The organism is Chitinophaga sp. RCC_12 (genome assembly GCF_041360695.1).
Taxonomy (GTDB): Bacteria; Bacteroidota; Bacteroidia; order Chitinophagales; family Chitinophagaceae; genus Chitinophaga.
In genome coordinates this window covers 922744-980414 of record NZ_JBFUPS010000002.1, presented here as the reverse complement: position 1 = coordinate 980414, position 57671 = coordinate 922744, and the positions used below count along the sequence as shown (strand labels likewise).

At 45.6% G+C, this 57671-nt stretch carries 56 protein-coding genes (1 of these 56 running past the window's edge); 19 read left to right on the top strand and 37 right to left on the bottom strand.

Going from position 1 to position 57671, the window contains the following annotated elements:
* Nucleotides 1-307, top strand: partial view of an excinuclease ABC subunit UvrC gene (gene uvrC, locus AB6805_RS09355; RefSeq protein WP_370909163.1) — the 3' portion only. Its footprint begins 1505 nt before the window's first position; the window shows 307 of its 1812 coding nt (coding positions 1506-1812); its start codon lies off the left edge, out of view; its stop codon occupies nt 305-307.
* A gap of 9 nt (nt 308-316) precedes the next feature.
* Here the strand turns inward: uvrC and AB6805_RS09350 are convergent, their stop codons facing one another.
* The 9 genes from AB6805_RS09350 to AB6805_RS09310 form a co-directional block, all read right to left on the bottom strand.
* Nucleotides 317-910, bottom strand: coding sequence for a DinB family protein (locus AB6805_RS09350; RefSeq protein WP_370909162.1), 594 nt, complete (start codon nt 908-910; stop codon nt 317-319).
* A gap of 66 nt (nt 911-976) precedes the next feature.
* Nucleotides 977-1552 carry a Crp/Fnr family transcriptional regulator gene (locus tag AB6805_RS09345; RefSeq protein ID WP_370909161.1) on the bottom strand — a complete coding sequence of 192 codons (576 nt, stop codon included), beginning with the start codon at nt 1550-1552 and terminating at the stop codon, nt 977-979.
* Nucleotides 1553-1627: 75 nt separating this feature from the next.
* The gene (gene gldN / locus AB6805_RS09340; protein WP_370909160.1) at nt 1628-2656 is read right to left on the bottom strand and encodes a gliding motility protein GldN; all 1029 of its coding nucleotides are present in this window, start codon (nt 2654-2656) and stop codon (nt 1628-1630) included.
* 21 nt (nt 2657-2677) lie between these two features.
* Nucleotides 2678-4216 (bottom strand): gliding motility protein GldM, encoded by a 1539-nt coding sequence (gene gldM, locus AB6805_RS09335; RefSeq protein WP_370909159.1) that lies wholly within the window; start codon nt 4214-4216, stop codon nt 2678-2680.
* Nucleotides 4217-4271: 55 nt separating this feature from the next.
* A complete protein-coding gene (gene gldL, locus AB6805_RS09330; protein ID WP_370909158.1) occupies nt 4272-5015 on the bottom strand; it encodes a gliding motility protein GldL in 744 nt (247 codons plus the stop codon).
* 136 nt (nt 5016-5151) lie between these two features.
* On the bottom strand, nt 5152-6435 hold the full coding sequence (locus tag AB6805_RS09325) for an SUMF1/EgtB/PvdO family nonheme iron enzyme (RefSeq protein WP_370909157.1): 1284 nt from the start codon (nt 6433-6435) through the stop codon (nt 5152-5154).
* 272 nt (nt 6436-6707) lie between these two features.
* Nucleotides 6708-8753: a thioredoxin domain-containing protein gene (locus AB6805_RS09320; protein ID WP_370909156.1), complete on the bottom strand. Its 2046-nt coding sequence runs from the start codon at nt 8751-8753 to the stop codon at nt 6708-6710.
* 174 nt (nt 8754-8927) lie between these two features.
* Nucleotides 8928-9719, bottom strand: coding sequence for a uroporphyrinogen-III synthase (locus AB6805_RS09315; protein ID WP_079469908.1), 792 nt, complete (start codon nt 9717-9719; stop codon nt 8928-8930).
* A 35-nt stretch (nt 9720-9754) separates the two neighbouring features.
* Nucleotides 9755-10759 (bottom strand): DUF4271 domain-containing protein, encoded by a 1005-nt coding sequence (locus AB6805_RS09310; protein ID WP_370909155.1) that lies wholly within the window; start codon nt 10757-10759, stop codon nt 9755-9757.
* A 265-nt stretch (nt 10760-11024) separates the two neighbouring features.
* Between AB6805_RS09310 and hemW the strand changes: the two genes are divergently transcribed.
* The gene (gene hemW, locus AB6805_RS09305) at nt 11025-12152 is read left to right on the top strand and encodes a radical SAM family heme chaperone HemW (protein ID WP_370909154.1); all 1128 of its coding nucleotides are present in this window, start codon (nt 11025-11027) and stop codon (nt 12150-12152) included.
* 60 nt (nt 12153-12212) lie between these two features.
* Here the strand turns inward: hemW and AB6805_RS09300 are convergent, their stop codons facing one another.
* Together AB6805_RS09300 and AB6805_RS09295 are read right to left on the bottom strand one after the other, a co-directional pair.
* Nucleotides 12213-13187, bottom strand: coding sequence for a deoxyhypusine synthase family protein (locus AB6805_RS09300; protein WP_370909153.1), 975 nt, complete (start codon nt 13185-13187; stop codon nt 12213-12215).
* A 153-nt stretch (nt 13188-13340) separates the two neighbouring features.
* Entirely contained in the window at nt 13341-13793 is a 453-nt protein-coding gene (locus AB6805_RS09295) for a hypothetical protein (protein ID WP_370909152.1), read from the bottom strand.
* A 299-nt stretch (nt 13794-14092) separates the two neighbouring features.
* On the opposite strand from AB6805_RS09295, the gene AB6805_RS09290 reads away from it, so the two are divergent.
* The 6 genes from AB6805_RS09290 (at nt 14093) to AB6805_RS09265 (ending at nt 19126) form a co-directional block, all read left to right on the top strand.
* A complete protein-coding gene (locus tag AB6805_RS09290; protein WP_370909151.1) occupies nt 14093-14692 on the top strand; it encodes an ACP phosphodiesterase in 600 nt (199 codons plus the stop codon).
* A 97-nt stretch (nt 14693-14789) separates the two neighbouring features.
* On the top strand, nt 14790-15386 hold the full coding sequence (locus AB6805_RS09285; RefSeq protein WP_370909150.1) for a DUF2911 domain-containing protein: 597 nt from the start codon (nt 14790-14792) through the stop codon (nt 15384-15386).
* Nucleotides 15387-15766: 380 nt separating this feature from the next.
* Entirely contained in the window at nt 15767-16906 is a 1140-nt protein-coding gene (locus AB6805_RS09280; RefSeq protein WP_370909149.1) for a cystathionine gamma-synthase, read from the top strand.
* Nucleotides 16907-17050: 144 nt separating this feature from the next.
* Nucleotides 17051-17824 (top strand): TIGR02757 family protein, encoded by a 774-nt coding sequence (locus tag AB6805_RS09275; RefSeq protein WP_370909148.1) that lies wholly within the window; start codon nt 17051-17053, stop codon nt 17822-17824.
* Nucleotides 17825-17840: 16 nt separating this feature from the next.
* Nucleotides 17841-18782 carry a DUF6263 family protein gene (locus AB6805_RS09270; RefSeq protein ID WP_370909147.1) on the top strand — a complete coding sequence of 314 codons (942 nt, stop codon included), beginning with the start codon at nt 17841-17843 and terminating at the stop codon, nt 18780-18782.
* Entirely contained in the window at nt 18782-19126 is a 345-nt protein-coding gene (locus AB6805_RS09265) for a hypothetical protein (protein ID WP_370909146.1), read from the top strand. The genes AB6805_RS09270 and AB6805_RS09265 overlap by 1 nt, the downstream gene beginning before the upstream one ends.
* A 43-nt stretch (nt 19127-19169) precedes the next feature.
* Here the strand turns inward: AB6805_RS09265 and AB6805_RS09260 are convergent, their stop codons facing one another.
* Nucleotides 19170-19826: a sterol desaturase family protein gene (locus AB6805_RS09260; RefSeq protein WP_370909145.1), complete on the bottom strand. Its 657-nt coding sequence runs from the start codon at nt 19824-19826 to the stop codon at nt 19170-19172.
* A 190-nt stretch (nt 19827-20016) separates the two neighbouring features.
* Nucleotides 20017-21264, bottom strand: a complete 1248-nt coding sequence (locus AB6805_RS09255) for a serine hydrolase (RefSeq protein WP_370909144.1) — start codon at nt 21262-21264, stop codon at nt 20017-20019.
* Between the two features lie 120 nt (nt 21265-21384).
* On the opposite strand from AB6805_RS09255, the gene AB6805_RS09250 reads away from it, so the two are divergent.
* Together AB6805_RS09250 and AB6805_RS09245 are read left to right on the top strand one after the other, a co-directional pair.
* Entirely contained in the window at nt 21385-22398 is a 1014-nt protein-coding gene (locus AB6805_RS09250; protein ID WP_370909143.1) for a fumarylacetoacetate hydrolase family protein, read from the top strand.
* A 2-nt stretch (nt 22399-22400) separates the two neighbouring features.
* Nucleotides 22401-23285, top strand: a complete 885-nt coding sequence (locus AB6805_RS09245; protein WP_370909142.1) for a flavin reductase family protein — start codon at nt 22401-22403, stop codon at nt 23283-23285.
* Between the two features lie 68 nt (nt 23286-23353).
* Here the strand turns inward: AB6805_RS09245 and AB6805_RS09240 are convergent, their stop codons facing one another.
* The 3 genes from AB6805_RS09240 to lysS form a co-directional block, all read right to left on the bottom strand.
* Nucleotides 23354-24112 (bottom strand): DUF4197 domain-containing protein, encoded by a 759-nt coding sequence (locus tag AB6805_RS09240; protein ID WP_370909141.1) that lies wholly within the window; start codon nt 24110-24112, stop codon nt 23354-23356.
* Between the two features lie 39 nt (nt 24113-24151).
* Complete coding sequence (locus tag AB6805_RS09235) at nt 24152-24985, bottom strand: universal stress protein (protein WP_370909140.1); 834 nt, start codon at nt 24983-24985, stop codon at nt 24152-24154.
* A 156-nt stretch (nt 24986-25141) separates the two neighbouring features.
* The gene (gene lysS, locus AB6805_RS09230) at nt 25142-26656 is read right to left on the bottom strand and encodes a lysine--tRNA ligase (protein WP_370909139.1); all 1515 of its coding nucleotides are present in this window, start codon (nt 26654-26656) and stop codon (nt 25142-25144) included.
* 293 nt (nt 26657-26949) lie between these two features.
* On the opposite strand from lysS, the gene AB6805_RS09225 reads away from it, so the two are divergent.
* A complete protein-coding gene (locus AB6805_RS09225; protein ID WP_370909138.1) occupies nt 26950-29100 on the top strand; it encodes a S9 family peptidase in 2151 nt (716 codons plus the stop codon).
* A gap of 694 nt (nt 29101-29794) precedes the next feature.
* On the opposite strand, the gene AB6805_RS09220 is transcribed toward AB6805_RS09225, so the two are convergent.
* From AB6805_RS09220 to AB6805_RS09205, 4 genes are all read right to left on the bottom strand, one after another.
* Entirely contained in the window at nt 29795-30133 is a 339-nt protein-coding gene (locus AB6805_RS09220) for a tRNA-binding protein (RefSeq protein WP_370909137.1), read from the bottom strand.
* 235 nt (nt 30134-30368) lie between these two features.
* Nucleotides 30369-30920, bottom strand: a complete 552-nt coding sequence (lptC, locus tag AB6805_RS09215) for an LPS export ABC transporter periplasmic protein LptC (protein ID WP_370909136.1) — start codon at nt 30918-30920, stop codon at nt 30369-30371.
* 248 nt (nt 30921-31168) lie between these two features.
* A complete protein-coding gene (locus AB6805_RS09210; protein ID WP_370909135.1) occupies nt 31169-32464 on the bottom strand; it encodes a hypothetical protein in 1296 nt (431 codons plus the stop codon).
* 170 nt (nt 32465-32634) lie between these two features.
* A complete protein-coding gene (locus AB6805_RS09205) occupies nt 32635-33270 on the bottom strand; it encodes an LON peptidase substrate-binding domain-containing protein (RefSeq protein WP_079471736.1) in 636 nt (211 codons plus the stop codon).
* 171 nt (nt 33271-33441) lie between these two features.
* Here AB6805_RS09205 and AB6805_RS09200 point away from each other — a divergent pair, with 171 nt between their 5' ends.
* From AB6805_RS09200 to AB6805_RS09190, 3 genes are read left to right on the top strand one after another with little or no spacing between them, the layout of a single operon-like run.
* Nucleotides 33442-34488 (top strand): glycosyltransferase family 4 protein, encoded by a 1047-nt coding sequence (locus AB6805_RS09200; RefSeq protein WP_370909134.1) that lies wholly within the window; start codon nt 33442-33444, stop codon nt 34486-34488.
* 47 nt (nt 34489-34535) lie between these two features.
* Nucleotides 34536-35438, top strand: a complete 903-nt coding sequence (gene meaB / locus AB6805_RS09195) for a methylmalonyl Co-A mutase-associated GTPase MeaB (protein ID WP_370909133.1) — start codon at nt 34536-34538, stop codon at nt 35436-35438.
* Between the two features lie 6 nt (nt 35439-35444).
* Entirely contained in the window at nt 35445-36110 is a 666-nt protein-coding gene (locus tag AB6805_RS09190; protein ID WP_370909132.1) for a DNA alkylation repair protein, read from the top strand.
* A gap of 4 nt (nt 36111-36114) precedes the next feature.
* On the opposite strand, the gene AB6805_RS09185 is transcribed toward AB6805_RS09190, so the two are convergent.
* Nucleotides 36115-37380, bottom strand: coding sequence for a chloride channel protein (locus AB6805_RS09185; protein ID WP_370909131.1), 1266 nt, complete (start codon nt 37378-37380; stop codon nt 36115-36117).
* Nucleotides 37381-37566: 186 nt separating this feature from the next.
* Between AB6805_RS09185 and AB6805_RS09180 the strand changes: the two genes are divergently transcribed.
* From AB6805_RS09180 to AB6805_RS09170, 3 genes are all read left to right on the top strand, one after another.
* Nucleotides 37567-38145 (top strand): protoglobin domain-containing protein, encoded by a 579-nt coding sequence (locus AB6805_RS09180; RefSeq protein WP_370909130.1) that lies wholly within the window; start codon nt 37567-37569, stop codon nt 38143-38145.
* A 34-nt stretch (nt 38146-38179) separates the two neighbouring features.
* Nucleotides 38180-38440 carry a DUF2024 family protein gene (locus AB6805_RS09175; RefSeq protein WP_370909129.1) on the top strand — a complete coding sequence of 87 codons (261 nt, stop codon included), beginning with the start codon at nt 38180-38182 and terminating at the stop codon, nt 38438-38440.
* Nucleotides 38441-38539: 99 nt separating this feature from the next.
* Nucleotides 38540-39148: a MarR family winged helix-turn-helix transcriptional regulator gene (locus AB6805_RS09170; RefSeq protein WP_370909128.1), complete on the top strand. Its 609-nt coding sequence runs from the start codon at nt 38540-38542 to the stop codon at nt 39146-39148.
* A 6-nt stretch (nt 39149-39154) separates the two neighbouring features.
* Here the strand turns inward: AB6805_RS09170 and AB6805_RS09165 are convergent, their stop codons facing one another.
* From AB6805_RS09165 to AB6805_RS09090, 16 genes are all read right to left on the bottom strand, one after another.
* Nucleotides 39155-39628 (bottom strand): GNAT family N-acetyltransferase, encoded by a 474-nt coding sequence (locus AB6805_RS09165; RefSeq protein ID WP_370909127.1) that lies wholly within the window; start codon nt 39626-39628, stop codon nt 39155-39157.
* 26 nt (nt 39629-39654) lie between these two features.
* Nucleotides 39655-39870: a hypothetical protein gene (locus AB6805_RS09160; RefSeq protein WP_079471726.1), complete on the bottom strand. Its 216-nt coding sequence runs from the start codon at nt 39868-39870 to the stop codon at nt 39655-39657.
* 62 nt (nt 39871-39932) lie between these two features.
* Nucleotides 39933-40505, bottom strand: a complete 573-nt coding sequence (locus AB6805_RS09155; RefSeq protein WP_370909126.1) for a DUF420 domain-containing protein — start codon at nt 40503-40505, stop codon at nt 39933-39935.
* Nucleotides 40506-40582: 77 nt separating this feature from the next.
* On the bottom strand, nt 40583-41254 hold the full coding sequence (locus AB6805_RS09150) for an SCO family protein (protein WP_370909125.1): 672 nt from the start codon (nt 41252-41254) through the stop codon (nt 40583-40585).
* Between the two features lie 74 nt (nt 41255-41328).
* Nucleotides 41329-41733, bottom strand: a complete 405-nt coding sequence (locus tag AB6805_RS09145) for a cytochrome C oxidase subunit IV family protein (protein ID WP_370909124.1) — start codon at nt 41731-41733, stop codon at nt 41329-41331.
* 82 nt (nt 41734-41815) lie between these two features.
* Entirely contained in the window at nt 41816-42490 is a 675-nt protein-coding gene (locus AB6805_RS09140) for a cytochrome c oxidase subunit 3 (RefSeq protein WP_370909123.1), read from the bottom strand.
* A 27-nt stretch (nt 42491-42517) separates the two neighbouring features.
* The gene (locus AB6805_RS09135; RefSeq protein WP_370909122.1) at nt 42518-43099 is read right to left on the bottom strand and encodes a heme-copper oxidase subunit III; all 582 of its coding nucleotides are present in this window, start codon (nt 43097-43099) and stop codon (nt 42518-42520) included.
* Nucleotide 43100: 1 nt separating this feature from the next.
* Nucleotides 43101-44000, bottom strand: coding sequence for a heme o synthase (gene cyoE / locus AB6805_RS09130; RefSeq protein ID WP_370909121.1), 900 nt, complete (start codon nt 43998-44000; stop codon nt 43101-43103).
* 125 nt (nt 44001-44125) lie between these two features.
* Nucleotides 44126-45937: a cbb3-type cytochrome c oxidase subunit I gene (locus AB6805_RS09125; protein WP_370909120.1), complete on the bottom strand. Its 1812-nt coding sequence runs from the start codon at nt 45935-45937 to the stop codon at nt 44126-44128.
* Nucleotides 45938-46049: 112 nt separating this feature from the next.
* Nucleotides 46050-47102, bottom strand: coding sequence for a cytochrome c oxidase subunit II (locus tag AB6805_RS09120; RefSeq protein ID WP_370909119.1), 1053 nt, complete (start codon nt 47100-47102; stop codon nt 46050-46052).
* Between the two features lie 63 nt (nt 47103-47165).
* A complete protein-coding gene (locus AB6805_RS09115) occupies nt 47166-48371 on the bottom strand; it encodes a quinol:cytochrome C oxidoreductase (RefSeq protein ID WP_370909118.1) in 1206 nt (401 codons plus the stop codon).
* Nucleotides 48372-48414: 43 nt separating this feature from the next.
* On the bottom strand, nt 48415-49014 hold the full coding sequence (locus tag AB6805_RS09110) for a cytochrome c (protein WP_370909117.1): 600 nt from the start codon (nt 49012-49014) through the stop codon (nt 48415-48417).
* An 83-nt stretch (nt 49015-49097) separates the two neighbouring features.
* A complete protein-coding gene (locus AB6805_RS09105) occupies nt 49098-49691 on the bottom strand; it encodes a DUF3341 domain-containing protein (protein ID WP_370909116.1) in 594 nt (197 codons plus the stop codon).
* Between the two features lie 48 nt (nt 49692-49739).
* On the bottom strand, nt 49740-51176 hold the full coding sequence (gene nrfD / locus AB6805_RS09100) for an NrfD/PsrC family molybdoenzyme membrane anchor subunit (RefSeq protein ID WP_370909115.1): 1437 nt from the start codon (nt 51174-51176) through the stop codon (nt 49740-49742).
* Between the two features lie 109 nt (nt 51177-51285).
* Complete coding sequence (locus AB6805_RS09095; RefSeq protein WP_370909114.1) at nt 51286-54354, bottom strand: TAT-variant-translocated molybdopterin oxidoreductase; 3069 nt, start codon at nt 54352-54354, stop codon at nt 51286-51288.
* A 69-nt stretch (nt 54355-54423) separates the two neighbouring features.
* Complete coding sequence (locus AB6805_RS09090) at nt 54424-55695, bottom strand: c-type cytochrome (protein WP_370909113.1); 1272 nt, start codon at nt 55693-55695, stop codon at nt 54424-54426.
* Nucleotides 55696-56145: 450 nt separating this feature from the next.
* On the opposite strand from AB6805_RS09090, the gene AB6805_RS09085 reads away from it, so the two are divergent.
* Nucleotides 56146-56895 (top strand): copper resistance protein NlpE N-terminal domain-containing protein, encoded by a 750-nt coding sequence (locus tag AB6805_RS09085; RefSeq protein WP_370909112.1) that lies wholly within the window; start codon nt 56146-56148, stop codon nt 56893-56895.
* 171 nt (nt 56896-57066) lie between these two features.
* Nucleotides 57067-57642, top strand: coding sequence for a phosphoribosylglycinamide formyltransferase (gene purN, locus AB6805_RS09080; protein ID WP_370909111.1), 576 nt, complete (start codon nt 57067-57069; stop codon nt 57640-57642).
* Nucleotides 57643-57671: the final 29 nt, after the last annotated feature.

Sequence of the window (57671 nt, the reverse complement as noted above, 5' to 3'; positions counted from 1 at the left end):
TTTCCCGGGAGATTCCGAAAGTATCAAATTGCCCTATAACAGCGAAAGCCTGAAACTTATCCGCCGGGTGCGTGATGAGGTACACCGCTTTGGTATTACTTTCCACCGCCAGAAAAGAAGTAAAGGCACCTTTAAAAATGAGCTGGAAAGCATTAAAGGCATCGGCGAAAATACGGCTACCCAACTGCTGAAAACATTCCGTTCGGTAGCGAAGATCAAATTGCTCACGCAGGAGGACCTTGTAAAAGAAGTGGGCGCCGCCAAAGCAAAACTGATCTGGGAACACTTCCATAAAGAAGGCGTATAACATTAACGGCTATACGGCCTTTTTTGCCTGCTGCCTGGTGCCGATGGCACGTTCCGCCTGCAACATATGCCGGCGAATGTGTGCCGTTAAAAAACCAAAGGTATCTCCGGCAGATAATTTTATAAACCGCGACAGGGAAGTAGTTACTTTCAGCTGTTGAATATTTACTTTTTCTGCGCGCAACAATAAATCTCTCATCTGTTCCTGCTGATCAATAAACTCCCGCAGCACCGCCTCCACATCCGGCTGAACGGATGGCAGGTGTCCTTTAGGGGATTTCATACGGGAACGCAGGTTGCCATCTGCGGCAGGTTCCATGAGGCGGGTAAACCATGCGCCGATCCAGCTGCTGCGGAAGAAGGGAGCAGGCCGGCTGTTACGTTGTTCCCCGCGGGTAATGGCCTGGTCCAACGCCGGCAAATAAAACCGGCCGTAAGTATTCAGGTGCTCCAGGCATTGTGCGGCACTCCACTGGCCGGGACCGGGTGCATGTTGTAAAACAGCATCGGGCTGCCCGCCGAAACGGCTTTCTGCCTGGTATTGCATGGCTGCATTTTTCCTTCGTAAATCCTGCAGGAGCTCATCACTGTTAACGCGGTTCATATTCGGTTCGATTTAATACAAAATTAGGTGGGTTACCTGTAAAAAATCTTTGTGCAGATCAACATTTTATAGCTTCACAGTACTTAGCAGTTTGCTGAAAGTAGCGGGATCGATGCCGAGATAGGAGGCCAGGTATTTATGCGGAATCAGCTGTAATACCTGCGGGCTGCGGGTTAGCAGTTGCCTGAATTTTTGTTCTGCGGTGAAAGACAGCAATTCTTTATGTCTTTCCAATACCCCGGCCAGTGCGGCAGCAGTTCCCAGTCTGGCCCATCTTTCAATGACAGGATATTGCAGGGCAAGCCGGTTAAAATCGGCGTACGTCATCCGCAGGAATTCGCTGTGTGTAAGGGTTTCGAGGTACCAGGGTGATGGTTGCTGAAGCTGGAAAGAATCCAATACGCCAGAGAAGGAGCCGGTGTAGGTGAATACGATCGTAGATTCCTTTTCGCCTTCCAGGGCAAAAACACGCTGTACGCCGGCTGTTACGAAGTATAGATACTTTTCTATTTCCCCGGCTGCGGTCATTACTTCCCTGCGTTTAAACTGCACCGGATGCCAGCAGGCTGCCAGTGCCTCCCATACGGTATCCGGGAGAGGCATGATCTGGAAAACGATTTTATGTAGCTGCTGAAGGGACATACGGAAAGATAAAAAAAGAAAGGCAATCAGCATAAACTGATTGCCTTTCCGTATTGATCAGTGATCATTATTTGATTAATACTGCCAGAGGTCCTGCTCTTTATTAAAGATACGGTCGTGAATACCTTGTCCTTCCAGGAGGCGCATGGTACCATCTTTAATATAGTCCTTGATCTCGCGGTTGTAGGTATTGTTTTCCTTTACTATGTAGCTGCCAAAGAAGCGCATTTCAAAAAGGTCTTCCCAGCTGATAGTGGATGCATCGTTATTCTGGTTATACACATCGTGCTTGGCCAGGATAGCGCGGCAATCCGGATAATACACCCAGAATAAAGGGATGGATGCGCGTATGCTGCCATCTTCATTTATGCGGGATACCATAGGAGCTATACCCAGTATACGAACTTTGAGGGCGGAAGCTTCTTTGTCGAATACCCAAACTTCTTTTATTTTGTACTGTTTAATGGTACGTGCATCGAAGTCGTCGCGGGTAGTCACCATTTTTTCTTCGCCGGTTACCGGATCTATACTGCGTACGGTTCTTTCTTCGCCTGCGAGTTTAGTTTGTATTTCGGAGTAGGGCATTACAGTGGTGAAGCGGTCGTCAACAGCGTTGAAGGCTTCTATCTCTTTATTCTTGATAGCGTCGAGCAAAATATTGATGAACAGCTGATTGGTACCAGACTCATCTTCCACGTTATATTGGAAGGGGAGGTTGATCTTTTCCCTGATATCGATTACCTGCCATACACGTTTTTCCCAGAACCTGTCATCCTCGCGGATGTAGTCGTAGGCGATGGGTGTACGTTCTCTGGCAAGGTTTCTTTCCACCACACCATCCACTCGCAGTGATTTGCGCGGAGTATCTACCAGCGGGGCTGATATACCATCCGTACGCAGAGAAGCAGGAGGAGCAGAAGATGGAGGAGGAGGCGCTACCGCATTCCCGGTTGCCGGGTTTACTACGCTATCCGGTGCAGGTGTTGCTGTAGTAGCAGTTCTGCGGCGGGTTGTACCGCCACGGCGTTGCGCATCAGCAGCTGTTGCCAGCATCACCAGCAAAAGAGTGCACCAACCAATTCTGTTAAATATTACTGCTCGCATAATTCAGTAATTAATGGACCGTTAGTTTAATTTAAATATAGTACTCGGCATGGAACGAACCACATTATCCGGGCCTTTCACTTTTACGTTTTCAAAGAAAACTTCATCGCCTGGGCGTAGAGAACGGATGGATGCGGCTACATTTCCGGGGAAATAAGCAGAAGTAGCATCACCTTCCTGGTACTCTTTGCCTTTTGCAGAGATACCTACGCGGTAACCGATTACTTCATATTTCACGCCTTCAAATTCAAAATCTTCGAGGTCGGCACGTAAGCCACCCTGTACTTTAAAGTCAGCTGCCTTCATGCTGCCGCCTTTATTAACTCCCACTTTCAACACCGGATCCGGAACACGTTTCACACGGAATTCTTTCTGACCGAGTGATTTGGTTTTTCCATCGATGTTAGCGACTACGTTAATCACTGCTTTGCCTGGTTGGCTAACAGTTACAAGGTATTCGCCGGAACCGCGTTTGGTCATATTACCACCTGATATAGAAGCAGACACCTGTTCGGCAGGTACGCCGGCAGCAGAAATCGAAATAGGATTCTGGAGGCCGATATACAGCACGTTCATTTTGTCTGCGGAGATGGAGGTAGCAGAAGCACCTACATTATAAGTTTCGGTAAAGGAATAGGATTCAGGAGCGCCACCAGTTGGGCTAGGTAAGGTAATAGACCCGGTTAATGTTTTTTCACCAATGCCGGAAACAGGAACAGTATATACTCCTAAACCTTCATGTGCTTCAATGGTAGAACCATTTACAACAATAGTCGGATTAACCGTAGTGCTGTAAGCACCTACTGCGATGTTGGCAGTTAAGGTTTGTCCTTCCATGAGGTTTTTGGAATTCAGGGAGATAAATGGTCTTACTTTATCGAATTTAAATGTGTTCGCATCAATCTGACGGAACAGGTCATCGATAATGGCAGACTCAGAGTTTTTGATATCATTCTGGAATTTACCCAGGATGGTTACTGCAGCAATAGTAGGTACCATGTTGAAGTGGTAGGTAGTCCATGATTTCGGACCGCCGCCATGTTCATCATTTGATTTACCTACTTCAATTTTCAGTGGTAAAGTTCTTGTGAATTGATCTTTCTTTTTAGGATCAACGAAAGAGAGTAATTGGTTACGTAAATCTTTCAATTTAGCTTCCAGTTCAGGACCTTTCTTCATATTCTCCATTACCCTGGTAGGAGCGTCCAGTCCGGCTTTATCCTTAATTTCACCATGTTCGTCCAGGCCACCACTTTCTGTGATGATGGTTTTCTTTAAGGACTCTACGTAATCATACATGCTGGCGGATATTTGTTTCACCTGCTGGGCTTTTGCTCTGAGAGGTGCTGTTTTTTCCGCATTATCCTTCATCTGTGCATCAAATTGTTTGTAGATGAAGTCATTCTTGTCAGCTAAGGATTTATTTGAAGTATTGATTGAATTATTTACGATACTAAAAGCGTTCAATATTTCAGCAGAGACGTTCAACGCCAGCATGGCCGTCAAGACCAGGTACATGATGTTGATCATCTTCTGCCTAGGATCTTTAGGTAGTGCCATAGTTTGTTTTCAGATTTAATTGATATGTGTTAATTCAGAAACTATTAGCGTTACCTTATCTTCCTCCGTGCATAGCGCTCAGCATATTACCATAAATTGAGTTCAGGTTGCTGAGGTTTTTAGCGAGCAGGGAAATTTGTTCCTGTGTTTTCTTGGCATCTTCAATGCTGCCACTCATCGCACTGGAAGCATTCTGCAGGTTGCTGTAGAATGAATTCATTGCTTTCAGGTGGTTGTTGGTGTCCTGGAGTTCCAGTTCGTAGATAGCATTGAGGGAAGCCAGATTTTTAGTCATACCCTGCATCTGTACATGGAAATCTTTAGTAGATTCTGATGCACTGTTGAAAGAAGATACGGCAGCAGCGGCTGTAGTATAAGCATTTGCTACATTACCGATAGCGCTGGCAGCTTCTCTTGTTTTCTGTGTGTAATCTCCGGTGGCTGCAACTACATCGCTGATATCTCTCATTTTATCAACGGTAGTACCCAGTTTCTGGAAGTTTTCGCTTAAGCGCTGCAGGTTGGCAGGTGTAATGTCTGCTTCCTGGAGCATTTTGTCCAAACCGGCTACAGCTGGACTTCCTGCTACTGCTACCACCTGGCCTTCCGTGTGTGCGCCGGAATCAGGTACAAAAGCGTAAACGAAAAAGATCAGCGCTTCTACGCTCAGACCCAGGATCAAAGCGATGTCAGCTCCGCGCCAGTGCTGTAATTTGAACAATGCTCCCACGATTACCACGGAAGCCGCAATACATACGAAAAAGTTCAGCCATTTAGCTTTGTTAGGATTCATAGCCATAGGTTAAAATTTACTGGTTAAAATGTTAGTTAAAGTCTGTATGGAATAGTTAATTCTCACTGATTTACTCATAATAGTGTACATACTAAAGGTTTCTTTGGTGTTAATAAATACAGGCTATTATTTATTGATTATCCTATCTGTGCTTCACTCGTCTGCTCAGGGCAATGGTACATCTGAAACCAACATAAGATTTCGAACTGTCCTGATACTCATATGTTCTGGTTCCGGTTTGAAGGAAATATCCTACGTCTTTCCATGAACCACCCCTGATTGCTTTACGCTTCATCTTTAATGGTGCATCATCCGGTACATCCATTCTCAGATATGGGTTCATATCTGATGTGAAAGAATAGGCATTTTCGTAAAAGATATCTGCTGTCCATTCCGCAACGTTGCCGGACATGTTATATAAGCCATAATCATTAGGCCAGTAAGCATCTGCACGAACGGTGTAAAAACCACCATCTTCCGGATAATTACCACGACCGGGCTTGAAGTTAGCCAGCAAACATCCTTTTTTATTACGGATGTAGTAACCGCCCCAAGGGTAAGGCGTTTGCTCTCTTCCGCCACGGGCGGCATATTCCCACTGCGCTTCAGAAGGTAACTGGAATTTATCTTCCGTAAACAGCTTCTTGCTGGCGCGGTAGTCTTCCCAGAATTTACTTCTCCATTCGCAGAAGGCAGTTGCCTGGTGCCAGTTTACACCTACTACCGGATAGTTATCAAACGCCGGGTGCCAGAAGTACATACGTGTCATCGGCTCGTTATAGGCATATGAGAAATCCCTGATCCAGCACAGTGTATCCGGGTAAATGGGCACGTCTTTCTTTACAATAAAAGTAGAACGCGGCTTACCGAAATTTTCTCTCAGCTTCGCTTTATCCCAGTTAAAGGTTTCCTGGTGGTAAATCAGTTTGCCCACATCAATATCCTTGCGGCCGTATAACCGGTCTGCTTCGGTATACACCATCGCATCCAGTTTTTCCATGGTAGCCTTGTCTTTATAGACAATCTTCTGCTTCCAGTCAATAATATCATGACCATCATCAGATTTTACATGACCCAGCAAAATGTGTGCAATAGAGTCCTGTACCCAATTCACAAACTGGCGGTACTCGTTATTCGTAATTTCCGTAGCATCCATATAGAAGCCGGAAATTGAAATCGACTTGTTACGTGCCGTGTATGCATAGTTTACGTCCTCATCACTGGGACCCATGTGAAAAGTTCCGGCTGGTACGTATACCATCCCGTACGGTACAGGGGGAGAGTACTTCGGTCTCGGACTTACGCCGATCAATTGCCCTTGCGCATTTTTAGGGGTTTTACTACCGCCACAGCTGGCCAGCAGGGAAACCAGCAAAACTGCCAACAGACCTTTTACATAGTTAAGCTTCATAAGGGTAGCTTTCATCAGAATATGTTTTTTCTATTAACCAGCCTGGTGTGATTTGCCTGTATACAAGGGAACACAATTCTCATTTTTTTCACCCGCTTTGTTTATATGAAAGATAGCAAATGTAATAATTAATTTTAATCCGTAGTGACTTTTTATCCAACTTTTTCAATTCGCCTTATATCCGTTCTGTAACTAGTTTAAACGCACCTTTTAACATTTTATTATATAAACGTAATAACATTTATTGAATCAATAGCCTCCCTTACGAGAGGCAAGTTACATAATTATTATATTAAATTAATAATTTCTTCTATATAATGTACGGGCTTAATGCAATGATAATCTTTACATAAATAAACTAAAGTGTCATTTTCCTGCTCCCGCCCGGTCAGCAGGGGAATCGCCGGAATATTTTTTTCTGCGCCGACAAGAATCCTGTACGGGATAAACCATTTTCCCGCTTCATCCATTCTTTCCCTGAAATTTTTTCCGACAATGGCCAGTTCGGGGGTACCTTTTACCAGCTGTAATAACTGGCTCGCCCACACGCCAAAGGAGGTAGGGTATCTCACTATCGTTTGCGACAGGCTGGAAACGGCTCCCACACAGCGGTTTGCCCAATCCTTCTCATCAAAAACAACAGAAAGGTACCAAAGGTTCTGCATCATCACCGCATTTCCACTGGGCACTGCCCCATCGTAGATTTCCTTCTTCCGCACAATCACATCATTCTGACCCTCAATGGTATAGTAAAAGAACTGCCCGGCTTCATCACCAAAATGAGCGATCACAAAGGCCGTAATATCACGCGCCTCATATAAATACCGGGCGTCGCCGGTAACTTCCTGCAACGCTATCAGCGCCCGGATCAAACACGCATAATCGTCCAGGAACGCCGGATACTTCGCCTGGTCCTGTTTCCATGTATGGTAAAAGGCACTACCGGCAGCCTCCTGGCGGAAATTCGATAAACAGAAATCCATATTGCGGATAGCCATCTCCCTGTAAGCTGGTACGCCAAGTGCCGCATAAGCCTTACAGCAGGCATGTACCATCATGGCATTCCATCCCAGCAGGATCTTATCGTCCAATCCCGGCCGGATACGGTTAGCCCTTACCGCCAGCAACTTCTCCCGGCAACCTTTTAACATGGCGCCGAAAATATCCGCGTCATATCCTTTTTCCGCCGCGAAATCCAGCAGCGGCTGTTGTACCCATAAAATATTCTGTTCCTCCCAGTTGCCATGATCCGTTACATCATAATACTCGCAGAAAGGCTTTGCCTGTTCCCCCAGGATATGATGGATCTCCGCTTTGCTCCAGGTATAAAACTTTCCTTCCACACCTTCAGAATCTGCGTCCAGCGCGGCATAGAAGCCTCCTCCGGGAGCGGTCATTTCACGGGTAATAAAGTCCATCGTATCCCTGACCGTTTGGGCATATACCTCGTTGTGTGTCAGCTGATAAGCATCGCACAACACATCCAGGAGCAGCGCATTATCATACAACATCTTTTCAAAATGAGGCGCCAGCCACTTTTCATCGGTGGAATAACGGGCAAACCCGCCACCCAGCTGATCATAGAGGCCGCCCTGCAGCATTTTATCCAGCGACAGCAACGCCTGTTGCAGCGCTTCCGGATGCTGATACGCATGATGATACCTCAGCAGGTAAGCAATGGTAAAGGTTTGCGGGAACTTTGGCGCCCGGCCAAAACCGCCCCACCGGGTATCGGCCTGCTTCAGTATATTTTCACAAATGGTGTCACACTGCGCTTTGGTAAATAATTCTTCGAAGGGAATATCTAGATGCAACCCGGGCTGCTGCCCAAACCGGGCTGATTGCTGTATATGCTGTACCAGGTTATCTGCCTGGGTTTCAATCTCCTCCCGTTTATTTTGAAATGCATCAGCAAGCGATAACAGCACATCTGTCCAGGAAGGACGGCTGTATGCTTTCACCGGCGGGAAATAAGTGCCGCCATAAAAAGGCTTTTTATCCGGTGTAAGAAAAACATTCAGCGGCCAGCCACCAGCACCGGTCATAGCCTGTACGGCGTCCATATAAATATGATCCAGATCGGGCCTTTCCTCCCGGTCTATCTTAATATTAATAAAATGTTCGTTCATGATGGCAGCTGTAGCTTCCTGCTCAAAGCTTTCCCGCTCCATTACATGGCACCAGTGACAAGCGGCATACCCGATACTTACCAATATAGGTTTATCCTCCTGCAACGCACGTTGCAAGGCTTCTTCCCCCCACGGATACCAGTTTACAGGATTATGCGCATGCTGCAGCAGATATGGACTGGTTTCACTGATAAGCTTATTCATGGATTCCCCCTACGCGATAATAATGATTGATCTTCTTATTTCTTCTACAAAGAAATTTATTTTTTCAGGATTACAAAGAAATATTTTGAAACCGGCCCCTGCATTGCCATCGCAGCAAAAAAAACAGGGATGGCATTACGCCACCCCTGCTCAGTTTTATCGCAGAAAAATTGCTTACTTCTTTATTAATGTAGTCAGGTACTGCTCCAGCGCAGCTGCCATAGAAGGCGCCTGCGGAAGTGGTGCTTTTACATCCAGTCTTAACCCCGCTTCTTCCACCGCAGCGGAAGTAGTAGGACCGAAGGCGCCGATGTGCGTCCCGTTCTGCACAAATTCAGGCATGTTCTCAAACAGTGACTTCACGCCGGAAGGACTGAAAAACACGATCATGTCATAAGCAGTAGCAGCCAATACTTCCTTTACATCTGTAGAAACGGTTTTGTAAAGCGTAGCGGTGGCATAGTCGCACTTGTTTGCTTTCAGCCATTCTTCGATATCTTTCTTCTGGCTATCAGAGCTGGGGAAAAGGAATTTCTCATTATCCCGGTGCTTGTTCATCACCTCCAGTACCCCTTTGGTAGAACCGTCTGCTCCGTAAAATACCTTCCGCTTCCGGTAAAGAATGAATTTCTGCAGATACAACGCCACGGCTTCTGTAATACAAAAGTATTTGCAGTCCTGTGACACCTTAATCTTCATTTCTTCACAAATCCGGAAAAAGTGGTCTACCGAGTTACGACTGGTAAAAATTACCGCCGTAAAGCTGAGAATGTCGATTTTCTGTTTTCTGAACTCCTTCGCTGGCAAACCTTCCACCCTTATGAACGGATAAAAATCCAATTTTATATTGAATTTCCTGGCCAGATCAAAGTAGGGTGACTTTTCTGTTTCAGGCTTAGGTTGAGAAATTAGGATTGACTGAATTTGTTTTCCTTGCAAATCTTTTTTTGGCCCGCCTTTTATCATACGTTTTTTGCTCTTGTGTTAACAATAGGCGATAATCAGGGATTACCAGTTAACCAGATATTCTGCAGCACCTTGGTTAATATTAAAACAGGCGCTACTTCGAATGCGCAAAGGTAAAGAAAAAAATGCAATTTACTGAAAGATAGGTACTGCCTAACCAGTGAATAAGATCTAATATACCTGTAGATAATGAGTAATACAATAAAAAACAAGGATATATATAGGAAAGTCCGCGCTATTTCGGGTGTACAGAAGGCAATTATCACCAAAAACGGCACCAGCAACACCCCCAAAATCTTGTTGATCAGGTAAAGAATGAAAATATAAGCATCCGCCAGCTCAGAATTCCCGAACAGCCAGCCGCAAAAACGCAACATCACGTACTTAAAACCATACACCACGGCCACCATCACTATTAAACCCGGTATCAGCAACCAGGGCTCCGCCTGCGGAAATACCTGCTGCCGGTACAATACCAGGTAAAAATACAGCCCAAGCACAATAGCGAAGAAAATATTCAGCAACATATTGGGAAAAGGCGATTGCGATAACTGGTCCTTTAATTGCCGCTGGCTCAGCGTAGGATTCAGGAAGGCCCGGAACAGATCCGAGAAATATTTCCGGTAAGCCAGGCGTATCACGCTCAGGATCAGCATTACCCCTGCCATCAGGTAAATAAGCCAGTCCATATTGCGGTAAGGTCTTATCGGGTTGGTATCCACGAACCGTGGTTTGCCGGGTTTCAGGAAGACGTTTTCCTGCGATATCTTCTTCAGGTAAAGATCATATGCTGATACCGGCTTCACCTTAGGTACTGCCGCCAATGCCAGGCTATCTGTTTTCAGGTGGGCGGTATCCTTCCCGAGCTTTGTGGTATCTTTCTTTATGCGTGCAACTGCCGGTAAAGCAGCCCTGGTGCTGTCTCTTTTAACAGGAGCGGTACGCGCCTTCGCGCGCGATGAATCTGCAGCTGTACGGGTAATCACCGGCTTTTTCTTTACTGCCGGCGGCACCGCAGCGGAATCTGTTGTTTGTGCCAAAACGGGCAAATAACCTAAAATGAATAACAGCAGTAACCAGTTTCGCACCAGGAAAATATTTTGCAATGACTTTAAATCGGTTTTTCAATAACCCGTTTCCCACACAAAGGAATCAACGGCAATTAACAACGTCCTGCCCACATAACAAAAAGGAAACGTAATTATGATATCGCAAAGATATTAAAATAGTCCATAGTTGACCGGAGTGTAGTAAAGGGAAGAAGGTATCTTTGCGGCCAATACGGGTAAACAATCATAAAACGTCATGGCCGGAATTTATTTACATATTCCTTTTTGCAAGCAGGCCTGTTACTACTGCAATTTTCATTTTTCCACCTCGCTGTCGCAGCAGGAGGCAATGGTCAATAGCATCCTGCAGGAAATCACACTGCAAAAGGATTATCTCGCGCAGCACCCGGTACACACCATCTACTTTGGCGGCGGCACTCCCAGCCTGCTGAAAGAAGAGGAACTCGCTGCGCTGCTGTCGCACCTGCGCGCCACCTTTGCAGTAGCGGAGGATGCGGAAATTACCCTGGAAGCCAACCCCGACGACCTCACCGCTGAAAAACTCGCCCATTTGAAAGCCGCCGGCATCAACCGGCTCAGCATAGGCGTGCAGTCGTTTCACGAAGAGGACCTTACCTGGATGAACCGGGCGCACAACAGCCGGCAGGCACTGGATTGTATCAAACAGGCGCAGGATCTCGGGTTTCAGAATATCACCATCGACCTTATTTACGGAGGCCCCACGCTTACCAATGAAGGCTGGGAACAAAATGTGAAACAGGCCATTGCACTGGGCGTTCCGCATTTATCGTGTTATGCGCTCACCGTAGAACCGGGAACGGCGCTGGATCAGTTTATAAAGAAAAAGAAGATGGCTGCTACCGATCCGGACAAAGCAGCGCAGCATTTTGAAATGCTGATGGAATGGCTGGGAGCCGCCGGCTATGAACATTACGAAATCTCCAATTTCGCCTTACCAGGATGGCATTCCCGGCATAACAGCAGCTACTGGCAGGGCAAGCCCTATCTTGGCCTGGGCCCGTCGGCCCACTCGTTCAACGGCGCTTCGCGGCAATGGAACATCGCCAATAATGCCCAATACATAAAAAGCATCACGGCAGGTACCGTGCCTTTTGAAATAGAGTCGCTCACTACGGCCATGCAGTTCAACGAATACATCATGACCTCCCTCCGTACTTCCGCCGGATGCAACCTGGAATGGGTGGCAGAAAAGTTCGGCGCCGATCATACCATTCATTTACTGGCGCACAGTGAACCGTATATTAGAATGGGCCGCATAGAGCGGGTAGGGGAAACCTTGCGGTTAACAAAAGCCGGTCGCCTGTTCGCAGATGGAATCGCCGGCGAGTTATTCATCTTATAAAAAAAGCAGCGGAGGTAATATCCCCGCTGCTCTTCTATATAATAATATCCTATTTGTCAATTACCATCCCAGGATATACGCGAACATCAGCGGCGCCACAATAGTAGCATCTGATTCTACGATAAACTTAGGTGTATGGATATCCAGTTTACCCCAGGTAATTTTCTCATTAGGCACCGCACCGGAGTAGGAACCATAAGAAGTGGTGGAGTCGGATATCTGGCAGAAATAACCCCAGAAAGGAACATCTGTCCATTCCAGATCCTGGTACATCATCGGCACCACGCAGATCGGGAAGTCGCCGGCAATACCGCCGCCAATCTGGAAGAAGCCAACGCCTTTACCAGCGGAGTTGCTACGGTACCACTCAGACAGGTAGATCATGTACTCAATACCGCTTTTCATGGTAGACGTTTTCAGGTCGCCCTTGATGCAGTAGGAAGCAAAGATATTACCCATGGTACTGTCTTCCCATCCCGGAACGATGATAGGAATATTTCTTTCGGCAGCAGCAATCATCCAGCTGTTCTTTGGATCAATTTCGTAGTGCTCTTTCATCACGCCACTCAGCAGGAGCTTGTACATGAATTCGTGCGGGAAAAAGCGCTCACCGGCCTCTTCAGCATCTTTCCATATTTTGTAGATATGCTTCTGAATACGGCGGAATGCTTCTTCTTCCGGGATACAGGTATCTGTAACGCGGTTAAAGCCCTGCTCCAGCAGATCCCATTCTTCCTGCGGGCTCAGGTCGCGGTAGTTAGGTACTCTCTTATAGTGTGTATGTGCTACCAGGTTCATGATATCCTCTTCCAGGTTAGCGCCTGTGCAGGAAATGATATCCACTTTACCCTGACGGATCATTTCCGCGAAAGAAATGCCCAGTTCAGCCGTACTCATCGCACCGGCCAACGTCACCATCATTTTACCACCTTCCAGTAAATGTGTTTCATATCCTTTGGCAGCATCCACCAATGCAGCTGCATTAAAGTGGCGGTAATGGTGCTGGATAAATTGCGAAACAGGTCCCTTATTCATGTCATTTAATCATTTATACATTAACAGTCTGGCTAATAAAGCCTTAACAGGTGGCAAAGTTAAGATAATTTTTGCAGGGGCAAGGGGCGTGGGGATAAAACAGAAGGGCCCAGAGCAAATGCCCCGGGCCCTGTATTTTTAACACTACTAAAACTAAGCTTTTTTCAAACGGCTGTATACTTTCATATTGGCATCCGCATCGGTTTTGACAACAGTCCAGGTATCAGTACCCTCCAATGTTACAAAGTACACCACGTTGTCTGAAGAAGCATATTCCACTACACAATAAACGCTGGTATTGGAATATTTTTTATTCAGTTTACTGAGTACTTTCAGTGGCAGCTGTTCTGCCTGCAGGTACCGGGAGGTAGCCAGCAGGGTACCATCCTCTTTAAAGAAGGCAGTTACCTTTGTATTACTCATGGTAAACTTGGCGGTAAACGTTCTATTATCATCCGTGTACCATTTTACATCGGTAGCACCGTTGAAAGATTCATTGAAGGTACTGTTGATCCTTTTGTTAACAGTAGTTTCATAAGGGCTTGCGAGAAGCACGTTGGCACTCAACAGGAGCGCAGCACTGACTAATAAGATAAGTTTTTTCATGGCGGAAAAAATTTATGGTGATTGTAATTTTTTTGTTTCGATAAGTCAAAGCTACGCCGGGAAGTGCCCAGTGGTCAAGGCATACTTTACTGGTGGGAGCACATGATTAGTTGGACTATCCGTTAATGAACGTCCGCCTGACCGGTGGCGGACATACGGCTATTCAGACCAGCCATAGCCTGTTTGTTGGTGCCAACCTGCCAATGTTGCTTGGCGGAGAGTTAAGAAATTGTTAAAATGGATAAGGTTTTAAGACATGGACCGGTCCCTGCCAATTGCTGTATAAATAGTATCTTGAGATGATGAACCACCTGGCCCATGCTTACTTATCTTTTCGTGAACCGGAGCTGATCACCGGTAACCTCATTGCAGATTTTGTAAAGGGCAGGAAAAACATGGCAGTTTACACCGCAGGTATCCAGCAGGGCATCCGGATACACCGGGCCATCGACAACTTTACTGATCAACACCCGGTAACGGCCAGGGCTAAACAGTTTTTCCGCCCCTCCTGCGGATTATATAGCGGCGTATTCACCGACCTGGTATATGATCATTTCCTGGCTGCTGATCCGGAACGCTTTACAAACGATTCCCTGTATTCGTTTGCCCGTTACGTTTATAGCCAGATTAACCAGCGCACAGAACAGCTGCCACCAGCTTTTTTGCAGATGTTTGAATATATGCAGGCCTACAACTGGCTCTATAACTACCATACTACAGAAGGAATTTCCAGCTCTATCAGGGGAGTAGCCCGGCGGGCCAAATACCTGGAAACCGATGGCAATATTGTATTTGCCGTGTTTATGGAACACTATGCCGCCCTGAAAGAATGCTACCAGGATTTCTTCCCTGAGCTGCAAACTTATGTGGAAGGACTGTTGCAAATTGAAAACCGCTAACAGCTTGTTAAATGAGAGAACTACGCTTTTCAGATTCCTTAAAAAAAGGTAGGTTTGCCGCCAATAATCTATAAAAGAAATAAAGCTTTCCAGGATGATGAAAAAAGTTCTCCTTTTTGCCTTTGTAGCGGGCCTAATCAGCTTAAGCGCCGCTGCGCAGGATAAAAAACTGCCTCCACTCGATGCCAGCCCGATGGACATGGCCTATTACCCTGTCATGTATCCCTATGTTGTAAAAGTAAAAGGCGAACCCGGAACATTGGTAGCCAGAGTAATTTACAGCCGTCCCCAAACCAAAGGAAGGGATATCTTCGGGAACCTGGAAGAATATGGCAAAATATGGCGTCTTGGCGCTAACGAAGCCACTGAAATAGAATTCTTCCGGCCCGTGATTATCGCTGGTAAAAATATCCCGAAAGGACGTTATACCCTGTATGCCATTCCAACAGAAAAAACATGGACCATCATCCTGAATAAAGACACCGATGTATGGGGCGCTTTTAAATACGATCAGAAAAAAGATGTGGTAAGAACTGCCCTCCCGGTATTATCACTGGATACAGCAGTAGAAGCCTTTACCATGGTATTTGAGAAAGGCGATCCCGGCGCCAACCTGATTATCGCCTGGGATAAAGTAAGCGTAAGTCTTCCTATTAAATGGACCGAAGGCACCACTACCGCAAAAAAGAAATAATCCGTATTTTATAAAATGCCGCCGGGGCGGGATAAAAAGCAGTGTTCTGCTGCTTTTTATCCCGCCCCGGTAACGTTTATACGAAAACTGTTTACACAGTTGTTGTTGTAAAAAGAAAAAGCGGTAAGAATACCGCCTTAAGAATTTTAACCATATCCTATGAAAAACCTAAAACGAATGTAGCAGGTTTATTCATATCCGTTAGTTGCTAATTGGTGAACGATATAAAAATGTTCGTAACCGTCGGAATTTATGCCATCATATTTTAATATAAGCTAAAACGGACAAGTTTGCCCTTTATCAATTGGCGAATTTCCAATCGCAAAAACTGGAGTATATTTGGAGACCATCAGAAATTGATCATCTAAACTATTAAAGACATGAAGCTGGGTACTAAACTCATACACGCAGGTGTAGCTCCCGATCCGTCTACCGGCGCCATTATGACGCCAATTTTTCAAACATCTACCTACGTACAAAGTGCTCCCGGAGTGCATAAGGGCTACGAATACGCCCGGACGCAGAATCCTACCCGCGACGCCCTTCAGAACGCACTGGCAGCCATTGAAAACGGCACACATGGCATTTCTTTCGGCAGCGGCCTGGCAGCTACAGATGCTGTGATGAAACTCCTGAGCCCCGGCGACGAGGTAATTGCCACCAACGATCTTTACGGCGGCACCTACCGGATCTTTACCAAAGTGTTTGAACGTTACGGTATCCGGTTCAATTTCATCGACATGTCTGATGCCCGGAACATAGAAGCCCATATTACCCCCCAAACCCGGATGATATGGCTGGAAACGCCAACCAACCCGCTGCTGAAAATCATAGATATCGCGGCCTGTGCCACCATAGCCCGCAAAAGTGAAGTCATCTTATGTGTGGATAACACCTTCGCATCGCCTTATCTCCAGAACCCGCTTGACCTGGGCGCCGATATCGTGCTACATTCGGCTACCAAATACCTCGGAGGGCACAGCGACGTGGTACATGGCGCCGTGATCGTAAAAAATGAAGACCTTGCCAAACAACTGTATTTTATCCAGAACAGCTGCGGCGCTGTTCCCGGTCCGCAGGACTGCTTCCTGGTGCTCCGCGGAATCAAAACATTACATGTACGCATGCAGCGTCATTGTGAAAATGGCGTAATAGTCGCCAATTTCCTCCGCAACCACCCCAGAGTGGATAAAGTATACTGGCCCGGATTTACAGACCATCCCAATCATGATATCGCCAAACAGCAGATGAGAGGCTTCGGGGGCATGATGTCCTTTACATTGAAAGATGATAGTATAGAGTCGGCCAACCGGATTCTGAGCAACACCCATTTATTTGCCCTGGCAGAATCACTGGGAGGAGTAGAGTCGCTGATAGGTCATCCCGCCAGCATGACACATGCCTCCATTCCCCGTGCAGAAAGAGTGAAGAACGGGCTCGCAGACTCCCTGATCCGGCTGAGCGTGGGTATTGAGGATGCAGATGATCTTACCGAAGATCTTGCAAAAGCTATCGGCTAAGTAATAGATTTTAATTCTTATGCGGTAAAAATTATCTTTACCGGGAAGCGTAAATATTTATCCTAACCATATCCAGTGCCTTTTTATATCTGAATTGAAGATTCCGGTGTAAAAAGGCTTGTGGTAATACACGTGATTAAACTTATGAAGATCCAGAAATTAAGGGAGTTTTTAGATGCCAAGGCGGCATACTATAATCACCCGGACTTTATAGCTAATGATCCTATTAGCATACCGCACCGGTTCAGTGTATTGCAGGATATCGAAATCGCCGGCCTTTTTGCTGCTGTACTGGCATGGGGAAACCGTACCAGTATTATCAACAAATGCACGGAACTGATGAAAATGATGGATGATTCGCCGTATGACTTTATCCGTCATCACCAGCCGCGGGATCGTATGAAATTACTTTCCTTCTGCCACCGTACTTTCAACGGTTTGGATCTGCTATACTTTGTGGAGTTTCTCCAGCATTATTACACCAATGTAACATCGCTGGAATTTGCCTTCAGTGCCCACATCACCCCGCAGGATGAAAATGTGGAAAAAGCACTGATGGGGTTCCGGAAAGTGTTTTTTGCACTGGAGCACCCGGAAAGAACTGTTAAGCACATCGCCACACCGGCAAAGAACTCTGCCTGCAAGCGATTGAATATGTATTTACGCTGGATGGTGAGAAATGATGAAAATGGCGTGGATTTTGGGCTCTGGCAGCACATATCACCTTCGCAACTGGTGTGCCCGATGGATGTACACGTAAGCAGAGTGGCCACCAGGCTGGGAATTATAACCGAGCCAAAGGCCGACTGGAAAACAGCTACCGCGCTCACACACCAGCTGAAGAAACTGGATCCTGATGATCCTGCCAAATATGATTTTGCCTTGTTTGGCCTCGGGGTGATCGAAAAATATGTCTGATAAAATAAAAATGATAATGAAAAGAATCCTGGGACTGATTGCAATGGTAGTAACACTGTCTTTATCCGTTAAAGCACAGGAATATGTAGCCCTCAACTATACCTTCAATAAAGGAGAGCTATTTGAACTGGAACAGAAAAGCAGGAGCGAAACCTATATGACGGTGAATGAAATTGTACAAAGAACCACCCGCGATTACAACAACATCATTACCATGGAGGTAACCTCCGTAGAACCAGGCAAAACCATCCTCACTTTCCGGTACAAGGACCTGAAATTCAATTTCAACGCTAAAAATCAGAACATCTTTGTAGATGCAAAGGTCACCAAACAGGAAGAACCCTTCCAGGCCGGGCTGAAAAAAGTACTGGATCAACCCTTCACGGTAGAAATACAAACCACCGGCATTATCAATAAGGTGGACGGGCTGGAAACTATCCTGGACAACGCCGCCGGCGCTTTCAGCACCCTTAAAAAGGATGAACAGGAAGCCTACAGGAAACTGATGAAAGACCAGTTCGGAACAGAAACGTTCCAGAGCTGGCTGGAACAACTGCTGATCATGTACCCCGCACATGGCATTAAAACCGGCACCCAATGGGAAGAAAATGTACCCCTGCGCGGCGGACTGGTAGGCCGGATAGATCTTTACTGGAACCTGCAGACATGGGATGCACAAACAGCAAAAATTGGCGGCACCTCAAAAATCAATACTGATAAGGTGCAAATGCTCACCCTGGATGACGGGATCAAGGCTACCGCGGAAATCAGCGGCACCACTTCTTCCAATTACCTGATTAACCGCAGCAGCGGCTTACCCAGCATCTGTGTACAAAACACCGATATGTCCGGTAATTATACTTACAAGGCCGATAAGGCAAAACGTATAAAACATGACCTGAAAGTACCGGTAAAAGTAGTTACCAATGCCTCCTACAAGATCAAACAAATGAAATAATGACCGCACAGCCAGCACAATATCTCCAGGAAACAGCTGCCTGGACACAGGACAACTTCGAAATAAGTGTGCCCGTGAATGTTAGTTATGAACTGCTGGAAGAAATACTGGCGGGCAAACTGCAGCAGCTAATCAGCGAAAATTTCTCCCGGTTTATATTCCTGCTCTATCGTACAGATGTGGCGGAGAAAAAGGTAGAAGGAATACTGGAAGATGCCGCTGCTACAGGGGAAGACCCTTATAAATCCATTGCTGCGCTCATTATAGAAAGACAACTGCAGAAGATAATTTCCCGGGCTACCTATAAACAAAACGATTTGCCCGATGATGAAGAAAGATGGTAAACAAGAAGGGGTGATGCTAAGCATCACCCCTTCTTGTTTACATTTAAAATGTTAGCTCCTTCACTTTTTCCTTGTCCTCCTTTTCCTTTTCCAGGTCAAAGAAAGTCCCGAATACATGATCCCATACGGACGAACTTACCCCAAAACCCTTATCCTCACTTTTATAGTGATGGAGGTGATGGTTACGCCACAACGGCTTCATAAACCGTAAAGGCGGGTTCCACGCATGAATGGCGTAGTGCATACTCCCATAAATCAGGTATCCCAGGATAAAGCCGGGGAAAAACATAAACGTGATTTCACGCAGGAAGATATATTGTACGCCAAAAATGGCGGACGCGAGTATCAGGCTTGGTACCGGAGGCATAAATAAACGCTGCTTGTCTCTGGGGTACTCATGGTGGTTACCATGCATTACATAAATAAAACGTTGCACCCTGGGGCTGTCGCTCGCAAAGTGAAACAAAAACCGGTGCATGATGTATTCAAAAAAAGACCAGAATAACATGGCCCCAAAGAATATACCTGCTACTGAACCGGGTGTAAAGCCTAAGGTATTGTGGCTGTAGTAAAGCATGTAGCCAATAATGGGCAAATATAGCCCCCAGATCACCAACGGATGCGTTTTGGTAAGCATCTCAAGATACTGGCTTTCAAATAATCTTGCCTGTCCTTTGTTCTTAATCTTTTCAAACTTCATAACTCCCAAATTTTAGAGTGCAGTTACGGGATATGAATAAAACCTTCCTTATCTACCCTGGCAGCCGCCTCAAAAATGATGCGCATTTTGAAGATGGATGCCACTATCGAACGCAAAAATACAACGTTCATGTATTATTTCGTTCACTATATTACTCTATAAGGCTATAAATAATATTTATTCCCTCCTGTCAATCTCTATAGTTTATCCTGAAATTTTGCAGGTCGGGTTTATGCTTCCGCCTGCGTTGTAATTCATACCTGTAAATTATTTCCCCCACTTCCTTAAAGAAGGGGTGTCCATTTTCCTCATATTCATATTTATCATCATTCAAAATACCATCCCTGTTTACATAAATATTCCCGGTGAGCATAAACTCTACCTGGTTTTTAAAGTCAACGATATAGGCCGCGTCAGTAAGGAAACCGTAGGACCAGCCAGCTTTATTAAATACACGTATATATGGCGGAATGTTCTTTTTACCGGCCTTGAAAAAAAAGAATTTTGTAAAACTGTCGTAATATTCAGCCGTGTCATATTTCGGCCACAACGTTTCGGACGGATACTGCGACATATAACGGTATAAAAAACGGTAATCATCTTCCGTAATATCAAACCGTTGTGATGCCGGCACACTCGCAGGAAACAATACCGATTGCAGCATTTGCTGCAAATCTGTAAGCGGCAGGTTGTTATGCTTTGTGAAGTCCATAGGCGAAAAAACCAGCTTATCATTTTTATCCAGGTACCCCTGTCCCAGCGTTACCTTCCGGCTGTAATCAAAGGTGAGGGTATCGTATGCAACCGGTTGTTCGTATATCACCTTGCCGTTATCCACAAAACGCACGGGATTGGTATGCCGGTTTTCTTCTTCGGTAAGCGGCATAAACCGGCGTACAATACGTACGTCTTTATACCCTTTTGCCCATAACTTTTCGTGAATGGTTTGCTGACCAACAAATTCATACAACCTGTTGTAGGCATCGTTATCACTGATGAGGAATATTTTTTTGATATAGTGCTCCACTGATGGCAACAGGTTACTGGCAGAACTGTCTGTGTGCACGGTTACCTGTCCGTCCCAGGCGCTGTCGGTTAGCATAGGCGTATTCCTGTGAAGGCCGGGGACCTGCAACTCATGCATTTTTTCCAGTGCCAGCAAAGCAATAGGCAGCTTTACCGTACTGGCGGGATTGAAGTACTTGTTCCCGTCCACTTCCAGGTAATAGCTCTTGAAATGTGGCCTGTTACGGGCATCCCGGTCTATTTGCGTATAAATAAGCTGGTAACGGAATGAATCAGGATATTGCAGCACATGCCGGAGGGCCGGAGGCGCTTCACGGTCCAGCAGGTTTTTCAGCAGCGTATCTGTGCGGGGTTGTGCCTGCACAACGAACAATTGGCCATACATCAGGAGTAGCAGCAAACAGCAACGCATATTGGTGGTTCTGTTTATAAATATAAAGTAATTCGCTGGCAGGACACAAAAAAATAGCCAATGCTTTTAACCGCCATTCTTATATTTGATCCTTCATACAACCAGAACAATTACCAAACCATGAAACTAGTAAGTTATTTAAGAGAAGAAACAGATCAACTGGCCATCCTGGTGGACGGACTGTTATACAATACACAGGAGCTGTACCCGGATCTTCCCAATAATATGGGCATGTTCCTGATGATGTGGGAAGATGTGATAGACATCGCCAAACGCGCTGATGCGCTGCTGAAAGAAGGGAAAAACCCCAGCTCTGCTATCGGTATCCCCGTAAACAGCGTACAGCTGCTGTCGCCCGTACCATTCCCTACTTCCTGCAGGGACGGATATGCTTTCCGCCAACATGTTGCGGCCGCACGCCGTAACCGCAAGGTGCCCATGATCCCCGAATTCGATCAATACCCGATTTTTTATTTTACCAATCATAATGCTATCCAGGGTCCCGGCGAAATTGTATGCATGCCCGACCATTTCGAAAAACTGGATTTTGAACTGGAAGTAGCCATCGTCATTTGTAAGGCAGGCCGTAATATCACCGCCGCTGAAGCCGATGACTATATCGGTGGATACATGATCATGAACGACATGAGCGCACGCACCCTTCAGATGGAAGAAATGCTGCTTAACCTGGGCCCCGCCAAAGGCAAGGATTTCAGCACCGTAGTAGGTCCCATGCTGGTAACTGCCGATGAACTGGAATCCTTGAAAATACCTGCAAAAGACAGACATACCGGCAACAACTTTAACCTGAAAATGACCTGCAAAGTAAATGGCATCCCTGTGAGTGAAGGCAATATGGGCGATATGGACTGGACCTTTGCGGAAATTGTGGAACGCTGCGCCTATGGCGTTAACATCCTGCCCGGCGATATTATCGGCAGCGGCACAGTGGGCACCGGCTGCTTCCTGGAACTGAACGGTACCGGCAAACTGAATGATCCGGACTATACCGAACAATGGCTGCAACCTGGTGATATAGTGGAAATGGAAGTTACCGGCCTGGGTACCTTATCCAATACTATTGTAAAAGAAGATACCGGCTTTTCCCTGCTGGCCCTTAAGAAAAAAGCATAATCATGCAGATAGATCCATCACAGGTGAAAACAAGTGAGCTGCATGCTTACCTCCTGGGTGCGGTTTCTCCCCGCCCCATTTGCTTTGCCAGCACAATAGATGCGGATGGGCAGCCAAACCTGTCGCCCTTCAGTTTCTTTAACGTATTTGGCTCCAATCCCCCTACACTGATCTTTTCACCGTCGCGCCGCGTACGCGATAATACGGTAAAGCATACACTGGAAAATGTATACGCCACCAAAGAGGTGGTCATCAACATGGTAAGTTATGGTATGGTGCAACAGGCCTCTTTGTCGAGCTGCGAATATCCCGCTGGTGTAAATGAATTTGAAAAAGCCGGCTTCACACCGTTGAAATCTGAAAAAGTACAGCCTTTCCGGGTAAAAGAAAGCCCGGTGCAAATAGAATGTATTGTAAGAGAGATCATTGAAACCGGGCAGGGTGGCGGCGCCGGCAACCTGGTTATCTGCGAGCCGGTAATGCTGCATATCAACGAAAACATACTGGATATCAACGGTAAAATAGATCCGCACAAAATAGACCTGGTAGCCCGTATGGGAGGCGATTACTATTGCCGGGCCTCCGGCGATGCCGTATTTGAGGTAGCAAAACCTAATACCAAACTGGGCATCGGCGTTGATGCGTTACCGTTGGCCATCAGGAATAGCCACATTCTTACCGGCAACCACCTGGGGCAACTGGGCAATGTTCATGAAGTTCCTTTTGTAGATGCCACCTTTCATGATGATCATCTCAAAAATATTATCCAGTATTACAGTGTAACACCGGATGAAATGGAAAAAGAGTTGCACTATTATGCAAAGAAGTTGCTGGATGAAGGAAAGGTAGCCGCAGCATGGCAGGTATTACTGGCCGGCAGCTATTAAGCCGCAAAATAAAAAAGGAAAGGGGCGGAGATCATCATCTCTGCCCCTTTCCTTTTTTATCGTTGGTGCTATTTTGCTCCGAATACTTTCTTCAGCAGGTCAGTAGTTCTGGCTGCGGGATTGGCACGGATGGCCAGTTCCTCTTTCGCTATCTGGTCAAATAAAGCATTTACGGCCATGGTGGTCACGTAGTCCTGTAAGTCAGGATTTACTTTATTGAAGGTAGTAGGCAGCTTATTGTAGTTATTCACGATATCCGCATAATAACGGGTAGCACTGGTGCTGTCGAGCGATTTCTTAATCACCGGCATGAAAGCGGTTTTCAGGGAATCTGTTGTTTTGCTTTTAAAGAAATCAGTGGCAGATGTATTTCCTCCTTTCACGAGGTTCAATGCATCGGTGAGGGTCATTTGTTTAATGGCGCCCACAAAGATGGGAGCCGCATAGCCCACTGCTTTTTCCGCGGAGCGGTTGATTTGCAGGATCGCCTTATCTACCTGGCTGCCTAAACCAATTGCCCGTAAGGTGTTGCCAATTTTCACAGCATCTTCCGGCAGTAACAGTTTATATACATCACTTCCAAAGAAACCATCTTTTTTATTCAGCTTTGCAATACCGGCAGCCACACCTTTCGCCAAAGCTTCCTTGATTCCGGAACCTGCGTCCGATTCAGTCAAACCAGCAAGGGAAGTACCACTACCGGTACTCGTGCTGCTACTCTTGTTGGTGGCGGTTTCCAGCTGTTTACCCAGCTTCTTCAGGAACTGGGCCTGAGTGGCCTGCAGGCTAAAGAAACCCAGCAATACCAATAATGAACGTTTAAGCATAGTGTTATTATAAATATTAATATCTTTCAAAAGTATAAATTATTCGTGTAAAGTCAACAGTGGTATATGTGTTTGATACGCCAGTTTGGAAGTACGGCTGCGTTTAAAGATGCTTTCAAATAAACCGTGTTTTTTAGGAATAGTGAGAATAAGGTCTGCCTTATTTTCTTCGGCAAATTCCACAATTCCTGCTACTACATTGGGATTATCGATGAAATGGTACTCCGGATGGAAATCTTCCAGCAGGGTATCCAGCATCAGTGTTTCAAAAGGAGTATCGGTGCTGAAATGCCGGCTTTCATGATCTATATTGATTACATGCAGTTCCGCATTAAAAATATGCAATAGCTTTTTCAATGGTTCCACGGGAGTGGTTTCCGCCACCTTCCGCAGGTCTGCTGCAAAAACAATTTTTTCTATGGGTTTATACTTTGCTGATTGGGGTACCACCAGCACCGGGTAGCTGGTATTTTTCACTACGTCAATGGTATTGGAACCTACCAACACTTCTTCCAGTTTACTGCCACCGGTAATGCCCATTACAATCAGGTCGGCGTTCTCATTTTTACATACTTCTTCAATAGTAGCTGCCAGCAGGGTGTTATCCGCACGTGTAAGCAGCGTGGTGCCTTCCCGGATGAGAGGGGTCAGCTCTGCCTTCATCTTCTCCAAACCTTCCAGGCTGGCGTCTCTCAGATCCTCCGGATTCACCATCGGAATCGCCGTAGGTACATCCGGAATTGGTACAATCAGCTCATATGCGTGGTACAATACAATGCGGGTGGCCTCCAAACTGTTTCCCAGGGCAATAGCGTAGGTAGCGGCATTATAAGCGGTATCAGAAAAATCAGTAGGTACTAAAATTGTTTTCATATGGGCTAATTTTAAGATACTAATAAGCACTACTTAAAGTTAACGATGTGCATTGGTATATGAACGCTTCATGAAAATTTAATGCCACATTTATATTATATAAAACAAAAAGGCGAATGACCGTAGCCATTCGCCTTTTATTTTATTAAGATGATTTTATTTCTGTTGTTCCGGCTTCATCTGCGGGAAGAAGAGTACATCCTGGATAGATGGCTGGTTAGTCATCAGCATGGTTAAGCGGTCGATACCGATACCAATACCGGAGGTAGGCGGCATCCCGTATTCCAGGGCACGTAAGAAGTCGTAGTCAATATACATGGCCTCGTCGTCCCCGCGTTCCATCAGTTTCACCTGTTCTTCAAAGCGTTCACGCTGATCAATAGGATCATTCAGCTCACTGTAGGCGTTGGCAATTTCCTTACCATTCACCATCAGCTCAAAGCGTTCTACCAAACCGGCTTTGCTGCGATGTTTCTTGGTGAGCGGGCTCATTTCTACCGGGTAATCGGTAATGAAAGTAGGCTGAATATAATTGCCTTCGCATTTTTCACCAAAGATCTCATCTATCAGTTTTGCCTTGCCGAATTTGGCGTCCACGTGGATTCCCAGCTGTTTGCATACATCGCGCAGCTGTGCTTCATCCATATTGGCGATATCAAAACCGGTATGTTCCTGTATCGCTTCATACATAGATACCCGGCGGAATGGCGCTTTAAAATCAATGGTGGTATCGCCTACCTGCACAATAGTGGTACCATGTAAGGTGAGGGCAATTTTTTCCAGCAGTGATTCGGTGGTGCGCATCATCCACTCGTAGTCCTTGTAAGCGGCGTACATTTCCATTACCGTAAATTCCGGGTTGTGGGTACGGTCCATTCCTTCGTTGCGGAAATCTTTTGCAAACTCGTATACGCCTTCAAAACCGCCTACGATGAGGCGTTTCAGGTATAACTCGTTGGCTATACGCAGGTAAAGCGGCATATCCAGCGCATTATGGTGCGTTACAAACGGGCGGGCAGTAGCACCGCCGGGAATCGGCTGCAGGATAGGCGTTTCTACTTCCAGGTAACCCAGGTTATTATAGAAGTCGCGGATCGTTTGCATCATCCGGGTACGCTTGATGAACACCTCTTTTACTTCGGGATTGATCACCAGGTCCACGTAACGCTGACGGTATTTGAATTCCGGATCGGTTACTTCATCAAAAACTTCCCCTTCTTTCTCTTTCACAATGGGCAATGGACGCAACGATTTGCTCAGCATGGTGATTTCTGTGGCATGAATAGAGGTTTCACCGGTTTTGGTAATAAATACATACCCTTTCACCCCGATAAAATCGCCGATGTCCAGCAGTTTCTTCATTACAACATCGTAACCGCTTTTGTCTTCACCAGGGCAGATATCATCCCGGCGAACATATATCTGGATACGGCCTACGCTATCCTGGATCTGGACAAATGAGGCCTTACCCATGTCGCGCTTGTTCATGACGCGGCCTGCCAGGCATACCGCCTGGAATTGTTCCTTTGTTTCTTCCGAATAATTGGCTTTTATATTTACGGAAGTATCATTAACCGGGTACTCAGCTGCAGGGTAGGGGTCTATACCTAAGTTATGCAGCTCCTGTAATTTTTCCCGGCGTATAATCTCTTGCTCAGATAATTGTGTCATGTAGTAATTTAATTGCACTAATGGAGTGCAAAAATAGTAAAAAGGGCTGTAAGACTACAGCCCTCTTATTTTTTGACCATATCCTATGAAAACCAGACTAAAGATAACCGCTTCCACTGCCATTTACAGCCCTATTTAACCAGCGCGGGGAAATCTTTCATATCTGGTGGTATTTGACTTGTCCCCGGCTTGCACGCGCCGCCCGTTTGTGTAAATTGTGACCGCTATTTTTTAGTTATGCTTATTTTCGTCCGCTAACGACAACAAAACAACCACCTGATATCTTACAAATGATGAGAAGCGAACAATGGTTAAAACCAGCCACTATCGGCAGTATAGGCTTACTGCTGCTGACTGCCCCCTGTTTAAAGGCCCAGCAAAAGCAGGACCTCACCTATGAACAGGCTTTTAAAGGCAAAGCTACCCATATCACCAAACCATTACCAGCCATCCGCGACTGGGCAGACGGAGAACATTACCTGGAAATGCGCCCGGATGAGGCAAATGGCCGCATGCAGGCATGGTCTGTAGATGCCCGCACCGGCAAAGCCACCATTTATACGGCGCCGGTAGACGGTCCCAGTGTAGAAGTACGTGAAAAAGATGTGTTCTATAAAGCCGCCGATGGCAACACGGTACGTTTGACCAACGACGACGCAGAGGAAAAGAATCCAACCCTGTCGCCGGATGGAAAATACGTGGCATTTACCCGCAACAACGACCTTTACAGCGTGGAAGTAGCCACCAAAAAGGAAACCCGCTATACTACCGATGGTTCTGATGTAATATATAATGGATGGGCATCCTGGGTATATTATGAAGAAATCCTGGGCCGGCCTACCCATTACCGCGCTTTCTGGTGGAGTCCTAACAGCCGGCAGATCGCCTACATGCACTTTAACGACACCAAAGTGCCGGTATTCCCTATCTACAGCGAAAAAGGACAGCACGGATACCTGGAAAACACGCGTTATCCCAAAGCCGGCGACCCCAACCCCGCTGTGAAAGTAGGCGTGGTGCCCGTTACCGGCGGTCCCACCGTTTGGGCCGATTTTAATGAAAACGACGATCAGTACTTTGGTATGCCTTTCTGGACCGACGATAGCCGGCAGCTGTGGATGCAATGGATGAACCGCGGACAGGACAACCTCAAAATATACAGCATCAACCCGCAAAGCGGCGCCAAAAAGGAAATCTATGATGAAAAGCAGAAAACCTGGATCGATTGGTTCGATGCCGTTCCTTTTGTGCAAAATAACCAGGGATTTCTGCTGCAAAGCGATAAAACCGGCTGGTCACACCTCTACCTCCATAATATGGACGGCTCCCTGAAAAAGCAACTGACTTCCGGCAACTGGACCGTGAAGGAAGTACTTCAGATAGATGATAAGAATCAACTGGTATACTTCACCGCCCGCAAAGAAGCCTCCACCCGCTTCGATCTGTATAAAGTGAGCATGAAAACCGGCGCGCTTACCCGTTTAACCAACGGTAACTATAATAATGTAATCAAACTGGCGCCGGGAGGTAAATACTTTATTACTACTTATTCCAACCTGCAAACGCCTTCAAAAATGGCACTGCTGGACAACAATGGCAAGCTGGTGCGGGAATTAGGCGATAGTAAAGGAGAAAACTTTGACGATTTCAACCTGGCCAAAACAGCATTGAAAACATACAAAACCCGCGATGGACTGGTACTTCCTCTTACCATCACCATGCCCCTGCATATGGAACCAGGTAAAAAATACCCGGTCCTGATCAGTATTTACGGCGGCCCTAATGCCGGTACCGTATATGATACCTGGAAATATGGTAATGTGCAGCAATGGTGGGCGCAGGAAGGCGTGATCCAGGTAGCCATCGACAACCGCAGCAGCGGACAGCTCGGCAAAATGGGCATGAACTATATTCACCGCCAACTGGGTAAACACGAAATCGAGGATTATATGGACGCCGCTACCTGGCTTCGTTCCCAACCCTGGGCCGACACCGGCAAAATATGCATGACCGGTGGCAGCTTTGGCGGTTATATGACCTGTATGGCCCTCACCTATGGCGCCGATGTATTTAACTATGGTATGGCTAACTACGCAGTAACTGACTGGCAATTGTACGACAGCCACTATACAGAACGCTATATGGACTCGCCCGCAGAGAATCCCGAAGGCTATAAGGCTACCTCAGTAATGACCTATGCCGATAAGTATAAAGGGCTGATCCGTATTGTACATGGTACAATGGACGACAATGTGCATATGCAGAACTGTATCCAGCTGATCGATAAACTGGAAAACCTCAATAAACACTTCGAATTTATGCTGTATCCGGGTGAACGTCACGGATGGGGTGGTTTGAAAAGCGTTCATTCTTCCAGTGAGTCTTACCGCTTTATTTATAATAACCTCCTGGATAAACCTTATCCGGCACTATTCACTAAATAGGCACACCGCTACAAACCGCTACGGCTTAACACACAGATATACGCTTGTATCTGTTTGTTAAGCCGTAATGTTGTTTATCTGTTTGGAAAATAACCGGAGAAAGAGAAAGGCAGAGGGAAAAATAGGACTTCAGAAAAAAGAAACAGGGCTGCAAGACTACAGCCCCGAAAAATTTTAACCATATCTTTATTGAAAAACCTATACCAAAGGTGGCCGATTTTTATCACACTGCGATGGCCATTCTAGTGAATGATATATTTTATCCGGTAAACGTATCAAAAGTGAAGGTGAACGTATAAGGGCAAAAAACACTTCATGATAAGCTGGTATGTGAGTATGGGCATACAATAAATTGATTATCAGCCTAAGAAGGTGTTTAAACAGTTATTTTGCCATTTTCCAGCTTTAGGACTGAAAAAAGCAAAAAAAAGGGCTGGTAAGAATACCGCCCTTGTAATAATTTTAACCATATCCTATGAAAAACCTAGAACAAAGATATACCGCCGATTTTAGGAATAGGTTTCATTTCCGTGAACGATGTATTATTGTTCGTAAACTGATGATAATGGATAATGTGTTATTATATTATTTTAATAATAATATTATTAAAATTCAGAATTATATGATTTAAATATCTATAATAGATTGACAATTAGAAAATAAAGAAGTTTACACGGTTTATTATTAAATCTATTTAGGCTATCCGTTGCCCGTTAAGCACTTTCCTGTCCGGCTGAAGTAATACAATTTCCTTGTTATCGCCTACAGCGCCCAAAACCAGGCATTCCGACATAAAGTTTGCGATTTGCTTTGGCGGAAAGTTCACCACCGCCACAACTTGCTTTCCGATCAGGTCCTCTTTCCGGTAGAGATGGGTAATCTGGGCAGAGGATTTCCTGATTCCTGTTTCCGGGCCAAAATCTATCACTAACTGATAGGAAGGATTACGGGCTTTAGGAAAATCGTTTGCCTCCAGGATAGTGCCCACTCTCATTTCTACTTTTTCAAAATCGGGCCAGCTGATAGTTTCCATGCGCTAATTTTTTCGCCTAATATAGCCATCCCGGCTGAAGTTTAAAACAGCTGCCAGCGGCGCTTATAAATTATCTTCAAATGTTATGAATGGTAACAAACAATGTGGGAAACATGGCAAACTGGCATAATTATTGACTTTTTATCCCAAATTTTAGGTTAAAAAATAGGTTAAAGCGAAAGAACCCCACCTGCATAGGTGGGGTTCTTTCGTATATAGCTTTACGTTAGGTAGATCAGTTGAGGGCGGCAGTACTGTCCTGTACTGTAATAGGACCGCTCACCTTTAGTATTTTCTTTACACTGAAATCCTGGTTGGCTTCCAGTCCCCACCCATGCAGCGAGTCGGTAGGCGTTTTGATAAACACTTCTTTAGTAGAGTAGAAGATCTTTCTTTTAGGATCCCAGTTCAGTTCTTTCGTATCCAGGCGCTCGCCCTTCTTATTAATTACAATCACGCTATCCGACAGGAACACATCTCCATCATCTTCCATAAATTTTCCTTTCTTAGCCGACAATGTGCTTTCCAGCCCCAGGCTGTCGTTATACATAAATACTTTCAGCCCGTTATTAAAGGCCACATAGGTTGGCTTATCCAAACCACGCTCCATAGTGGGTCCCGTTAATTTTGCATTCACCTTTCCACCCTGGCTGAATATGATCACAATATCCTGCCCGTTTTCGGTGGCTGCCTTTTTGGAATCCAGTTCCATCACCGCATCAATATCATTTTCGCAGCTACTAACGGCAATGGCTATAATAAAAAATAAGATGGCTCTTTTAATCATTTGAATGAATAATACCTCAAAGATAGGAATTCGCTTTCAGCTTAATGCAGCGGAGATATAAGCGCATTTTGTCTTTCTCAGGATTACGCTGATTTTATTAATTTTAAGGATTTGATCACTTTGTATTTTAAATGATTTGGGGAGATATGAGCGGGTATATTCGCTTATATCTCCCCAAATCTTAAAAAATAAAATCAGTATAATCAGCGTAATCCTGAGAAAGACAAAATACGCGCTGTGCAAAAAAGTTATTCGTATTTACGCTTGATAAACCACTTATCACTCAGGGTAAAGCCCAGCGATATACGGTAAATATTTTCTTTCAGGATGGTTTCGTTGTTACCGCGGTGAGCCACTTCAAATGCCAGGTTGATCATACTGTACTGGTTGGAATAAGGCATGCGGCGCACGGGTAAACCAGCGCCCACCGTGAAGCCCATTGTAGGCATATTTACGCCTTCCAGCTGCAGGTAATCTTTCCCATAGTAACCACCCAGGCGATACGCTACCCTGTTCCAGTAACCGCTCAGTGCAGTTGCATTGGGTACAAACTGTCCGCCGATAGCAAGCTTCCAGGAATTCTGCAGGGAATCTTTATTACCAAAGTTTTTATAATTCTCCCACTGGCTTGAATTAAAGTCTACCCCAACCATCCATTTATCAAATTTGCGGAGCATGATACCTGCGCCAAACTCTTGCGGAAACACCACAGTTCCCCTGTCGCCTTTCGCATAGTGAACGGTATCCTGTGTAACATAGTTATTGGAAGATGCGTCGAACTGCACAGTTTCATTAAGTATTTCCTGGCGGGCATTCATATTTTGCTTCAAACTTCCGGAGGCGCCAAACGTCAGGTCCATATCCGTTTTCAGCTTGGCCCTGTACTGTACGCCCAATTTATAAAAGAAGCTATTGTAGGAAGTACGGAACATGCGGTGGGAAGCATACATGGCAGGATCAGGGAAGGTAAGGCGGGTATTGTTCTCGATATTACCGAAAAGATAACCCAGGTTTACACCCACGCTGAAATGACCAAAACGCACGCCTGTACCGGCATATAACTGGTAAAGACCGCCACTTCCTTCATATTTGCTGGTGAGCGGAATCCTCAGCGTATCAAAGAAGGTACCGGTACCTGATTCCTGGATGTTATAGGAAACCCTGGTTACCGGGCGAAGTCCCAGATTTAATCCCCATTTGTTGGTAATCAACGGAATACCCAACTGCAGGTAAGAGAGTGTACCGAATCCGGAACTAAATTTTGCCCCCTGGTCTGTGATAGAGCGGGCGCCGCCTTCCACTCCTACATCAAAGGTAGTAAGCAGCAGGCTGGAGTAGCTGGCCGGATTAATAAAGTTGACTGATTGCGGATCACTATAAGCCTGAGAAACGCCTCCCATTCCACGGTTTACCGTGTTCTGGTTATTATGCAGATCTCCTAATCCGTAGCGGGAATATGGTGAATTGTCCTGTGCGATAGCCTTATTTGCCAATAGAAAAAAACTTCCAAGCAGGCAAAGAATACTGACTTTTGTCCAATGCATTTAGTATCAGAATTGAGTTTAAGCCCTTATTCCAGAGAAAATATGGGTCTGCAAATATCTACTTTTTAAGGCGGGAAGCAAAAAAATCCAAAAAACCACCTGTTAAATGCACGTTAAAGTTGCGGTCAGGATGCCCGGAAAAGCAAGTCAGGCGGGCATCTTCATAAAAATTATAAATTATCGGCAGATAAGTTCCTGAAGTGACCGTTCAATAAAACACGCTCTTTCAGCCTTTCCATCTCCGCCATCATGGGAATTACCTTGTGCAAATGCCGCTTCAGGTACTCCAGCCGCTGTGCTTCGTAGAAAAGATGAAGCATTTCATATTCCTCATCAAGCGACAGCCCCGCATGGTGCGCCAGGTCGTATGAACTGAGCTGGCTGTCTTCTTTCTTAAACGATTTATGGATCTGGAGGATAGCATGCAATTCCCGGACGCCATGCAATACTTCCTGCAGCAACCGGTTATTGCCGGCTTCATTATTCTCCGGGTAGTTTACAATGGCCCCGGCATACAATTTCTCCGGAATTTCCGAAACATGCTCCAAAATGCGAAAAACACTGTCTCCAACGGTAATTATGTCCATTTCCCCACTCTCATATATTTTTTCTACCTTTTTTATTTGGACGAGTGTTCCATATTCCATAATTTTTTTATTTATTACAACTGGAATACCAAACGGCTTTTGCTCGGCCAAACAGGCTGCAATTAATTGCTTGTACCGGGGCTCAAAAACATGCAGATTCAACTGCTCTCCCGGATACACTACAATTCCAAGCGGAAATATGGAGATAAAATTCGTCATCTGTATTAATTATTCGCCATCGGACTGACGACCAATATACGCCAGGCTGATAAATTTATCTGGAAAAGGCCGAAAGATAATTATCTCTTTTTCGTAAAAAGTTGTAATATCTTCGCTTAAGCATTTAGTTATATATAAATATATACCTGACAATTATTCAAACTGATTAACATGCCAAGATTTGTGATAGACTGTGAAAGAATGAAATATCCGAACAACGGTCTATATACTTATTGCAGCGAACTTGGCCAAACTCTGATGCAGCTGATCTCTCCTCCCGAGGAGTTGTACTTCTATCTGCCCTCCTATAAAGAAACACTTTTTTCAAATCAGGCACACTACAAACAAAAAGCATGGCATAAACTCTGGATGCCCTATTCAAAAGATATTCAGCTCTGGCATACCACCTACCAGTTATCCGACTACATTCCTTCATCACCCGACATAAAACGTGTATTAACTATACATGATCTCAATTTCTTATACAAGCCTAACTATAAACACAAAATATCGGGCCAGCTGGCCAAAGTGCAGCGGATGATCAATAAAGCTGATCATCTTATTACTATTTCAAATTATGTAAAGGAAGATGTTTTACAACATCTTGAAATAGGAGATACCCCATTGAGCGTTATCTATAACGGTTGCGATGTAAAATCATTCCCCTCCTTTAACGCCCCGCTTTACCGCCCCTCCCGGCCGTTTCTTTTCACCATTGGCACCATCTTACCCAAGAAGAACTTTCATGTCATTCCGCGACTGCTGAAGGACACTGATTATGAATTGATTATAGCAGGAAACGCAAATACCACCTATCAAAAACAGATCCTGCAGGAAGCAGCCGCCTACGGTGTGCTGGACCGGGTTAAAATTATCGGTCCCATTGATGAGAAAAGCAAATACTGGTATTTCAGCAACTGCGCTGCCTTTGTATTCCCGTCTATTGCAGAAGGCTTTGGCATTCCTGTAATAGAGGCTATGCATTATGGCAAACCGGTATTCCTTTCGGATAAAACCAGCCTGCCCGAAATCGGCGGCAACCTCGCCTACTACTTCGAAAATTTTGACCCTGCCTACATGCGGGATGTTTTCAATAAAGGAATGGCCCATTACGAAGCTACCCAGCCAATGGCTGCTCTTAAAAAGCATGCGGACAGCTTCAGATGGGAGGAGATAGGAGGACAATATCTTGATATTTACCGGTCGTTGATCGCGTAAACAGGGATACCGCTTATTTTTGTTCTTTAAATTCTGTAAACAATAAAATGTACCAGCAGCATATACCCGGACTCTTAAACGGAAATATCAAATCACTGGCCCGTTGCATTTCCCTTGTTGAAAACGAAGCAACAGGATATGAACAGCTGCTGGAACAAATCCCTGTGACCAACCACACCAAAGTAGTGGGTATCACAGGCCCTCCCGGTGCAGGTAAAAGCACGCTGGTAAATGCACTCATTACTCAATTACTGGAACAGGATAAAAGCGTTGCTATCATAGCGGTAGATCCTTCTTCACCCTTCAATTTCGGCGCCCTGCTCGGCGACCGGATCAGGATGAGCCAACACTTCAACCATCCAAAGGTATTTATCCGCTCCATGGCCACCAGGGGCGCCCTCGGCGGATTAAGCCCTAAAATTATAGAGGTGAGTGATCTTATTAAAGCAGCTGCATTCGACTATCTCTTTATAGAAACAGTAGGTGTAGGTCAAAGTGAAGTGGAAATAGCCGGTATAGCAGATACAACTGTTGTAGTAGTAGTTCCGGAAGCCGGCGATGAAATCCAGACCATGAAAGCAGGGTTAATGGAGATCGCAGACATCTTTATTGTGAACAAAGCTGACCGCGACAATGCAGATGCTTTTGTGAAAAATCTCCGGCTGCTCGCACATAGTAAACATCATGGCGACTGGGAAATTCCGGTGATCAAATCCGTAGCCACCCAACAGTCAGGCATACACGAAATTATACAGGCCATCGAAAAACATCACACTATCATCTCCCATCAACAACAAAAACATATCCTGCTGCTGGCGGAAAAAGCCTGGCAACTGATACAGCACAGGCGCATGAAAGATATCTCCAAACAAACCCTCCAACAGGAAATACAGGAACTAACCCGGCAAAAAGCGTTTAACCTTTACCGTTATATCAGCACTAAAAGCTAAGCATACATGCGCTACCTCCCCCTGATCACGGATGCATACCTGGTGGCCGCTAATCCGGACAACGCGGTTGCTATGAAAGCGTATATGCGCAACCAGTTTGAATACCTGGGTATAACTGCGCCGGAGCGCCGTCTTATCAACAAAGGATTGAAAGCAACATATGGATTACCCGCCATTGGTGATATGCCGGTGCTGATAAAAGCATTGTGGAAAAAACCGGAACGTGAATACCAATACGCTGCCATAGATTTTATGCAAATGTTAAACAAGGAATGGCGCGCAGAAGATATCCATCTCTTTGAATACATGATAGTTCATAAATCGTGGTGGGATAGCGTTGATGCCATCGTATCGTGCCTCGCCGGTCCGTGGCTGAAAAAATTCGGGGAAGAATGGCCCGCCATTACCAATCGATGGATCAATAGTGAAAATATGTGGTTGCAGCGTGCGGCGATTATACACCAGAACGCATACAAGCAACATACCAATGAACAGCTGTTGTACCGCTATGTAAAACAATGCGCCGGTTCTAAAGAGTTTTTTATCCAGAAAGCCATTGGCTGGGCCCTGCGGGAGTATGCTAAAACAAACCCCGACAGTGTGCGAAAATTCGCAGACAGTCACACGCTGGCGCCACTCAGCAGGCGGGAAGCACTCCGCAGAATTGATTAAATGATTATGCCCTGGTTATGTCCTGTCGTTTTTTACGTTTGAAGACAGCAATACCATAAGCCAGGATACAGGCAAGTATGGCAGGAAGCGCCGCGTTGACATCATGTGTCATTTCCAGCAGTAATATAATAGCTGTTAACACCGCCCGGGAAGTACCCGCCAGCATGGCGCCCATCCCCACCAGCACTACAATCCCCGCATTAATCATTAAAGACGGAAAAGCCATTTGCAGGGGCGCTCCAATCAACAAGCCCAATGCGCCCCCTATGATCAGCAATGGAATAATACCGCCACCTGTTTTGTTGGCGCCGGAGAAGAAAATCCAGGCGATCCATTTCATAAAGGCCAGTGTAAAAAGAATCGCCAGCGTTACGTGCGCCTCCAGCAGGTCACGCACATAACCTTCGCCGGTGCCCAGTATCCGCGGGAAAATATATCCAATAATACCCGTAAGCAATGCCGCCAATAACAAATACCAGGCGTTGTAGTTAGTTAGTATACCGAACCATTTACCAATAAGATGGTACAATGCTGTACTTAATCTTGCCCACAATCCCACTATTAAAGCTACTATCATATAGCCTATCATGGCCTTTGCACTCATAGCCGGCAGGGCTGTAAAGCTTAATACAGGAGTGGTGCCACGATACAGGTAGCTTCCTGCGGCAGCAGTGGCTGCAGCGGCTGCAACCGGTAATATACTGGCAAGCGTCCATTCTGCCAGAAATACTTCCAATGCCAGGAGTACAGCCGCCACCGGCGCTCCAAAGAGGCTGCCTAAAGTACTGCACATGCCTGCTGTAAAAAGCAGTCTGCACTCGTCACTGGTGCAACCAAATAATTTACCAATCCAGGCGCCTAAGCCCCCGTTAAATAACATGGCGGCATTTTCTATCCCCAACGGATTACCGGCGCCGATGGCAACGGTCAGTCCCAATGCACGGAGCAGGGACGAAGTATACCGGGCTATGGCAACAAGGAACAGGGCGCCCACTACCGGAATACCAATGATCCACCATTCCCGTTCTGTATTTTCGATACCCCTGTATGCAGTATCTATTTCCCCGTAGTAAACCAGTGAAGCAATCGCATGGATTATAACGTTAATGCCCCATGCTGCAACAGCACCTCCCGCTGCCGCCACTATGGCTGCAACAGAAAGATACAACGTGCGCGATGCCTTTTTACCGGGTACATCTGCAGGTTCATATGCTGCTGCCGGTACAACCGGTAATCCGTTTTTTGTTATTGCGTATAGCTTATTAATCATGAAAGGGGTATTATCAACCAGATTATCAAAGCTATATAGTTCATTGTAGAATCACAAATAATCTTTTATTAATGTATTTAATAGCTAACGTATAGGAGTATACGTCATTATATTTATTGTTTTAGTTAGGCAACCTTATTATATTTGTAATAACCAATCCGTGACGGAAACCAAAATTCAACATGTATGAATGACGCTATGCACCAAGGCACAGCTGGCGCTGATAACCCCCAACCCTCACTGGATGCACAAACCCTGGTCAGATTAAAAAGGATGTTGTTGTTCACCCATGAGGACGAGCAATACCTGATGATGGCAGGAAACATCCTCGCTGCACATACAGAAGACATTCTGAATAACTGGTATGATACCATACTAAAGAATAATTATCTCGCCACTTATTTTACCAGGAACGGTGCTCCCGACATGGGATACCTGCAATCGCTCCGTCCGCATTTCCGTAAATGGATCACTGATTTATGTAACCGCCAGGAAGGCAATCCGTGGTGGCAGTTTGAAGAACGGATTGCTGCACAGCTGCAGTTCAGGCCTTCGGCGGAGCATGACATGGACCCATTGCCCATGGTATACTTACGCTACCTGTCTTCTTTTATATACCCCGTTTCCGAAGCAGGCCGGCCTTATTTAAGTAAACACGGGCACCCGGCTGCTGAAGTAGAACGCATGCAACAGGCCTGGTTCAAAGCAATAAGTTTTAGTGTATTGTTATGGGTATACCCTCAACCCCGACAACTCCCTTTTTAGTGTAACCATTTACGTTAGCATCAAAAGTATTCCTATGGAAGTTGCTGTATTCGACACTTATGTTAAGAAAAAGGATGGAAGATATCTTCATTTCGATATCATCGTTACAAAGGAAACCTCCTTTGATGAAGTACTGAATTATGGCAATACCTATCTCCAAACCAAAAAAGGAGAGGGGTTAATTGTTTCCCGGAAAGACTGCCGCTTTTGTCATATCACTGAAATTATACCACGCTGGGAAACCCAGATCCGGCAAAAAGGCTATTATATCCATGAATTGGAGGGTTGTCACTGAAAAAAGCCGGATTCCCGCAGGAATGTCACTAATATGCTATTTCACGCCATATATTTATATTGTACCTTGCCACACTAACTATAAGGACAGCAAGAATATATGGGGAAAGTTTCCACATTCAGCCCTGCACAGCAGGCAGAAGACACACCTAGTAAAGTAGTGGCCTCCCTGGAGCGATTATCAGAAGCCTTCCGCGTATTATTATGGCAGGAAGCAACTCAGTATGGACTTAGTCCAATACAAATCCAGGTACTTACCTTTTTACTGCACTACCCGGAGGAAAAACGTACTGTAACCACTTTGGCATCGTACTTTAACATGACCAAAGCCACCATCAGCGATGCCGTAAAATCATTGGAACAGAAGAACTACCTGACTCGTAAGGCAAGCCCCACAGACACCCGGAGCCACACTTTACACCTGGTAAAGGAAGGAAAAGCGGTTGCCCGAAAAGTAGAGCAATTTGCGGATCCACTGCACGCAACGGTAGCACAGCTGCCATTGAAAGACCAGGCCGGACTGCTGGAGCAGCTCATGCAGCTGATTTACCAGCTGAACCAACAGGAAATTATTTCTACTCAGCCTATGTGCTTTAATTGTGAGCATCTCAACGAAAAGAAGGGTTACCACTGCAACAAACTGAAGATCTCTTTAAACAATGGTGGCTTAAGGATGGAATGTCCCGTTTTCAAACTCCGCGAAGAGTAGCCGTTATTATTGAACACGGGGCAGCTGGCAGGTCATTTCATTGTCTCCCGCCACAAAGCCGAACTGCTCATATAATAAACGTCCTTCTTTACTGGTATGCAGGCTCACCTTCCCGGTATTGCGTGCTTTAGCCTCATCGAGGATCTTTTGCAGCAGCGCTTTTGCGATACCTTTCCGCCGGAAGGCAGGAAGCGTGTATACGTTCAGAATATAGGCCACTTTGCCTTCAAGGTTGTGGTACAGCGGCGGCTGGTTATAAAAAACTATGCCCGCGCTGGCCACCACCTTGCCTTCTGCATCGGCAAACCAGTTTACAAAATTGTTTTTAGAGAGATGTTCTGTTAAGTAGACCCTTAGCTGATCCTTCAACACGGCATCCTGGGAGTTATCAGACTTAGGGTAAATTTCTTTCAGAAACTGCAGCCGCAAATGCACTAACTGCGGGATATCCGTGATATCCGCCTTTCTGTAGGTAATCATAGTTATTTTGGGTTATACGAAAATTGTCAGGCTTCTTTATTACTTCTCCACCACCGGAATGCCAGAAAACCTATGATAGCCAGGGGCGTTAAGGCCAGCATCAGAATACCATTGTTCAAACCTTTCGCCGGGCCTTCGCCCAGCTGCTGAGCCGTTTTAGTACACAGGGAACATTGCGCCATTACTGATCCGCTCATCACCGTCAAAAACACTGTCAGTAAAAACAAACCTGTCTTCTTCATAGTATTGTTGTTTGATCTCACAAAATTAGGCTATCTGTCTTAAAAAAATCTCCTTAATTCTATCAGTGGTAATAGGGAGAAATCATAATATAAACAATCACACCCGTTACCGCCACATAAAACCAGATAGGCCACGTAATACGGGCAATTTTGCGGTGACGCGGAATATCATTCTGGAAGCCGCGCAGCAGGGTGAAAAGCACCAACGGCACAATAATAGCCGCCAGTACGATATGTGTCAGCAACAGGAAATAGTAAATATAACGGATGCCGCCCAGCATGGCTTTTTCACCGGCATCCACAATACCGTTGTGATCCAGGTCGCCGAACCGGGTTTCTGTAGCCAACGCATGATAAGTAACATACGACAGCAGGAATACGGCCGACAAACCCACTGCAATTAAATTGGTAATCTTATGGGCTTTTACATGCCCGTTCTTTATAAAATATAAAGTGGCCAATAGTAAAACGGCGGTGCTGGTATTGAGAATAGCGTGGAACAGCGGCAGTATCCTGATATCAAAACCAGGATGCATTTCCGGCTTGGGCAACACAAACAATAACGCCACCAGTGCGGGTATAACTATCGACACGATGGTGATAGGCGTATTGAGATTTCTGTTCTTAAATTCCATATCCACTAAAATGTAAAAGGTGAATAAAGAAAGGTGAACAACCTTTCCTTATTCACCTTTCCTTGATAATTATTTTATTACTTCTCTCCGGAGAACAATTTTTTGAGGAAGGCTCCAAAACCCGGTCGGTGTCTTTCTTTTGCCAGATGCAATATGGCGATATCGCCTGCGCATCTTTTTACATCATTGGAATCAAGACCGTTATAATATCCCCGGATATTCCTGTTTTTGTCGATTAATACCAGCTTCTCGGTATGTATAAAGTCGTCCGGACCACCGTCTCCTTGTGTTACAGAAACAAAAAAGTCGTTTCTGGCGAGGTCGTAGATTTCTTTTTTACTACCTGTGAGCAGCCACCAGTTATCGGGATTTATCTGGTATTCGTATGCGTACTTACGCAGCTTATCTACCGTATCCCTTTCCGGGTCTACTGAAAAGGAGAGGATCTGCAGCAAAGAGTCATTCTTTACATAAGCGCTCTGTACCTTTTTCAGGTTCTTTGTTAAAGTAGGACAGATACTTGGGCAGGAGGTGAAAAAGAAATCAACCAGTAACACTTTTCCTTCCATATCTTTCAAACTCACCTGTTCTCCAAGTTGGTTGGTAAGTTTAAAATCCCTGATCTTATGAAAAACGGTATCGTATGAAACTTTACCATCTTCAGAAATCGTATCTACTCTTTCCGGGATGAAGTATCCGGGTACAGGTACCACATTTTTTCCGTAGTGATCTACAATGAGATAACCCAAAAGCGGCACCAATATAGCCAACGACACTCCTAATAAAGCCCTGCGAGAGATGATCCTGATAGTTTATGATGAAATTAATAATGATGTCCTTCTTTTGCAGGAGCCTTTGGTGCTTCCACCGGCGTACCTGGTTTCAGGTCTTTCCGCATGTTTTTCCAGGAATCCCCTTCATACAGGAATGCAACGATAAACCATACAAATAACAGTAACGGAATCAATATGGTAAGGATCAGGTTCTTGATTTCGTGACCCAGGTGCATGAATTCAGCAACTATATAGAAAGCTTTCACCACGGTGAGACCAACGAAGATGGCATTCAGGAATACCCTGCTCGGGAAACCAGTTTCCAGATGTAAAAAGGCCAGACCTACTTCCACCATTGTGATACACAACAGGATCCAGAACGTTCTCCAGATTGTTTTGGTAGATGAATCGGCATGTGCAGCTTCATGCCCAGCCTCAGTATGTGTATGCTCCATTATTATTTAAATTAAATAAATTCTAAAAATCAGATTCCAAATAATCAACAACAAACCTTGTACTATTCTGCTTGTCTCCGGCTCAGAGCAGGTAGAAGCAGGTGAATACGAATACCCAAACCAGGTCTACAAAGTGCCAGTACAAACCTACTTTTTCCACCATTTCGTAGTGACCTCTGTGCTCATAAGTACCTTTCAGTACGTTGGCAAGGATTACGATATTCAGGATCACACCGGAAGTTACGTGTAAACCGTGGAAACCGGTAATAGTAAAGAAGAAGTTGGTAAAGTTGGTAGATGCCAGTGTTCCGTCAACGTTCATGAAAGGATTACGACCCCACCATGCACCTTCGTGGTACAGATGCGTCCATTCCCATGCCTGACAGCTCAGGAACGCGATACCACCAATGATGGTCCAGATCATCCATTTGGCCACTGCTTTTTTATCTCTCATGTGACCGGCGTGTACTGCCAGTACCATGGTTACAGAACTCATGATGAGAATGAAGGTCATCAAACTCACAAATACCAACGGTAAGTTGGCATGGCCCATGCCAGGGAAGGAGCGGAACACTTCATTCGGATCAGGCCAGGATGGGCTGGAAAACCGGATGGTACCATATGAAATCAACAATGCGCCGAATGTGAACGCATCTGACATCAGGAAGTACCACATCATCAACTTACCATAGCTCACATTAAAGGGAGAATATCCTCCGGCCCACCATTTTTTCTTCGCTGTAACTGCTGTATCCATTGTTTGTTTTATAAAATTTTACAAAGTTTATCTGGCGATACTTAAAAAAATTAACAGGTAAATCCACAGTACATCCACGAAATGCCAGTATGTTGCGGCTACTTCAATGGGCACTGCGCTGTAGGTCCGTACACGGGTTCTGTAAGCCCTGCCAAACATAATAAGCAGTGCTACTACACCACCCAGCACGTGCAGCATGTGCACTCCTACGATAACATAAATAAAAGAAGCGGAAACAGGCCCGTTGAGGGGCAGTCCTACCGACTTCAATTGCGAAAATCCTATCCACTGGCAGGCCGCAAACACCACACCCAAAAATGCTGTGAGGGTGATCAGTTGTTTGTAACGCTGCATATTCCTTTCCCTGAACTGCTTTAAAGCCAGGTGTATTGTTACGCTGCTGGTTAAAATTACGGCAGTGGATATCCAGAAAATATGCGGCAGTTCAAATGCCAGCCAGTTTGCCTGGGATCTTTTAACAATATAAGCACTGGTAAACCCTATGAACATCATGGTAATACTACCCATGGCAATCCATAAGGAATATTTATGCGGATGTATTTTCTTACGTTGTTCTAATGTCATAGTATCCATCACTCCTCTTTTCATTTTACGCTTTATCCAGCAGTTGTACCAGCTGAACAATTGTCAGATAAATATAAGATCCGAACATGAGCTTTCTCGCTGCAGGAACATCGTTCTTTCTATACAAGTTAACTGCCCTGTAAAGGAAGAAAATACCCGCCAGAATGGCCACTATGGCAGAAATGCTTCCAGTGATCTTCAGGAGGTAAGGCGCTACGCCGGCAGGAATCAGCAACAACGTGTACATGGCGGCCTGTATGGCGGTGTACTTGCTGGGTTCTCCGCTGCCCGGCAGCATTTTAAAGCCTGCCCTGGTATAATCCTTATACGCAATCCAGGCAATGGCCCAGAAATGCGGAAACTGCCACAGGAACTGGATAGCATACAATGACCAGCCACCTTCACTCAGGTTGTTGGCGCCGGCTGCCCATCCAATTAAGGGGGGCATTGCGCCGGGAATAGCTCCTACCAATACGGCAAGTGAATTCCACTTTTTCCAGGGTGTGTATACAAAGCTGTATAGCACCAAAGATAACCCGCTCAATGCAGCACTTAACCAGTTAAAGCAGTACCCCATTACGAGGAGGCCGGCAACACCGGTTACCGCAGCCAGAGCTATCGCCTCGTTGTCGTGCATACGCCCGGAAGGCAATGGACGAACAGCGGTGCGCGCCATCAGTTTATCTGTTTCCTTCTCCCAAATCTGGTTAATGGTATTGGCTGATCCGGAAACCAGCAATCCACCTGCAAATAATAAAAGAACTTTTACTAAGTTAAACTCCACGCCAGGCACCAGCAGGTAACCAACCACAGATGAAAATACCACCATAAAGGTGAGATTAAACTTCATTAACTGAGAGTAATCTTTCACCTTGCTTGCTACCGCATATGATGACGACAATTTTATGGAGTTTTCTTGCAACATTTTTTTTCTAGCCACATCCCGGGTTTAAGTCCGGAACAAATTTACAAACATCACAGTGAACAAAATCCCGGAAGGAAGATTTTTCGCCTGAAAGGTATCTTCCTGCCGGAATTCCGAACTATATTTTAGTGCGCTGATTCATTAGGTCCGATAGGCTCTGTTTGCGGAATGAAATCTCTTCCATCCTTGCTATAGTCATAAGCCCAACGGTATACTTCAGGAATTTCACCAGGCCAGTTACCGTGACCGGCATGGATAGGTGTAGTCCATTCCAGGGTAGTTGCTTTCCAAGGGTTCTGTGTGGTCATCTTTCTACCTTTGAAAATGCTGTAGAAGAAGTTGAACACAAACAGCAGCTGTACTGCAAATACCAGGATTACCACGATAGTGATGAACTCATTCAAACCACCAAACTGTTTGAAGGAAGCCCAGCCGGATACATCATAGTACCTTCTTGGCATACCCGCCATACCTTCGTAGTGCATTGGCCAGAAGATCAGGTAAGCACCGATCATGGTTACCCAGAAGTGGATATAACCAATGGTCTGGTTCATGAAACGGCCATACATTTTAGGGAACCAGTGGTAGATACCGGCAAACATACCAAAGAACGCAGATACACCCATTACAATGTGGAAGTGAGCGATTACGAACATGGTATCATGCAGGTGAATATCGATAGAAGAGTTACCTAACCAGATACCTGTTAAACCACCGGAGATGAAAGTGCTCACAAAACCGATAGAGAACAGGGAAGCAGGCGTAAAGTTGATATTACCCTTCCAGATAGTAGTGATCCAGTTAAATACCTTGATGGCAGATGGTACCGCAATCAATAAGGTTAAGAGTACGAAGAATGCACCCAGGAACGGATTCAAACCTGTTACGAACATATGGTGCGCCCAAACCAGGAAGGCCAGGATACAGATGGCGAACAGGGAACCGATCATCGCCAGGTAACCAAAGATAGGCTTGCGGGAACTTACCGCCAGTACTTCAGAAACCATACCCATCGCCGGGAGGATGATAATATATACCTCAGGGTGACCTAAGAACCAGAATAAATGTTGATAGAGAATAGCGCTACCACCTTCATTAGCCAACGCTTTACCGGCGATAAAGATATCAGACAGGTAGAAGCTGGTACCAGCGTGACGATCCATGAGCAGCAGGATGAAACCTGACAGCAATACAGGGAAAGACAATACGCCCAATACAGCAGTGAAGAAGAATGACCAGATAGTCAAAGGCATTTTGGTCATCGCCATACCTTTGGTACGCATGTTCAGCAGTGTGGAGATATAGTTCAAACCACCCAGCAGCTGCGAAACAACAAACAGCGCCATACTGGTCAACCAAAGATCCACACCTATTTTAGAACCGATGGAAGCGTCTCCCAGTGCACTCAGCGGCGGGTACATCGTCCAACCTCCGGAAGCCGGACCTGTTTGAACAAACAGGGAAGCCATCATTACCAGGCTGGCCAGGAAGAAGAACCAGTAGCTCAAACAGTTCATAAAGGGAGAGGCCATGTCACGTGCACCTACCTGCAAAGGAATCAGCAGGTTAGAGAAGGTACCGCTCAGGCCGGCCGTTAATACAAAGAATACCAGGATGGTACCGTGCATTGTTACCAGTGCATAGTAAGCTTCCGCTGTAATGCGGCCACCTTTAGCCCAATGACCCAGGATACTTTCCAGCCAGGGGAAAGTGGCATCAGGAAAACCAAGTTGCAAACGGAACAGTACAGAGAAGAAAGCGCCAATGATAGCCCAAACGATACCAGTAATCAGGAATTGTTTGGCGATCATTTTATGATCCATGCTGAACACATATTTCGAAATGAAACTGTCTTCATGGTGGTGCTCATGATCATGATGATCATGCGCTCCGTGCATTACCTCCTGTTGACTGTGCAATGTTGCTTCGTTACTCATAATCGGTTCGGTTTATTATAAACTAACGCCCGGGAAGTATCGTCGTTTGTCAGTTTGTCTTTTTAGTTTTTAATTGTACTCCGTCAAAAATTCTTCTACACAAAATTACAGCTTACTGAATATTTGCAGCTACTGCTTTTTGTGTGCTATCTGCTTTGGCTTCGCCGGCAGGCGCAGCCGGAGCTGCAGTGTCAGCGTGTGTCAGGCTGTATGTCGATTTCTGGGCAGCTACCCATTTATCATATTCTGCCTGAGTTTCCACCACTATCACGCCTCTCATGGAGTAGTGACCGCTACCACACATCTGATCGCAGGAAATTTCATAGGTGAAATCCGGGTTACCGGTTTTTTCCTTCATTTGTTTGGTAGTGTACTTAGGTGTAAACCACAGGGTAGTAGGGATACCGGGAACCGCATCCATTTTCATGCGGAAGTGAGGCAAACCTACGTCATGGATTACATCGCGGGAACCAATGATGAATTTTACCGGTTTACCAACTACCAGGTGCAGTTCGGTAGGCATAAAGTCATCCTTGTTCAAAGGATCGTTCCAGTCCAGCCCCAGTTCATTACCGGCGGAAGGATCAATATTCTTAATGTCACGACGACCCAGGGCGCCATCCTTACCAGGGTAACGGAAGATCCAGTTAAACTGTTTGCCGGTTACTTCTACCACAGCAGCGTCTTTCGGCGCTTCTGAAGTAAGCTGGAACCAGTGTTTCAAACCAAAAGCCACCAGTACTGTTAAGGCAATAGCCGGGATAACGGTCCAGATAACTTCCAGTTTATTATTATGCGGAAAGTAAAATGCTTTACGTCCTTCTTTCTCCTGGTATTTGAATGCAAACCAGAACAATGCAACCTGGGTAACCACGAACACGATACCGGTGATGGCCAGTGTTACGTAAATGAGGGTATCAACGCCTTCGCCCTGTTCTGATGCAGATTCGCCCAGGATCTTGCCCTTCAGCAAATCATTACAGTAGTACACTCCTATAAGCCCCAGCACCAGGAATGCAATCAGCAGGAAACCATTTATACGGTTGCTTTGCTCGCGCGCTTTCTTTTCTCCCTTCAATATGGACACATATTCGCTCGCCTTCGCAATCTGGAAGATGACTATGAATATGAGAACAACAACTAAGACTGCTAAAAATCCTGACATTGCTATATGAAATAATTAAGTTATCTAATGCTTTTCTTTTGCCTAATCTCCTTGATCACCCAATTAGGTGTGGTGAACGATACTTTCTTTCAGGTAAGGATGATTCTTCGGAACCAATGCAGCTTTAGTCAGCTGGTTAGATACCAGGAAGATGATCAGTCCTACGAAACCGAGTCCGAGTCCGAATTCATACCAAGGGAATACCAGGGTTTTAACGGTGCCTGGGTAAACCATTTGCCAGAAATCCAGCCAGTGACCGAAGATGATCACAATAGCGATGAAAACGATGGCAGTATAGTTACGTTTGGTGTCCCTTTTCATCAGGAACAACAACGGAGTAACAAAGTTGATCAGGAGGTTCAGGAAAAAGATGGGTCTCCACTGGCCCCAAACGCGCGGCTGAAAGTATTCTGTTTCTTCCGGCATGTTGGCGTACCAGATCAGCATGTACTGGGAGAACCAGAGGTAAGTCCAGAAAATGCTGAATGCAAACATGAATTTACCCAGATCGTGCAGGTGCTCTTCTGTTACATAAGTGAGATAACCGTGTTTTTTCAGATATACTACAAACAGTGCTATCAGCGACAGACCGGATACCCAGGTGCTGGCGAAAGTGTACCAGCTGTACATGGTAGAAAACCAGTGTGCATCAATACTCATTAACCAAACCCATGGTGTGGTAGATCCAACGCTCAGGGTAAATACTACCAGGAAGCCACCGCATACAACCGTATTTCTCCAGAGTAATTTACGGCCTGTTTCAGGACGCAGATCCCATCCATCTTCTTCGATAGACATTTTGCGGAGCTTCAGGGTAAAGAATATCCAGAGGCCCAGTGTCAGGATAGTAGCTACGGTAAAGAATCCTTTGTTCAGGAAAGCAGATTTCCAGGTCAGGATCTTATCCTCCGCTACGTGATGTGCGTTTACCCAGTGGTAAATATCTTCTTTTCCACCAAAAACAAGGATCATTACAATCACAAATAAAATGGCAGACAAAACGGGAACGGCCATTGAAATCGCTTCAGGTACACGGCGGAAAGCAATCTGCCAGCCACCATGTGCCAGGGTAGTAGCAGCGATAAAGAAGGTGCTCGCCAATGTAATCAGCAAAAAGAAGCTGCTGTTTTGCAACAGACCGGCCCAAAACCGTGTCGCGTTCTCACCTCGAAACGCAATTAATCCGATCAATAACGTCAGCAAGCCCACGCCCATTAACACGAAGCTGGTCTTTTTTAATCTTGCCGGTACTACAAATTGGTCTTTCATTACTGTATATTAAAATACTTGATTGAAATTCAGTTTAACTCATTTATTTAGCTGCAGTGCTATCGTTAGCAGGAGCGGCAGACGGGGCGGCAGCACCTGGCTGTTTACTCTTGATATAAGCAGCAATCTTCCAGCGCTGGTCTCTGTCGAGCTGACTGGCATAACTACCCATCATGTTATAACCATAAGTCATTACATGGAACAGGCGGCCTTCTGTATAACCGGATTTTGCACCGGCAATCAGGTTGGCAGGAGCTGCAGGATAAGGTCCATCTCCACCTTTGTACAGCGGACCATTACCATCTAATGCAGTACCATGACAGATACCACAGTAGATATTAAATAAACGTTCGCCTTCCTTCAGATCAGATGGCGTAATAGTTAATGGATTCTTTACCAGATTAGCCAGTGCCGTATCTGATTCTTTCAGATGGTATGGCAAAAGTTCTCCTCTTTTTACTGTTCCTTCCACTGGCTTCAGGCCTGACAAACGAGCACTGTAAAATTCATACGCACGGGATTCATACATGTCTGGCATATAAATCCTGCCGGGCTTTCTGTTATGCTCCCCCCTGTTACAGGCTGCCAGGAAAGCTCCAGTTGCCAATGCGGCTACAATCAATATGTTGGAAGTCCTTTTCATCAGAAATTATTTATCTAGCTTTCATTAGTTCTTGCTTGCTCAAATCCTAATGTCGCAACGGTATGTTTTAGCTGTTATTTTAATTAAGCGTTTGCGGTCTGAATCTTACGGAGATAAGGCTCATCGTCCTTATCGTATCTTCCGAACCACCATCCTGCTTCAGCCTTCTGCTCGTTGATATCCTGTGCACCTGCAGCAGCGAGGAAGCTCTTTACTTCTTCCGCATTGGTTTTTTCTGTCAGCTCTATTACCATCACAAACTTATCGTCTGTTTGTCTTGGATGGAAGATGTGCTTCTTTACACCCGGCATTAACTGGCACAGATAACAGAATGTCATCACCATACCCACTGCCGCAAATAATACGGTCAGCTCAAAAGTAATAGGAATGAAAGCTGGTAACGGGAAATGTGGTTTACCACCAATGTTCAGCGGCCAGTCTACATTAAATACCCAACTCATGAAACCCAATGCTGTAGTGGTACCCGTGATACCATATATGAAACCGGCTGTGTGCAGACTGGTTTCTCTTAAACCCATTGCATGATCGAGGCCGTGAACAGGAAAAGGAGTGTATACATCGTGCAATTTGTATCCTGCAGTGCGTACTTTCTTTACTGCCGGAAACAATACCGCCTCATCGTCAAACAAGCCTACAACAAATTTTTTAACAGCCATATATTTAAAAATTCAAATTCCAGGTAATAAGTTCTCTTAATTCATCTATTAATGTGCGTGAGCCACATCATGAGCAAATTTCTCTGCAGGCTCTTCTTCGTACACTTCCATTTTCTCCTTGTAGTTCTGACCGGATGTTTTCAGGATTGACTTGATTTCAGCCAGTGCAATTACAGGGAAGTATTTAGCAAACAGGAAATAGCAGGTAAAGAACAAACCGAAAGTACCCATGTAGAAACCTACTTCAGGCCAGGACGGACGATAGTATGACCAGCTGGATGGCAGGTAATCGCGGTACAGTGAAGTACAGATGATTACGAAACGCTCGAACCACATACCAATGTTCACAATGATAGACATTACGAAAGTCACCATTACATTTCTTCTCATTTTACGGAACCAGAATACCTGCGGCGTTACCACGTTACACGTCATCATGATATAATATGACCATCCTAACGGACCGGCAGCACGGTATTTGAAGAAAGTAGCGAACTCGTAAGGGTTAGCGCCATACCATGCCATGAATAATTCAGTCAGGTAAGCACAACCTACTACAGAACCCGTTAACACAATTACCTTGTTCATGGCTTCCATGTGACCCAGGGTAATGTATTCTTCAAGATGTAATATTTTACGTGTAATGATCAGCAGCGTTTGTACCATCGCAAATCCGGAGAAGATCGCACCCGCCACGAAGTAAGGAGGGAAGATGGTAGTATGCCAACCAGGAATTACGGAAGTCGCAAAGTCAAAAGATACGATCGTGTGTACAGACAGTACCAGTGGAGTAGCCAAACCTGCCAGTACCAGCGACAGTGCTTCATGACGTTGCCAGTGCTTGGTAGAACCGGTCCAGCCGAATGCTGCTACACCATATAATAACTTGCGCAATTTTGTTTTAGCCCTGTCACGTACACTGGCGAAATCCGGAAGGAGACCAGAGTACCAGAACAGCAGGGATACGGTAAAGTAAGTAGAGATCGCAAATACGTCCCAGAGGAGCGGAGAGTTAAAGTTAACCCATACCGGACCGCGGGTATTTGGATAAGGCAGAATGAAAAACGCCATCCATACACGACCCATGTGAATGATCGGGAACTGACCGGCGCACATTACCGCGAAGATCGTCATCGCTTCCGCCGCACGGTTCACCCCTGTACGCCAACCCTGGCGGAACAGCAGGAGGATCGCGGAAATCAGGGTACCGGCGTGACCAATACCTACCCACCATACGAAGTTGGTAATATCCCAACCCCAACCGATGGTTTTATTCAGATTCCATACTCCGACACCGAAATAGATCTGCCAGAACACAGAAAAGGCACCAAAGCCCAACAGTGTCAGGGAGATGAAAAAGCCTACATACCACAGTTTTCCGGGCTTCCCTTCAATGGGACTAATGATATCTTCCGTTACCTGGTGATAATCCTTAACCCCGTCTACCAAAGGTTCTCTCAGTGTGGATTCGTATTTTAAATGCATATTCTATAAGCTTTTAGCTGCTAGCTTCTAGCTACTAGCCCTTGTCTTTTGTTATGATCTCAGATTCTGTTCTTTCTGTCTTTTTCTTAACGGTTACCGGTTAAGACCATTACGCGTGATGCGCTTCTTCCTTGTGAGCAGACTCTTTTTCTGCTTTAGGAGCGGCATCCTTGTTTCTGATCTTCGCCAGGTAGCTGATTGATGGCAGTACGTGTGTTTCTTCCAACACGTAGTACATCCTGTCTATCTGCTGCTCGTTACGAATCTTATAGATTTCGCTGTTCTTGTCGTTGATGTTACCAAATACGATCGCATCAGCGCCACAAGCTTGCTGGCAGGCGGTTTTAGCAGCTCCATCTTTCAATGGGTGACCAGCTTTCTTCGCATCCAGTTTAGCTTCCTGTAAACGTTGTACGCAGAAAGAACATTTTTCCATCACACCACGGCTACGAACCACTACATCCGGGTTCAGTACCATGCGGGTCAGGTTATCGTTCATATCAGCTACATCGTACAGGTTGTTTTCAAAGCTGTCAGCACCATTCCAGTCTCTCCAGTTCAGGCGACGTACTTTGTAAGGACAGTTGTTAGCGCAGTAACGGGTACCGATGCAACGGTTGTATGCCATCTGGTTAATACCTTCAGAGCTGTGGTTGGTTGCGCCAACCGGACAAACGTTTTCGCAAGGCGCGTTATCGCAATGCTGACACAGCATCGGCTGGAACACCACTTCCGGATTCTCTTCATCCCCGCTGAAGTAACGGTCGATGCGGATCCAGTGCATTTCATGCGCTTTAGCCACCTCTTCTTTACCCACAACAGAAACGTTGTTTTCTGCCTGGCAGGCAATTGTACATGCACCACAACCGAAACAGGTGTTCAGATCAATAGACATGCCCCATTTGATACCAGGGTAGCTGTAATTAGGATACAGGGTAGCATCCTTACGGAAGTCAGGACCAAATTTCTTCAGTTCCAGTCTGTCTTCGTTTACCTCTTTAGGGTTCTTGATGAACTCTTCCAGGGTAGTTTCTTTAACGATCGGACGACCTTCGTAGCTATTATGTGTTTGCGTTAAAGCAACAATTTCTTTTTGACCAGTAGCCTCTACTGTTGCGTCAACAGCGAAGTAGTCGAAGTTCTGACCATTGAAGCTAACAAGCGGATAAACGTTTTTACCGATACCACCGGCAGCTCTTCCTACATTATTGCTGCGGCCGTAACCTACTGCAATAGCGATTACTTCAGGGTGCATACCCGGAACAATCAGCAGCGGCAGTTCGATTTCTTTACCGTTGGCTTTCACTTTCAGCACTTTCTTCTCTGCGTTGATTTCGTAATCATCACCTAATTGAGTAGAGAAAGTTTTAGCCAGTTTGTTGGAGATACAGGCGTAGTTACCCCAGGTAGAACGGGTAATCGGATCAGGCATTTCCTGTAACCATGGGTTGTTGGCAGATCTGCCGGCACCAATAGCCACTTTTTCATAAAGCACCAGTTCCAGTTTACCACCTTTCTTGGCACTGCCGATCTTCGATGCAGCACCGGCAATATCACCGGCAAATGTAGCACCACCTAAAGCAGGAGCAGCAGCTGGTTCAACAATACCGTCCTGTAATGCTTTATCCCATGCTTCCTGTCCGCCCAGTTTGCTGATCCACTCATTTTTCAGGTAGTCAGCCCAGGTAGTGGTAGTGTTACCAGACCAGGTGAGGAGGGTATCCTGTATAGCGCGTGTTTTAAACAGCGGCAGGATAGTAGGCTGGGCAAAGCTATAGTAACCTGCTCTTCCTTCAGCATCGTTCCAGGATTCCAGGAAGTGATGATCAGGAGCTACATATTTACACAGTTCAGTTGTTTCGTCGTTTCTGTCGTTAAAGGATACCGCGACTTTCACTTTCTTCAGACCTTCTGCGAATTTCTGAGATTCGAAGTAGTCGTAAGCAGGGTTAGCGCCATAAATCAGTACAGCGCCGATGCTGCCCGCGTTCATATCGCTTACCAGTTTGGTCATGTCGCTGTCGATACCCTGACGGTAGTTGGATGGAGATGCGAAATCGATGGTAGTACCATTGGCGCCAACGATGTTGTTGATGGCGTTTACAATGATCTGTACGTTTACATCGTTAGAACCGCTTACTACCAGTGCTTTACCGGCATTGGCCTTCAGTGATTCCGCCGCTTTTTTGATACCGTCTGCTACACGTTTGTCAGCAATAGCCGGAGCGGTTACGCTGCCGCCAACTGCTGCCAGCAGTGCCAGTGCTACTGCACCGGTTTCAGAAGGTTTGTGTGTATATCTTTCGTCCGCGTTTGCACCGGTAAGGCTCATATGGCTTTCGAACGCGAAAAGTTTGGACATTTCGGGTTTCTGTGCATTGATCTTACGGGTAGAAGAAAACTGGCGGGCATATTCAACAGGGTTCAGCCAGGTTCCGATAAAGTCTGCACCTAAACTCACTATCGCTTTGGCATTTTCAAAGTGGTAGGAAGGAACAACTCTTTGACCGTAAGAGGCTTCATTTGCCTGCAGCATACCGGAGTAAGAAACTGCATCGTATACTACGTGGCGGGAGTTTGGATATTTTGCCAGGAACTCGCCGATCACTTTTTTGGTAGTGGGGCTGAGTAAAGTGGCGCTTAATAAAACAACAGGAGCACCGCCTAATCCGGCCAGTGCTGCACCTACTTGTTTATCCAGTTCTGCCCAGGTTGTTTCCGTACCACCGATAGATGGGAAACGGAGACGGGCAGTATCATACAGGCTTAATACAGCGCCCTGTACTTTGGCAGATGTAGCGCCCTGTGTGATAGCTGATAAAGTATTCCCCTCCATTTTGATGGGACGACCTTCGCGGGTTTTCACCACAACCGGTACGTATTCGCCATCAATGGCGTAAGAAGAAGCATAATAATTGGCTACACCCGGGGTGATCTCTTCCGGTTTGTTTACATACGGAATCGCTTTCTTAACCGGTGTTTCACAGCTGGCAGCAATAGCGGCTGCAGCGGTGGTGAACCCCAGATATTTCAGAAAATCCCTGCGGGGGGTAGTAGCATTCAACAGGCCTTCACTCTCGAACGGAAGTTCTTCACTGAATTCATTCTTCACAATTTCCTGATGCGCATCGGTATTGTGCAACTCCTCCAAGCCTTTCCAATACTTTTTTTGCTCCATGTTATATTAACGAGTTACGTTTATAAATTTGATATCTTCTGATTAAGAGAAAATCTCTCTAAATCCTTCCTAGTAGTGACATTTTTGACATTCAGTACCACCTACCATCTCAACTGTTACGCTATCGATCTTCTTATCTTTAATATCCTGGTGAAGCTTTTCGAAGATGCTGTAATAGTTGTTGTCAGCAAACTGCACTTTGGTAGTACGGTGACAGTTGATACACCATCCCATAGAGAGATCGGCAAACTGATGTACTTCATCCATTTCGGTGATAGCACCGTGGCAGGTTTGACATTGTTGCTGACCGGCAACCACGTGTTGAGAGTGGTTAAAGTAAACGTGGTCAGGCAGGTTGTGGATTTTAGTCCATTCGATCGGTCTGCCTGGCTTGGTATATTTACCAGCTTCAGGATCCCATCCTACGTAATCGTATAATTTTGCAATTTCAGCAGTACCATCTACCTTCTTACCTTCTGCAGTTGTCAGCTCAGGACCGGAGTATTCCTTAATGGCCTTATGACAGTTCATACAGATATTCTCGGAAGGGATCATGGCATGCTTACTCTTCTCAGCACCGGCGTGGCAGTACAAACAGTTGATCTGGTTGATACCCGCATGCACCTTATGGCTGTAGAAGATTGGTTGCTCCGGCATATAGTCTTTCTGGCGACCCAGGCCGATAGCCCCCTGAATAGTGAAGTAACCACCTACCATGAACAGCACCAGGATAATCAGCGCCAGGTAAGCTTTATTTTTGTAGAAAGGAACAGGATCCGGAGTAGGAACACCCTCTTTATCACCAGCCAGCTTGTTCAGGTTGCTGTTGATCTGCATGAGAATCAGCGCTACTACTGCAAGGATCAGTGTAATGATACCAAACAGTAAACTGTTGTCATTGCCTTTGTCTTCAGCACCATCTGGACTGGGTTCACCTGATGTTTTAGGACCAGTTGTCTTGCTCTGCTCAACTTTTACGTAAGCCAGGATGTCGTCAATTTCCTCGTTGGATAACTGAGGAAACGGCGTCATCGCTGTCTTGTTGTACTCCAGGTACAGAGCATTAGCATACTTGTCTCCCGTAGCCAGTACAGACGCAGAGTTATGGATCCACTGGTGCAATAATTTCTTATCGGGCCAGCGATCTTCTACCCCCGCTAATGCAGGACCTGTCAGCTTCTTATGGACATTATGGCAGGAAGCGCAATTTGTTTGGAATAATGCTTTACCCTTCGCTGGATCCGCTGCCTTAACAGAAGAAAACGGAATTACTATACTAGCGCATAGAATAAGCACACTCACAAAATGCTTGCGCAAAAGAATGGAAACACGACGATACACAGCCTATATAGTTTAGATTTGACCTAAAGTTTCTTAAAAGTGCCAGCAAAAATAAGACAGAATGTTGACAATTTACCAACAATTAAAAAAAATTATTGTCTTATAGAATGCTGTTTTTAACCCGTTTTTTGAACAACGATTGAGCTGAAAGTCTTGCTGCTGGCCTATTTAAACACTTTGTTTAATATTTCCTTTCAAAACTTATTATTTTAATTGAAAGTTCAATTCCTCTGTGGGCGCACGTCTACATCATAACGTGGGGCAAGGTTTGCGGGGATATAATTATAATATATGCAGATGAAAATCAAATAGTGGTCCCCTATATCCTTCAACACACAATATAATATATTATCTGTCAGCGCAGTTAATTTCTGCGAGAGTTGTTATTTTTACCTTTATAACCTGCCGGCGGACCAGAATGTTCAATCCACCACCGAAAAAATCGCTCCCATGAAAAAAAGTATCATATTCCCCGTTTTGCTTACCGCCTTCGTGGCCTGTAATAATAATACCTCTACCACCCAAAACGATAGCACCAGGCAAAAAAGTACACCGGGTATAACCACCCCCGCAGTAATAACCGGCACCTACCAGGGTACCCTCCCGTGCGCCGACTGCCCCGGTATGGACTACCAGATCAGTTTGTTTGACGATCATACGTTTCATGAACTGGTGGCTTACCAGGGAAGAGGACAGGGGATAGCCGCCGTGGAAACCGGTACCTGGAAACAAACCTCCGACTCCACCGTAATGCTCCAAAAGAAAACGGACAGCACCTCCTTCCTCGCCTCCGAAGGAAAACTCCTCCTCCTCGACACTAAAGGCAAACGGATTGAAGGTGTGCTGGCCAGCAACTATATCCTCAAGCCCGTAGAGGGTGGCGACCGCAGGCAGCTGCTCGCCGAAAAGACAAAAGCCGGCATCCGGTTCACCGCCAACGGCAACGAACCCTTCTGGAGCCTCGATCTTGATAACAAAAAAATACGTTTCAACAACGTTAACGACGACAGCCTGCAGGCAACCCTGCCCCCGGCAAAACCCAATACCGATACTTTAAAGGTGTATACCACACCGGATATCACGGTAAGTATCCGCAACACCGTTTGCACCGACGATATGAGCGGACTGATGAAACCCAATACCGTACAGGTACAGGTGAAAGACAAAACATACCAGGGCTGCGGGGAATATCTCAAATAAGGATCAAGTCCACCTCAACTCCCCATCAAGTCCACCTCAAAGGCGTGTCAAAGGCCGGTATAAAGCATGCCTGAAGCGTATTCCAAGCATGTTGGGGGCCTCTTTATATTCATTACTTTAAATCCCTGCTAAATTATCTATTTTTGTACCCTACTCAAACAGTAAGAGATTTTGAAAAATATTGCCATATTCGCATCGGGTGCAGGAAGCAACGCGCAGAAAATTATAGATCATTTCAAACAGTCAGATAAGGCCAGGGTTACCGTAATTGTATGTAACAAACCCGGAGCCGGTGTTTTACAGATTGCCGAACGCGAAGGCATTACCAGTATACTCATTGAAAAGGAGGCCTTCCTCCATTCAGATAAATACATCCGGTTATTAAAAGAACAAAAGATCGACCTGGTAGTGCTGGCCGGATTCTTATGGAAAATCCCCGCTAACCTGGTACAGGCTTTTCCTAACCGCATTATCAATATCCATCCGGCCCTGTTACCAAAATTTGGCGGGAAAGGAATGTATGGACATTTTGTGCACGAAGCCGTTATCGCTGCCGGAGAAAAAGAAAGTGGCATCACCATCCACTTCGTGAACGAGAAATACGACGACGGGGAAACAATCCTGCAGGAACGCATTATCATTACACCGGAAGATACGCCCGAGTCGGTAGCACGTAAAGTACAGGCGCTGGAACATCAGTGGTTTCCGGTAATTGTGGAACGATTATTGACCGGTTCTGAAAGCTGACAAACGCCCGGATGGAGGTCCTGAAGCCA

What these genes read in the sequence shown, in the direction of transcription:
- AB6805_RS09350 (WP_370909162.1), bottom strand. Translation starts at nt 910, where the DNA reads ATGAACCGCGTTAACAGTGATGAGCTCCTGCAGGATTTACGAAGGAAA.
- AB6805_RS09170 (WP_370909128.1), top strand. Translation starts at nt 38,540, where the DNA reads ATGGGGAAAGTTTCCACATTCAGCCCTGCACAGCAGGCAGAAGACACA.
- AB6805_RS09240 (WP_370909141.1), bottom strand. Translation starts at nt 24,112, where the DNA reads ATGCTTAAACGTTCATTATTGGTATTGCTGGGTTTCTTTAGCCTGCAG.
- AB6805_RS09290 (WP_370909151.1), top strand. Translation starts at nt 14,093, where the DNA reads ATGATGAACCACCTGGCCCATGCTTACTTATCTTTTCGTGAACCGGAG.
- lptC (WP_370909136.1), bottom strand. Translation starts at nt 30,920, where the DNA reads ATGATTAAAAGAGCCATCTTATTTTTTATTATAGCCATTGCCGTTAGT.
- AB6805_RS09260 (WP_370909145.1), bottom strand. Translation starts at nt 19,826, where the DNA reads ATGAAGTTTGAAAAGATTAAGAACAAAGGACAGGCAAGATTATTTGAA.
- lysS (WP_370909139.1), bottom strand. Translation starts at nt 26,656, where the DNA reads ATGACACAATTATCTGAGCAAGAGATTATACGCCGGGAAAAATTACAG.
- AB6805_RS09180 (WP_370909130.1), top strand. Translation starts at nt 37,567, where the DNA reads ATGAATGACGCTATGCACCAAGGCACAGCTGGCGCTGATAACCCCCAA.
- AB6805_RS09175 (WP_370909129.1), top strand. Translation starts at nt 38,180, where the DNA reads ATGGAAGTTGCTGTATTCGACACTTATGTTAAGAAAAAGGATGGAAGA.
- AB6805_RS09200 (WP_370909134.1), top strand. Translation starts at nt 33,442, where the DNA reads ATGCCAAGATTTGTGATAGACTGTGAAAGAATGAAATATCCGAACAAC.
- AB6805_RS09285 (WP_370909150.1), top strand. Translation starts at nt 14,790, where the DNA reads ATGAAAAAAGTTCTCCTTTTTGCCTTTGTAGCGGGCCTAATCAGCTTA.
- AB6805_RS09235 (WP_370909140.1), bottom strand. Translation starts at nt 24,985, where the DNA reads ATGAAAACAATTTTAGTACCTACTGATTTTTCTGATACCGCTTATAAT.
- gldL (WP_370909158.1), bottom strand. Translation starts at nt 5,015, where the DNA reads ATGGCTATGAATCCTAACAAAGCTAAATGGCTGAACTTTTTCGTATGT.
- meaB (WP_370909133.1), top strand. Translation starts at nt 34,536, where the DNA reads ATGTACCAGCAGCATATACCCGGACTCTTAAACGGAAATATCAAATCA.
- AB6805_RS09295 (WP_370909152.1), bottom strand. Translation starts at nt 13,793, where the DNA reads ATGAAAAAACTTATCTTATTAGTCAGTGCTGCGCTCCTGTTGAGTGCC.
- AB6805_RS09115 (WP_370909118.1), bottom strand. Translation starts at nt 48,371, where the DNA reads ATGAAAGACCAATTTGTAGTACCGGCAAGATTAAAAAAGACCAGCTTC.
- AB6805_RS09250 (WP_370909143.1), top strand. Translation starts at nt 21,385, where the DNA reads ATGAAACTAGTAAGTTATTTAAGAGAAGAAACAGATCAACTGGCCATC.
- AB6805_RS09145 (WP_370909124.1), bottom strand. Translation starts at nt 41,733, where the DNA reads ATGGAGCATACACATACTGAGGCTGGGCATGAAGCTGCACATGCCGAT.
- AB6805_RS09320 (WP_370909156.1), bottom strand. Translation starts at nt 8,753, where the DNA reads ATGAATAAGCTTATCAGTGAAACCAGTCCATATCTGCTGCAGCATGCG.
- AB6805_RS09265 (WP_370909146.1), top strand. Translation starts at nt 18,782, where the DNA reads ATGACCGCACAGCCAGCACAATATCTCCAGGAAACAGCTGCCTGGACA.
- AB6805_RS09280 (WP_370909149.1), top strand. Translation starts at nt 15,767, where the DNA reads ATGAAGCTGGGTACTAAACTCATACACGCAGGTGTAGCTCCCGATCCG.
- AB6805_RS09185 (WP_370909131.1), bottom strand. Translation starts at nt 37,380, where the DNA reads ATGATTAATAAGCTATACGCAATAACAAAAAACGGATTACCGGTTGTA.
- AB6805_RS09160 (WP_079471726.1), bottom strand. Translation starts at nt 39,870, where the DNA reads ATGAAGAAGACAGGTTTGTTTTTACTGACAGTGTTTTTGACGGTGATG.
- AB6805_RS09135 (WP_370909122.1), bottom strand. Translation starts at nt 43,099, where the DNA reads ATGAAAAGAGGAGTGATGGATACTATGACATTAGAACAACGTAAGAAA.
- AB6805_RS09140 (WP_370909123.1), bottom strand. Translation starts at nt 42,490, where the DNA reads ATGGATACAGCAGTTACAGCGAAGAAAAAATGGTGGGCCGGAGGATAT.
- AB6805_RS09300 (WP_370909153.1), bottom strand. Translation starts at nt 13,187, where the DNA reads ATGAATAAGGGACCTGTTTCGCAATTTATCCAGCACCATTACCGCCAC.
- AB6805_RS09275 (WP_370909148.1), top strand. Translation starts at nt 17,051, where the DNA reads ATGAAGATCCAGAAATTAAGGGAGTTTTTAGATGCCAAGGCGGCATAC.
- AB6805_RS09110 (WP_370909117.1), bottom strand. Translation starts at nt 49,014, where the DNA reads ATGAAAAGGACTTCCAACATATTGATTGTAGCCGCATTGGCAACTGGA.
- AB6805_RS09205 (WP_079471736.1), bottom strand. Translation starts at nt 33,270, where the DNA reads ATGACGAATTTTATCTCCATATTTCCGCTTGGAATTGTAGTGTATCCG.
- AB6805_RS09190 (WP_370909132.1), top strand. Translation starts at nt 35,445, where the DNA reads ATGCGCTACCTCCCCCTGATCACGGATGCATACCTGGTGGCCGCTAAT.
- AB6805_RS09315 (WP_079469908.1), bottom strand. Translation starts at nt 9,719, where the DNA reads ATGATAAAAGGCGGGCCAAAAAAAGATTTGCAAGGAAAACAAATTCAG.
- gldN (WP_370909160.1), bottom strand. Translation starts at nt 2,656, where the DNA reads ATGCGAGCAGTAATATTTAACAGAATTGGTTGGTGCACTCTTTTGCTG.
- AB6805_RS09225 (WP_370909138.1), top strand. Translation starts at nt 26,950, where the DNA reads ATGAGAAGCGAACAATGGTTAAAACCAGCCACTATCGGCAGTATAGGC.
- AB6805_RS09155 (WP_370909126.1), bottom strand. Translation starts at nt 40,505, where the DNA reads ATGGAATTTAAGAACAGAAATCTCAATACGCCTATCACCATCGTGTCG.
- nrfD (WP_370909115.1), bottom strand. Translation starts at nt 51,176, where the DNA reads ATGCATTTAAAATACGAATCCACACTGAGAGAACCTTTGGTAGACGGG.
- AB6805_RS09125 (WP_370909120.1), bottom strand. Translation starts at nt 45,937, where the DNA reads ATGAGTAACGAAGCAACATTGCACAGTCAACAGGAGGTAATGCACGGA.
- AB6805_RS09220 (WP_370909137.1), bottom strand. Translation starts at nt 30,133, where the DNA reads ATGGAAACTATCAGCTGGCCCGATTTTGAAAAAGTAGAAATGAGAGTG.
- AB6805_RS09325 (WP_370909157.1), bottom strand. Translation starts at nt 6,435, where the DNA reads ATGAAAGCTACCCTTATGAAGCTTAACTATGTAAAAGGTCTGTTGGCA.
- AB6805_RS09245 (WP_370909142.1), top strand. Translation starts at nt 22,401, where the DNA reads ATGCAGATAGATCCATCACAGGTGAAAACAAGTGAGCTGCATGCTTAC.
- AB6805_RS09095 (WP_370909114.1), bottom strand. Translation starts at nt 54,354, where the DNA reads ATGGAGCAAAAAAAGTATTGGAAAGGCTTGGAGGAGTTGCACAATACC.
- gldM (WP_370909159.1), bottom strand. Translation starts at nt 4,216, where the DNA reads ATGGCACTACCTAAAGATCCTAGGCAGAAGATGATCAACATCATGTAC.
- AB6805_RS09270 (WP_370909147.1), top strand. Translation starts at nt 17,841, where the DNA reads ATGAAAAGAATCCTGGGACTGATTGCAATGGTAGTAACACTGTCTTTA.
- AB6805_RS09255 (WP_370909144.1), bottom strand. Translation starts at nt 21,264, where the DNA reads ATGCGTTGCTGTTTGCTGCTACTCCTGATGTATGGCCAATTGTTCGTT.
- AB6805_RS09120 (WP_370909119.1), bottom strand. Translation starts at nt 47,102, where the DNA reads ATGTCAGGATTTTTAGCAGTCTTAGTTGTTGTTCTCATATTCATAGTC.
- AB6805_RS09165 (WP_370909127.1), bottom strand. Translation starts at nt 39,628, where the DNA reads ATGATTACCTACAGAAAGGCGGATATCACGGATATCCCGCAGTTAGTG.
- AB6805_RS09210 (WP_370909135.1), bottom strand. Translation starts at nt 32,464, where the DNA reads ATGCATTGGACAAAAGTCAGTATTCTTTGCCTGCTTGGAAGTTTTTTT.
- hemW (WP_370909154.1), top strand. Translation starts at nt 11,025, where the DNA reads ATGGCCGGAATTTATTTACATATTCCTTTTTGCAAGCAGGCCTGTTAC.
- AB6805_RS09105 (WP_370909116.1), bottom strand. Translation starts at nt 49,691, where the DNA reads ATGGCTGTTAAAAAATTTGTTGTAGGCTTGTTTGACGATGAGGCGGTA.
- cyoE (WP_370909121.1), bottom strand. Translation starts at nt 44,000, where the DNA reads ATGTTGCAAGAAAACTCCATAAAATTGTCGTCATCATATGCGGTAGCA.
- AB6805_RS09085 (WP_370909112.1), top strand. Translation starts at nt 56,146, where the DNA reads ATGAAAAAAAGTATCATATTCCCCGTTTTGCTTACCGCCTTCGTGGCC.
- AB6805_RS09345 (WP_370909161.1), bottom strand. Translation starts at nt 1,552, where the DNA reads ATGTCCCTTCAGCAGCTACATAAAATCGTTTTCCAGATCATGCCTCTC.